This is a genomic window from Paenibacillus sp. J22R160 (assembly GCF_059692135.1).
Genome location: NZ_JCAUAU010000004.1, coordinates 1 through 56,965 on the forward strand (window position 1 = coordinate 1; position 56,965 = coordinate 56,965).

Consider the following 56,965-nt stretch of genomic DNA (forward strand, 5'->3'; position numbering starts at 1 on the left):
CTTTTTGAATTCTTCATTATAACGTTTCCGTTGTTCACCCATGGGAACACCTCCTGATATATTCATTATCGAATTCTCTTATTGAGGTGTCCACTCTTTATTCTAGCTGCATTTCTCCTGTAATTTCGTTTCCCGGACCGGCTCGGCGAAGTTTAGCGGTAGTTTTTCCTGTTATTGCAGCTGCGAGGCAATAAAGAAGCCTGACGGGTCAAACTCCGTCAGGCTTTGGCGTTGGTTACTTTACGAAACCCACACCCTCCCGTCTAACAATTCATCATACAGCCAACTTCTACCTAACCCACCAGTAACAAATTCCGATAAACCTAGCGAGAATCCTGCTATGGCTTTACTGTGGGAACTTAAGTTACTGCAAATATTAATGGAACTGCTTAATCAGGCGCTTAGCTGTCCCGTTAGGGGTATTAATGACTTCATACATGTTGACGACGACACCCGAGTCTACTTGTTCGTTTTTAAGTCCGGTGACAATAACTTTTTGCTCGCCACTCGTCAGTTTGCCAGTTCCAACAAGTGTGGACGTTTGAGTGCCCACGATGCGGCCAAGCGAATCCACCATGTCGAATTCAATTGTCGAGAAGTTCGAGTCGATGATAACTTGATCCTCGTGCGTGATATCAAGATCCAGACTTAATTGATAAGAATAAGATCCGTTGCTATAAAGCCAACTAATCGAATCATTGTTCACTTTCATCGTGAACGGATAGAGATTAATCATGTCGCTGTCATCCTCTTTCTGCAGAGCAACCTGATACGTTCCGAGTGACACTTTGCCTTCAGACACTGACTTATCATCGAAGATATTCAGCGCAAAAGCTTCATCGTCCGCTGTTTTGCGATTCGGAAGCAGATAGGAATAGCTAACAACATATGAGCTGCCAGGCGTGAGTTGCGTGGTGACAGAGCTTTGGCGTGTGCCCGTGTACGAATTGCCGCTGCTATCCAGCAGCTCATTTTGAAACTCAGGCAAGGCAATCGTGCTTGAGCCGTTATTTGTGATTTTGTATTTGGCGATGGCGGTTTTGTAGCCGAGATCATCGTTTTCGTGAGCATGCAGTTCGACGAGCGAAACATCCACATTTTTATTGACACTAGCGTTATTATTAAAAGCCAGCTTATCGCCAAGCGAGTAGCTTGCAGCTGTCGTAAAACCGTTCTTGGCTTCGCTTGCGCCTTTAAGCAGGAACACCGTTACAGGCATCTGCCCTGTAGATCCGCCACTCGCAGAAGCTGTTGCTGTTCCAGCTGCCTCATTCGTTCCAGCCGTAGTTAACGCTGTACCACCGCTAGCACTGCTGCTGGCACTACCTGAGCTACCTCCACTGCCTGTGCTTGTTGTGCTCGCTGTCTTCTCCCAGAGGACAAGCTGAGCCGCATCCGGATCCGTGCCAGACGGCAAAATCGCATTAAAGTAATAAGTCGTCGTTTCTTTAGCTGCCAAAAATGCAGGACGAGCCGTATTATCTGCAGCTGACAACGAGGTGCCAGAATCGCCAACTTGGTAAGTCGCAATGAAAGAAGGTACGGCTGCTGACGCTTCCCCGTCATTACTTAGCGTAACGACGGTTTGCACATGCACGCCGTCTGCTTGGATCGAGTACTGAGCCGTGCTCGCTTTGACTGTCATTTGCTCCCCGTCTTGCTGCCCGCTGTACACCTGCTTCGTATCTAGAGCCGTTGTTTGGAGTGAAGCATTAAGGCTCATATTCCCGAGCGTCACATCTTCGCTTTGATTCAAGTAATAAAACTCCAACGATGCACCTGACATCGCCATTTGCTTGGAGATAGGTGTTTTTAACGTTAAAGTATCTGATTCGCTAGGAAGGAAAGTTGTGCCTGATCCGTTTGCAAGGGTAGAGGCGTATTTCAAGCCGCTAGAATCTACCAATCTGAGCTGAAGCCCTGTAGGCAGCTTAACGCTGCTGGAACCAAGGTTTTTCGCGGATACCTGCGTATACAGATACCATTTCCCATTCTCAGAAACGCGTACGCTTTGCCCTAATTGGAAAGCAATTGAGGCATCATTTGCTAAAGTGCTGTCGAGTGTCCGGAGATTAATAATCTCTTCCGGCACGGTAACTTGACCCTCGCCAAGCACAGAACTTACTGGAAGCTGGCCCAGATGTTTCATGAAATCTGCCTGGCCTGCATCCCAACGGAAGACGTCGATCTTCAGTTGATCTGCGGATTCGCCTTCGGCCAAATTGGCGTAGAAACGGAAGCTCGCTTCCTGCCCAGGAAGAACGCTAGCGCTCTTCTTTTCACTCAATTTAGCTGTAAAACTATGTCCAGCCGTATCTGTGACGCGTACGCCATATTGATTGAAGTCGATCGCATTTGGGTCCCCGTTATGTAAGGAAACAGCGAACTGCAGCGATGACGACGAGAGAGCAGCTTGGCTTAATGTAAAATAAGAAGCAGAAGAAATATAAACGGCTTCCCCTGCAGCTTGAACCATCCCTGAGGGTAATGAGGCAGCGGCTAGGCTGCCAGTCAATAACAAGGCTAAGGTCGTATGTTTCACTGAAAGTGTTATTAATTTGCGAATCATGATGTTACCTCCCGTAGCTTTTTTGTAGTCAAGAAATCATTCAGCAATCCCTAATTAATCGTAACGAAGAGCATCGATTGGCTTTAATTTGGAAGCTTTATTGGCTGGGTATAATCCGAAAATGACACCGACTAAGGCAGAGAATAAGAATGCGTAAAGGCCTACGTTGATTGAAAGGCTGGTAGCCTGACTTGGATTGATATAGGGCCAAGCGAGCGATAACGCTACCCCAACAACGAGGCCAATGAAACCGCCCATCCCGCTGATTAACGTAGCTTCCACCAGAAACTGCAGGAGAATATTCCGCCGTTTGGCCCCAATCGATTTGCGAATCCCAATCTCTCGGGTTCGTTCACTAACGGTTACGAGCATGATATTCATAATCCCAATACCGCCAACCAGAAGGGATATCGCTGCTACAGCGACTAACTGATTCGTAAGTGTGCTGGACGCTGTTTGTTTGGCGCTGATCAATTCGGATGAATTGAAAATGGTATAACCCGACGTACTCTTGAATTTGCTCGTTAAATATCTCTCAAGAGCAGCCTGCACCTTGCTGACGTCGTCCCCGCTTGCTGCTTCTACATAGGTTGAGCGAATGGAACCTAGTTTAAAATCTCTGCTCATTGTCGGCAGCGGCACAATAACAGAACTGTCTAGCGAGGTTCCGCTCGTGTTGGAACCTTTGCTTTTCAAAACACCGATAATCGTATACATGTAGCCGTTGACGTTAATCTCCTCATTCAAAGGATCATCTTTGCCAAAAAATTTCGTCGCAACCTCGGTTCCTATAACCGCTACGTGATTGCGATAGTCCAAATCTGCTTCAGCGAGGAAACGCCCGCTGCCCATTTCTCCCTTTTGCATGCTCAAATAACGGTCGTTCGTACCTATCACGTTATACGATTCTGTCGTGCGGTCATATTTGATACTCGTGCTGCCTCTGGTCATCGTCGGCGCAATCCCGCTAATTCCCGCTGTGCCTTCGAGCTCCATGATTTCCTCATACTTCAGCTGGGTTGCCCGGCCATTGCCAAGCAAATTAACCGTCAGCAGGTTCGTACCCAGTCCTTCATACTGCTTCTCAATCGACTTGGAGGTGCCTTGCCCGATGGAAACCAACGTAATAACGGAGCTAACCCCAATAATAACGCCGAGCATGGTCAAAACTGTTCTGAGCGGATTGGAGCGAACCGTGGCCATCGCCATTTGAAAAAGCTCCCAAGGCCTCATATCATCACCGCCCGCTCCACCGAAATCGGCATCGGCTGATTGCGAACATCCTTGATGATTTCGCCGTCTCGAAGCGTCACCACACGCTTGGCATGATCGGCAATATGACTGTCATGCGTAATCAGCACGATCGTGTTGCCCTGCTGGTTGAGCTCCTGAATTAGCTCCAGCACTTCAATCCCCGTTTTGGAGTCCAGAGCTCCGGTTGGTTCGTCGGCCAATATTAACGATGGTGAAATAGCTAGCGCTCTGGCAATCGCCACCCTTTGCTGCTGTCCGCCAGAAAGCTCACTTGGCTTGTGGTGTCCACGCTGGCCCATGCCTAGCTTCTCCAGCATACGCTGGGCTTGCTCTCGGCGTTGTTTGGCAGAAATACCTGCATAAATCATTGGCAATTCCACATTTTCGATGGCGGATAGTCGGGGCAGTAGGTTAAATTGTTGGAAAATAAAACCAATTTTTCTGTTCCTGAGCTCGGCTAAGCCGTTATCGGACATCTTGACCGTAGCAACGCCATCGAGCGAGTATGTGCCTGAAGTCGGTATATCCAGCAGTCCGATTGTATTCATGAGCGTGGATTTCCCCGATCCGCTGGGACCGATAATGGCAACGAAGTCACCTTTTGCAATGTGCAGGGTAATCCCTTTTAGAATTTGCAGCTCTTCATCTCCGCGCGCATAGCTCTTGGTGACTCCCGTTAATTCAATGATATTCATACGACTGGCTCCTTTCCTCGAAGCTGCTCATCACTGGCGCGCTCCTCCTCCGCCTTGACCTTGGAAGCCGCCACCGCCCCCACCTTCGCCACCTCTTTGGAATCCAGCAGCTGGCCCGCCTTCTCCGCCGGGAAATCCGCCTTGCATGTTCGCCGGGTTCGATGTCGTTGCAGCTCGGCGTGCCGGCATAACAACTTCATCGCCCTCTTCCAGTCCGCTCACAATCTCAACCTGTGTTTTACTGCGAATACCGGTTTTAATCTCATGCTGTTCTTCGACGGTTCCGTCGGCTTTCTTCAAAGAAACGGTAGACTTGCCTTTCGTCGTCGTAATGGCCTGAATCGGAACTACGAGAATATCCTTTTTATCTTGAATGAAAATTTCAGCAGTTGCCGTCATGGCATATTTCAGTACACTCTCTGGATTCGGAATAGTGACAACCGCATCATATGTCGTTACTCCGTTTGTCGTTGTTCCGACATTAGACACCGATGTCACTTCACCTTCAAAAGATTTGCCCGAGATCGCATCCACTTTCACGACAGCTTTCTGCCCTACCTTCACACTCGTTAAATCCAACTCGTCAACAGCGATGGCTAACTGCATGGTGCTTAAGCTCGCTACCGCACCTAGCGCGGTATTCGCCGTGATTTGCGCGCCTACTGGATAATTGCGAAGTACATTGCTTTTGCTATTCGCAAAGTCCGCCGAGAACACGCCGTCAAATGGCGCTGTGATCGTCAATTGATTAACCTTTTGCTGCGCATCGTACACTTTAATTTTCTGGCTGTCGATGGCGGCTTGTTTGCTAATGATGTTTTGCTGGAGATCATCGTTAAATAAGGTCGCGATGAGATCCCCCTGCTTCACAGTTTCCCCATCTTTGAACTTCAGGCTTTTGACCGTGCCGCTAGCTTCAGAAAATATGGGGGCTGTGCGCACGTAATCTAACGCAGCAAGTTCGGTAGATTCAATTATGCCATCGCCGCTTTTGATAGCGCCTTTCACTTTCAAGCCCGAGGATAACGTCCCGTCATTCGTGACCAGAACCTCCACATCAACAATCTTATTGCCGTTCGTATCAGCTTTCATTTCATGAGAAACGGTAGATACTGTTCCGACCTTAGATAGCAAATACCCGTCAACCGTCAGCTCAACGTTATCGCCTTTTTGCAATTGAACGGCTTCTTGCAGCGGGAAAGAGAGCTTGACCTTAAACTGTGATGTATCCGAAATCGTACCAATCTTCGTCGTTTTATTCACTTGACTGCCTACATCCAAATTGGCAGCTAATGTGAGCTTGCCACTCATCGGGGCAGACAAGCTCATATGGTTTTGCTCGTTTTGCAGCTCAGTCAGCTCCTTTTCCAGCTGTTGCTGACTTACCTGGGCTTCTTTCAGATTCGTTTCGGTGGAAGGAACGGACAGCTCGACAAGCACGTCTCCCTTCTTCACCGCTTGATTTTGCGTCAAATTCATTGTCTTGATAATTGCGTCTACCGGTATGACGATATTTTGTTTATCTTTTGCATCCAGCTGAGAGGTTCCCGATATGGATGAAGATATGGCTCCTTTGGTCACCTTCATTGCCGATTGCTGCCCTGCAGCGGCTGCTACAGGCTTCGAGTTGCTGTGTATGTAGTAATAAGTCCCAGCACCGCACAACATCGCAGCCACGACGACAATGATCCACTTTTTCTTCCGACTCAAGTTCATTGTTGTATTCCCCTCTCCCATGTACCAAGACCGCGATTGTCTTCGTCATATACATCTCACAAGTAGGAGTCTATAGAGCTAGGCTGAAACCTTACTGAGCAAGGGCTGAAAAAAAGTTGAAAGCTAACTTAACGTTTGCTGAAAATGGAAAATAATGCTTTGAACAAAGCATATAATTTTCGAGTCAATTTGTAGGATAGTTGCCGATATACTAACAGTGAACATACTCGAAAGGATGACATGGCATGAGACTATTTATTAAACAATTAAGCCTCTTTACTTACCATGAAGCATTGTCATGTCTATTCCCAGTGGGCATTTTCGTAACACTTGCGTTAAGCAAATTAATCACGATACCTGGCGTTCCCCGGTATGATTTTATTCTGGCAGGCTGCCTCCTACTGCAAGTTTTTATGTACCTCAGCAAGCTTGAAACCAAAGATGAATTGAAAGTGATCTGCGTCTTTCATGTCATTGGCATTGCGCTAGAATTATTCAAAGTACATATGGGATCATGGAGCTATCCAGAGGATGGGTTTAGCAAATTCGGGGGCGTCCCTCTATACAGCGGCTTTATGTACGCAAGCGTAGCAAGCTTCATCTGTCAATCCTGGCGTAGATTATCGCTTTCCTTGCACGCTTACCCGCCAAAATGGATAACTATTCCTTTCGGTGCTTGCATTTATCTCAATTTTTTTACACATCATTTCATTTACGATGTGAGATACTGGCTCATTGCATTGCTTTGCATACTCTTCTATCGCGTAAAAATTAACTTTAAGCTTTCCGAGTTTGATTATGCCATGCCACTTCCTTTATCGTTTTTGTGCATCGGTTTTTTCATTTGGATCGCAGAAAATATCGCAACTTATTTCGGTGCGTGGCGCTATCCCAATCAAGATCACTTGTGGCATTTTGTTCATCCGTCCAAAATTGTTGCTTGGTTTTTGCTTGTAATCGTATCCTTTGTCATCGTTGCTGAACTAAAACGAATAAAAACAAATAAAAACAAATAAAACTGTCCTTTAAGTAGTTCATCTACCTAATTGACAGTTCTATTTGGCAAGTCATTTAGTAAGCTACCCATATAAATAGGATTTCACATCTTTTCCAACGTAAGCTTTCCAGATAATTAAATTGTACGGATTGTTCCAATCGATGTCATAGCCCCCAAACATTTCGTGAAGCCGGTTGTTGTTAAAAATGATGGACCCCTTCTGATCAAAAGCAACCCCGTCTACCCACAGCATCCGGTCGTCGGAGACGAATTTGTGGAAGCTGCGATCCCTTGCATCGAAAAATCCAATCCCTTTTCCCTCCAACATCGTGTAAAACAAATTGCCCCGATTATCCGCGTGCATCCCGTCGGTCGTTGTCCCTTTGCTCCCAAGGACCTGCACGGAGGCATTAATTTGTTCTAGCGGTATTTGCTCGTTTCGCAATAGCCCCGTATGAATCGCGTACAAATTGCGGCCCGTTACTTGGCAATAATATAGCGTAGAACGATCCGCTGACAACGCGATGCCGTCGGCTCCGATCCGCAGGGGCTGATTCTTAAACACAGGCTTATAGTCAATTTGAAAATGAAAGTCAGGGAAATCCTGCGTACTGAACTGCCGATCGAGCACACGCCGGAATGTTTTGGTTTTCATGTTATACACAATAATGCCGCCGCGAAGCGGATGGTCTGGATGGCCGCAACCAGAATCTGTAATATACACATAACCATTTTTATTATCAACAACTAGATCATTAAGGAATGAAGTCCGATAGGGAGCGATCTCATCCGGAATGACGATAGCGTCAATCAACGTATTCCTGTTCAAATCCCAAATCACAAGCTTCTGAGACCCTTCTGGCGAAGGCTCGTAAGCTATTTTCCCTTGGTCCAGCAGCCACATGCAATTATTTTCATCAATTTCATAGCCAAGGACAGATTGCAGGACATTCACGTCTCCAACTTTATTCCAATCCCAACTCGGAAAGGCTTCTAGCAGCGGCTTTCCGTCCTTGACAACGATGAGATTCATCGTAGCAGGAATACCCTGAGACATACGCGGAACGGAAACATAATATTGCCCCTGATGATCCACTTTCACGCCGGCGGGCATCGCCTTTTTCCAGCTTTGGTTCGTTTCGAATTCTTCCTGCATCACAGCATGGGGAAAGTGCCAATCCAAACGGCTCCAGTGGCATATTATTTTATACATGAATGTGTGCCTCCTGCGACCTTGTAAGTAGTCATACACCTACCATATAGGTATGCGCTCAGGAATTAGAAGTGTGGGCTGCAGGTATCATGCCAATATTAGTGAGGTTTTGTATTCACTTCAAATATCCAAACGGTTCCCCTTTTATCGATGCCAAAATCGTACCCTAGCATGCCAAGCCCAGGATATTTGGCCTCTAGCAGCATGGTGCATGTCCGGGAAACGCCAACCATGGTGTCGATTTTGGACTTGACCAGCGAAGCTGGGAACGTTCGACGCACGGCATGCCTGCCTTTCAGCTGCGTACCGCCTTGACACAGGTTCGTGACGAAGAGTCCTGGACGTGCTAATCGGCCAACAACTGCCCGAATCTCCCAGGAACGTCCAACTTTTGCTAGCTTGACCCGGTAATCCACGGGCCTGCCATCGATAGTTGCTAAATGTATGCCCTGTTGAATCATCAAAGGGCGGTTCTGGCGAATACGGTTAATAGCTTGCAGAAGCTCCTGCCAGTTATACATTTTTTTCGTTCCTGCGTTATGAAGCATGAAGCTGCTGCCTGCTTTTTGAATTTTCATCACACGGCACCCGCCGGAACCGACAATCGGTTTGGCCACAACAAATTGAAATTGACGAAGCATTGCTGCAAGGTTCTCTGCGCTGTAGCGACGCATAGCTGGAATATGCTTGGCGACGCCGGAATGCTGCAGCAGAACAGCGAACTTCGACCATTTACTAGCAACTAAACGCATGAAAGACTCCTCCTCTGTACATGCCTTCTTTATATGCTAAAGTATGCATGGTTCGTCCGAAGCGCAAGGGACAATCTGGAACTAATTTCTCGGCAGAGGTACTTTAGACTAGGCTTGAAGACACAAAAGAAGCAGACTGGATTCCCCCAACATCTGCTTCTCATGGATTTTGCCTATTGTTCGTAATTCAATTTCAGTTGAATACCAGACGGATCTTTAACCATGTAAACATCACCGATCTCAGTAACTAACACGTTCGCCAGCCTCAAGCGCTGGGCAGCTTCATTACGTGACTGCTCATTAGAGAACACTAGGGTGTAATAATCGAGCCCTGTTCCGTTGGCAGAGCGTAATGGCGCCTCTTCACCTGCCCAAACATTCAAACCAATGTGATGATGATATCCGCCAGCGGATACGAATAGTGCTTTCATCGCCAAGCGTGCATCAGCCGCTATATCGAAGCCGAGGATATCACAGTAGAATTCCTTAGACTTCTGCAAATTTTTAACATGGAAATGAATATGCCCCATCACTGTTCCAATGGGTAAACCGTCCCAAACGGTGCCTTCCGCTTCATACATCAAGCCGTCCCAGTCAATCGGATCTGCGGCCATGATATAGTTTCCTTCGGCATCGCGCCGCCATGTGCTTCTAGGCCGATCACAATAAATTTCAATGCCGTTATGATCCGGATCAGTGATATACAAAGCTTCGCTTACTAAATGATCCGCTTGACCAATATGGATACAGGATTGAATCAAATTCTTTAAACTCATGCCTAGATCCTTGCGCGTCGGCAGCAATATTGCAAAATGATAAAGCCCAGCAGAAGATCTGCGTGGTGTGACCTGTGCATCAGGCATTTCTTCCAGTAAAACAAGGGGTTCATTGCCGTCAATCGTCAATTCAGCTGAAGTGGACGTTGACTTGCCTAGGCGAAAGCCAACAATCTCTTGATAAAAGCGAATGGAACGCTCTAAATCGGAGACAAACAATTTGATGATGCCAAGCTTCATATCCTTAGGCAGAGTCGATGACATGGAAAAGCCCCCTTTAATTGCTTACTATTTGTAATTAAGTTTAGTTAGGTTATTTAATTACGTCAAGGTGTGGAATTGGTTGTGGCGCAGGGCAAAAGACATATGATTTTCCTAAATGCTAAATCCCCCTTTTCCCTGCTCGCCAAGTCACCCAGGAGCTACTTGCGTATAGTATTGCGCTAAAGTAAAAAAGCGCATCGATTGTTAACCAATCAATGACATAACCCCCCAGAATCACTGCGAAGCCAGCGGTTATGGAAGTCCAGAAATGGAAGTTCCCTATCACTGGTCCACGCTCGCCTTTGTTGGTTAGATCAGCAAGGAGCAAACGCTCACTCATCTTTTGCATCGCATTGCTAACTCCCATCAGAAGCTGTAAAACCAACACCAATAAATAGCTAACTACCCAAGGAAAGATCAACATTGCAGCCATCATGCCAAGCGAACTCCATGTCATCAGGCGTAACCCATGACGATCCAGCTTCGAGCCCACCCATTGCGACACAGCAGCAGAACTAATGGTGAATACAGCAAAAGCAAGCCCGTATTTCGAATAACTGTTTCCGAGATTTTTAAGAAACAACAGATAATACGGATAAATCATACCCGCTGCCAACGTCACGACGCTTTGTGAACGTATGAGCCATTTCGTATCCATGATTGGTTACTCTCCTTTGTAATCCGAATAAAAGTAATTCATGAATACATGATTCGGGTCGTACTGCTCTTTTTTACGAAAAAACGCCTCATACCTTGGGTACGCCGTTTGAAATTGATCAAGCCTAGGGTAAGCGATATACGGTAAATAATAGGATCCCTTATGCTTAATTACATGGTCAAGCACGTTCTGTATCCCTGACTGCACTTGCCCCTGCCCTTCCTTTGACAAAGGAACATGGAAGAGACAAACAAGAGCGAACATATCGTCTGTCGCATAAGAAAGTACTGCTTCCTCATCATGGTTTACGTAGCGCACTGTAATGTTTAGAATGTTTAACTTCTCTGTCTGCAGTACAGCGCTCAAGTCATGGACAAAACCAGCAAATTCTTTGACCGGGATAAAATATTCCTGCAAAATATCATTGCTTCCTGCCTGCCTATTCTCCATGAACAGAGATTCTGACCGCATAGCGTTATTCCGCGTTATCAATGTGCCATCCTGTTTGGCAAATATAGGCTTTTGAAGCTTCCATAACAGATTCTTCCCCCAATTGAACGTCCGATTTAAGTTGAACATCAATTTGGAAATAACCACGCCATCTTCCCTTACCTTCAGACGATCATTGCCTTCCAGAGGTGTTGAATGGTCTTCCAAGTAATTGATTGCATACATCTCCTTAAGAAAATGGTCAGGCGCAACAGAAATCCGCGCGATATGCAGACGAATATCAGGGTCAGCCTTCACTTGCTCTTCAAAATATTGACTGTACGATTCAACATCCATTGTATCGAATCGTAGCTTATACATTTCGTTTTCAGTCAACGAAAGCGTTACGTCTAGAATAACCCCGAAAAGACCATAACCGCCGATAACAAGATCAAATAACTCCGCGTTCTCATTTCGATTCACATTAATGATACGGCCATCCGCAAGAAGCAGGCGGAATGCTTCTACACTTTTAATCAGCGATCCGTTTCGGATATCCCTGCCATGTGCATTGACACTAAGGGAACCGCCAAGTGTAAAAATGTTTTGCGACTGCATTGTCTTCACCGCCAACCCATACGGGTTCACGTAATCTTGTACGTCCTTCCAGGTAGCCCCGGCTTGGATTCGAATCCGCTTTTGCTTTGGCTGGAAAGCAAGTACACGATTGAATGATGTCATATCAATGACTATACTGTCTTTGTAGTACGTATGACCGCCTTGGCTATGCCTCTGCCCTGCAATAGAGACCGTCATATCCTTCTCCTTTGCTTCCTGCAAGATGCTGCGTAGCTGCTCCTCCTCATGACCTTTAACTACACTTGTTACTTTTACAGGGTGAAGTCGACTGTAATCTGTGATGAGATAAGGGTCTTGATCTAGCGTATCGTTTTGCACATAATTAATAACGCATAAGATGGCGAGAAGAAGGAAAGCAATCCATTTTTTCATCTTTGCTGCCTCCTCCTATTTATCTCTTATACGATTTGGTTTCACTCCTCGCTCCCAAACACGAACTAGCTCCTTAAGTTCATCAACAGTTCGATCGATAAACTCAGCTACAATTTGGTCCGTTATGTAGCATAATGCAATACGAGGTTCTTTGGACGTATCTCTCAAATTTCTTACAACATGCTCGCCATATTGTTTGACTTCGTTTTCTTGTAGGAGGGACGGAACGGAATAAGCTCTAGCCTGCAGCAGAGAAGTAAGCACGCGATCCGCCCAGTTTTCACTTTTATACAAATGATAGTCAATCTGGCAGACCTCTTTATTGTATCTACCCTTTAATGTTTCATTTTGCTCAACAAACCCCTCATTCGCTTTCTTCACATAATCTTGCCATACCGTCTCCGTCCATCTGAGATCAGTAAAGATATGCGAAACATACCCCAACATAAACTGAGTAAAGCTGTGATCATCGCTTCTTCCATGCTTTCTATAGAAATTATCGAAATCCGTTAGATTCGGCATAGTCCCATCGTCACGACATAGATGAGTTCTACCCTTGTCCTGCCTAGTAGTACCTTCCCTCATATGAATCGCATCTGGCGCAATGCTGCCAAGCAGAAACTCTGACGAAGGACTCTGATTCCATAATTGCTCCGCGATACTAAAATGCACCATTGGCCACGGCATTGTACAACACTCCCATTCGTTCTATCCTCTTAATCCTATTATATGGACGGTACCAGGAACTGGAAAGTTGATAAATAATCTGCGAACAAAAAAAACCTAAGAGCCGCGATAAAAACGGTTCTTAGGCTCATCCCTTCGTATAGTCTACCTATCATTGCTCCCGCGGCTTCGAAAGTTCCAAACAATCCAAACAAATGAGGTTTTTGTCCGCCATAACAACACCGTCCAGAAACCCTCCCCGGCAATAAATTGGTTTACCGCACATTGTACACGGACCCACAAGTTCATGCATACTGCGCCCTCCCCCGACTTGACTATTTGCACACAACAGAGAAATAATGCTCAAAAAAACGCACTCGATTGACCGTTGATGCTATTTCGTGGTTTCCATCCGCATTTTCACGAAAGCTCATCGTACCAAGCTTCCTCTCTTGCATAAAATCAACCTCAATGTGTCCTCTTTGATAGTCACAAAGCTCAGGTTCAAACAAGCAAGCAGCCACGAGCGGATCATGGAACGTCATCGGATGATTCGCCAACCAGGGGGAGCCGAAACTCTCCACCGCCTTCATCACATCTGTGTGAAAAAGATCCTCTTTTTCCTGCTTTTCCAAGACAAGCTTGGTCGTCACGTTAAGTCCGAACGTCCTTATATGCTGGACGTTTGCATGGTACACAATGGCCGCAGCATGGGGATCTACCCATGCGTTCCAATTATCTTGAGGCATATGCAAGCTTTGCTCCAACGCCTCCGAAAACACGCCGCTCATGATATACAACTCTTTGAGCAGCATGGGAATTTCCGGGTCAAGTGTGAAAAGTATGGCAATATTCGTTAAATGTCCGATAGCAACGAGAGAGATTTCGTAGGGATTTTCTCTGATTGCCTTACGCATGTGATCTACGGCTTGATATTTGCGAAAATGAGTGTCATGTAGAAACTGTGACAGATGGACGGCCCCGCCAGGAGTCGGATACAGGTCGCTAGGCAAGAGCTGTCTGTCCGCGCCAGCGAATATAGGAACATGGCGGCCAGCCGCTCTGCAAATGCTGTCTGCAATCATGGCTCTTTTCTCAACCTCACCGCCAACAGTCGATATACCGACCAATTCACACACCGGTTGTCGAAGCAAATACGCCAAGCATAAGGCGTCATCAATGTCTCCGCCGATATCGGTGTCTAACCAAACTTTTTTCATAGACGACCCTCCGCTCTATTCGACTTTAATCTTTAATAGATACCTTCCGCATTTGTAGGAAGTTTTCGCACATGTGCCAAATGCGCGGAAACCTTCTCATCTTCCTCTAGGTTATAAATAAAACCAAAGTACCGAGCTGCTTCCATGGCAGTTTCCCTGAAAAGCCCACACATGATAGTAAGTCCTTGCCACATATGATCATAGTCTCCATCAGGATACGTTTGAACAAATGCCGACCACTGTCCAGGTTCAAGATAACTCTCAAAATATTTGCCGCATTTCCCAGAGTCAACGGCAAATTCCGTATTAATTCCAATATGCCATTGAAGCATCCTTATTAACATATCCCGAACCGGGTGCTCATACATGAATTTCGCATAGGCAAGCTCCCTCCGCCATAACCCTTTCGCTATATAAGTACTCACCCACCAGAACTCATTACAGCAATCTGCAAATTGAGCTGCAGTGGGAGGAGGCGTTAGATAGTCGCGGTTGCTTGGTTCATCAAATGGCGCGATTATTCCGTCCTTGTCCAGCAAGAGTACGCTCAAGCTGTCTCTATTCCAAGATGAGAGTTGGTCTAATTCATAGAATGATAAATCGATCCGATTACCGTCAGTAAATTGCATGAGAAATGCGAATTTATGTACAGATTCTGAAGCTACCGCCCCCATGTCATCCGGCGTTTGCATGATGATAAGCTTCCCGAAGCGGTCAATCCAGCTGCGATCATGAATAAATGATTGCAACGAAGTCACCACGTACACGATGTCATAATCCTGAAAAATATCCCGGGGAACGTTCGGATTGACGCGTGAACCGTTCATGATGACCGCTCGAATGAATTCGCTTTCTTTTGCAAAAGCTAAGATGAGTGCAAGCATCTCTTTTTCAGTTCTCATATCGATTCCTCCACTTCCAGAAAGTTAATCGTCAAGGTTATTGAACGACAAATACTCACGTTTCATAATACTCACGTTATCCTTATGGCATTCTTCCGTAAAGCTAGATTGGAAAGCATGTTCCTGATTCAGCGCCTCTAATGCCGGTTCATCGTTCGCAATGACGGACTGACGAAGCCTTTTTAGATAACCAGCAGCCAGATCCACACGTCTCTTCATTTCACCTTGATCAGATGTGGCTATGCCATGTCCAGGAATTAATAGCTGAATATCATGCTTCTCGAGTATCCTGTTGCTTTTATCAAGTGTCTGACTGTAAGCTTTCGCGCTATCATAAATGAATGGCAATTCAAAATCTGATAAATAGTCTCCCGCGATCAGAATCCCCAAGGGTTCAACTACTGTCATTAATCCATCTGCTGTGTGTCCAGGCGCTAAATAGAATGTCAATGTGGTTTCTCCTAGCTGAACCTGCTGACCATCCTCTTGAATCACGATATCAAGCTTCGGAAATAGAATCGGATAGTTCCTGCTCACATAATTCTCGTTGTCAAAATCCCGGATAAGCTTTAATTTATAGTCTTTCTTAGGATGATTGTGGAGGCCCAAACTTCCAATTGTTTTGGCGCCTGGGAACGCTTGATAGCCAATGATATGATCGAAATCTCCATGCGTAAAAAGCAGATAAATCTCCCGCTCCCCTTTGATCGATTCTACATAATTTTGGATGATCTCTATTTCATTCGGCAGCCAATTCGGATCCACGATGATGATCATTTCTTTGGTTTGAATGACGCTCGAAGTGGTTTGAAACAATGCGCTTTGAAACACGGTAACAGCTTCATTTTGAAATTGAATCATTGGGTTTCTCATCCTTCTTTCTACTACTATGATCTCAACAATTACCATGGTTAATAAACCCTTCGTACCCATTAATCCACTAAAGCCCACCATGATTTTCTATGGTACAGTTATCCCATAAACACTTTATACTACCAAATTTGGAATAAGGATGTGTCATCACATTTGAAAAAATTAGTTATATCTACCACGGTAGCGCTTTCCGTACTATTTTCGACGGTTGGGGTGTCAATGCCTGCTTCTGCATCGGCACAAGAAATTTATGCCACGAACGGTCATAAATTTGTGAATACAGCAAAATCATATATCGGCAGAGTCACTTACCGTTTTGGTACGAAAGATCCTGCTCACCTAGTCTTTGATTGCTCCGCATTTACACAATTTGTATTTAAGAAAAATGGCGTAAATATCCCATGGGGCTCCAAAGCCCAAACAAGTTTCGGTTCAAGAGTTCCCAGCAAGGGCCAATTAGCTATCGGCGACCTCGTCATGTTCAGCGTTAGCAGGCCTGGCCAGATCGATCATGTAGGGATTTATGTTGGAAATGGTAATTTCATAAGTAATACGAAGAGCTCCGGCGTTGTAATTTCGTCTTTAAACACTGGTTACTGGAGTACTCGCTACATAACTGCTAGACATTATTAATACCTTATAACAGGCTTACTTACTAAAAAGAGAGTTCAAGGAATAGCTATTCCTTTGGACTCTCTCCTTTTTTCACCTTATGACACCAATTATGATTTCACAGTTTGCTCCATAATACGCTGTTTGATTTCTTCCGGATGATCGATCTGAAAGACAACTTTGCCAAATTCATGTCCCTCTAATTCAAGGACCACGACATCCTTATGATTTTCATAAGAAATGAAACACCATCTATTTCCGATCAGAAAACGTCCTTCTTTTATGTCAGCAATGGACGTCCCTCATAGGATTACCTCCGGGCTTCCAATTTTTTTCATTCAGCAATTACTTTCCTAAACTTATCTGAACATCTATAATACGATTAAGTGTACAAGATCGTTCACACGACCTATCGAGATCTGAGAATGATTTCATCTAAAATAGGTTTTGTTTTTATGTTTAGTTTTCAATAGAATGATTAAATTCGCTAACAACTATGCAAAGAAGGAATCAGCATGCCGTTTCTCCGTTTCAAAGGATTTCAGAAAGACTTCGTATCTTCGATCTCGACTAGCGTCATTCAGGAGTTTTCGAAGATAACTGGCGTTCTGCAGCAAAAGGTCAAAATCGAGCTTCTGCTGGTTGAACAGCTAAGCAATTCTCCGCAATCGCTGGAAATTCTCATGTTTCCAAGAGATCAGGAAATGCACGACCGCATTGCGCAAGAAATGAATAACCTGCTTGCCGCGAATGGCTATGGTGATGTTCATATCTTTTTTATTCTATTGTCCCCTCACTTGTACTACAAAGAAGGACAACCCTTGAAGTCCATTTTGGAAGAACCCATCTCCTTAACCTGACGCAGGTCATGAGGAACAAGTAAAAAACCTCCAATCCCACTCTACTGTGGTTTGGGAGGTTTTCTTTATTACTATTTGTCATTGCTGTTCTCGCACGTCAACTCTATTCCTCGGTCAAATAGATGGCATTCGTAAACCCAATTAACGTACTGACCCTGCAAAAAATACCATACATCTCGGCTCTCATCCACTGTACACCCGTCAAATTGAGCTCCGTGGTGATTTGAGATTGCTCTCTCGTCAGCTTAAGCGAGGCAAGCTCCCCCTTATTACTCATCAGTTTCATCTCTAACGGATGATCTGGAAGCTCCCAGTAGCCCTCTCGCGCATGAAAATCGACACTAACTGTGATTTCCATCGGCACACCCGGCTTTAATTGAATCCTATCGCCGATAGTAGCCGACTCGCTCCCAGCTTGGCTAACGCGGAGCTGTGGCAGCGGCCCCATAGATACAGCGACCGCTCCGCGCTTCAAAGCATCAAGAGCAGCTACGACAACGCCTGAGCTGGCCATAACAGAATCGCGAAGACCTAAATAGGTTGCCGAGATCGGCTCTGTAACTGGATCGGATACGTGCCAATCTCTGCCGCTGGTCGCTGCTATCCGATGGCCCTGATTAAGCAGATCCGTCCACATCCCGAATGCGCGTGCATTATTTCTGCGAATCGATGGAAATAATCCCGACCATACCTCGATATAATCGATCTCGTTCCAGTCCGAGACCTCGAACTCCCAATAACATCCCGTGCACATTGGACTGCCGACACGAAAGGGATGCGCTAGTCCAACAAGCCCGCCTTGTCGATGGACACCCTCTATGCCTCTGTGGATATGGAACGGGCTTAAGTTTCGCCAATCGACATACTCGGACAATCCGAGTGTGAGCATGTGACCGAAGAAAGTGGTCCATTCCAACCCCGGGATAACTTCGACCCCCGTTGCGGCCACAACTTCATCACGATTCGTGAGACCTGTCATCGTGTTATGATCCGTTAGCGCAACTCCTCTCAGACCTAATTTTTTGGCTGCTTTAGCCAGCTCTAATAGGGACTGCTTGCCATCACTGTGAAAGGTATGGCAGTGAAGCTCAAATGGCAGCCATTGCATCATGCGTCTGCACCTCCATCCCATACCTGCAAGCGATAGCGACATTCCTCGGTTACAACACAATGAATATTAATCATGATCTTCAACTGCCCCCTTGGGAAGACACCAGGCATAAATCCGGGAGATGCCGCTGTAGGAGTAACCGTAAGGTGCTGGACAGGATCATGGCGATGTCCGGCGCCTCGAAAACCATGTTCATCATCGAAGGATAGTGTCATTAAGTTTTGCAAAGGCAGAAACTCCCGCCAATTGTAAGAAGCTCTATGTTCTTCTAGTATGTATTGGTTAAGCCCTTGTCGAATCAATGCCTCAGCATGTTCCTCATCCTCCAGCTTTTTAGGATCATATGCGAACTCTACATGAAGCTCATGGCAATCTTGTGACAGATGAAGAGTATAAGTAATATGGCTTTTCGAACAGCTCGGTGTCACGGTTCCTTCTGCAATCAACAAAGTTTTCATCCTACATCCTCCTTCTAAATAAATAGCACCTAGCCCCCTTTTAGGGACAGGTGCTCATTCCATAGCATTACCCTTAATACGACGCACGAACCTACTGGCATCGCGGAGATCGACGAGCTAGCAACTGGTCTTCCGTTGGCCAAAAAAGGGATAGCGCTTTACCTAACACCAAAAAGTAGACCGCTCTACCTTTTCGAACCTTATTCGGCAGGTATAACGGTCTAATGCTAATGATAAGACGCAGATGAATTGCGTAAAACAAGCTCCGGTAACAAAACAACCCGCTGCTTAAGTACTTTCTCTCCTTTAATCTCCTGTACAAGCAGATCAACTGCCCTGCGCCCAATGTCTTGAATAGGTTGAGCGATGGTGGTGAGAGGCGGATCAATCAAAGTTGCTAGAATCGTATTGTCGAAGCCGACAACCGATAGCTCACTCGGCAGCTGCATTCCCGCCTCTCTAGCCGCGCGAATAGCGCCGATGGCAAGCAAATCGTTGCATGCGAACACAGCCGAAGGCCTGTCTGCCAGCTGAAGCAGCTGGGACATTGCCTGTTGGCCGGTCTCTACTGAAAATCCTCCTGTCGCAATCAGCCGCTCCGTGGCATGCAAACCGGCTTGGCTTAAAGCTTGCTTACAGCCTCGAATCCGCTCTCGGTTACTCATATTATCCATATCCTCTGCGAGAATGGCAATTCGCTTATGACCTAGCTCTGCGAGATGATTGCCTGCTTGGAAACCACCAAGGTAGTCGTCAACCATGACCGTGTCTACGGCAAGAGTGGGCATTTCGCTCGTAATTAACGCTATCGGGATGTTTTGTTGGATCAGCTTTTTTAAAAACAGATCATTCTGAATCCGGGTTGCGGAGATGATTCCGTCTACCCGCTTTTGCGAGAGCAGAGATAAATATTTCACTTCTTTGTCTGGATTGTTATCGGTGTTGCAAATAAACACGCTAAAACCATGCTCATGACCCCGATCCTCCACAGACCGGGCAATTTCGGCGAAGAAAGGATTCGCCAAATCGGGGAGCGTGAGTCCGATTGTGTAAGTGCTTTTGCCCGTTAACGCTGCCGCTACCATACTTGGCTGGTATTTCAGCTGCTCCATAACGCTATGCACGTGCTTCCGCGTCTTATCGCTAATTCGGCCCGTGGCGTTAATGACTTTGGATACAGTAGCGATGGACACCCCGGCGGCTTGGGCAACATCGTAGATGGTCGGTTTCATTCCTTGCCCCTCTCAATAAACATTCCTATCGCTGACAATCCATAATGGTTTTATCATACGATAAGAACCGCCGCGCTGTAAACGTGAGAATAGCAATTAATTGATAATTCTAAAAGTATGAACCTCAAAAGGTTTCGTAACTAGTCGAAGACGATTGTTGTTCAATGGTATGTTTTCTTGATCGCGTTCTAGCAGGTTCGTCATGCGAACTTCTTTGACCTGCTCAGGGAGAACAATCTCAACTACTCTTTGAACGCCTGTGCACTCGCGAATCCGCAGGATGCAGCCATCCCCATTTTCGGCAACTTTCCAGCAGCTAACAGCCATCCCATCCAGCCCCGCTGGAAGCATGTCTTGGGTGGTAATGTGCTCACCCGCAAGCGCTGAAGTCGTAACGGTTTGCGTCATCGTTTCCTGTGCGACTTTCCAAACTTCGCCCTCGCGCCAATCACCAGCGTGCGGCACCAAACGATAGCGATAGTTCAAGTCGCCGCCGCTCCATTGCGGGAAATTCGTCCCCCACCAATTGTTGAAGATATTGAAATGCAGCTCTGGTTTCTCCGGCTTGTAGTCATGCTCGAAATCCCACATGCCATTTTTCCCGATAAAAAAGAGCGGCGAATCGAGCGGAATAATCGCCATACCAGCGAATCCGTTGGAAATGTCCACAAAATTCTCACAACAGTGAAGTAGTAGGCTTGAGGAACGAATCGTATCCGTGAGCGGATTCACGACTGAGCCCAGCTTATTGATACTGAACTGCGGCCGCTCCAGCTTCAGAGGGAAGACGATATGTCCTGATTCTGCCAGCGGGGTTTCCTGTTTAGCATGCAGCTTGTAGGCAACATCCAAATATGGCGAATTCTCGGCCAATGAGAATGTCCATTCAATTGAACTCGCATTGCCGTACTCAGCTGTAGTTTCAGCGTCTGTGGCTGCTTTACAAGTAAGTCCTACTGAGCCGTCTTTTTCCCATATTTGAATATCCGCAGCATGGGTAGTGAACGTAAGCCTTTTCTGCTGTTCTGGATAATCCGTTTTACCAAAGTCATGTACGCCCCAATCATAGAAACGATACGCATATTTCTTCAAATAGCGCGTGATCTCTTTACTGGAGTAAATATCGTACTTATACTGACCAAAACCCGTCTCCGCGCGATCATCAATCCATTCCTTGCGCAGCTTCTTATCCCAGAGGCTTTGTATCCAGCCCGTATTTCGATCTACTTTTACCATAATAAAAGGATTTTCGATAACTGCCTGCGTCTCCGTGAAATAAGCTCGCGCTTGCCCTTTACATTCAGCAATTGGAGTTTGATCGTCTTTCTTCGCATAATACAGCGTCTTATAACCAAGCGCCGGCAAGTCAGAAATCTGAGCTTCAGCTCCGCCCTCGCATAGCTGTAAAGCAATCACTTCACTCGTTTCTGAATCGATCAACACTTCATCGTCAGCAGGCAGATCACTCTCTTGAATCCATGTCTTGGCGGTACGGCTCCAGCCTAAATTAGAATGGACACGGAGAATTTTAGCATCCTGATTGCCTGCCAACTGCTGGCTAGTCAAGACAGCTTTTGCCTCTTGCAAGGAGCTTTCCGCTTTATTCAAGTAGTCAACCTGTTCAGCCCATGATTGTTCCATCTGTTGATAGCGTTCACTCTGCTTTAACTGCAGGAATGATTTCTTATCGTACGCGACTCTGGGAAAAAGGAAGGTCTTGCAATCCATGCCCCAAGTATGCTCGCCAAACAGCAGCGTGTGCTCGTAGCTTTCGTCGATTAAGGCTTTCACTGTCTGTTCGGACGCATGCTTTGCACCCGTAAAATGATTCACAGCTACCGCGCTTTCCACTGCTGTAACTTGGCTTCTAAGCGCTCTTACTCGTGCCACCTCACGCGGCGCAGTTCCAACCCCATGAATCCAAGAATCGGCCATATCGCCTCGAATAATCGGCAATTCCGGATTTCGCGCTAAGAAATCCGCTGCGAAGTCGCCCAAGCTGCCGATATGCAGCTCAGCGGTTGAACCGCTTTCACGAATGGAGGCTTTCATCTCTTCGATAATACTTGCGTCATGCGGCCCATGATTATCACTCGTCTGAATCATCGCGAGCCACACGGGATGTGTCCACTCTTCCGGCGGCAAAATGCCTGTCCCGTATGACCCTTTGGAATAAAACGTCAGCAAACGTTCGCCGTCCGGACCTTCCCAATAAAAGACTGGGGGAACGTCAGGCGGTGTTGTGGCCGGATTGCAGCCGAGATGCAGAAACTCCACCCCTGCTTTTTTCAGCAAAGATGGCACTACCCACGTATGACCTGGCACATCTGTCATTTTGGCGTCCTTCGGATCGTATCCGTAGAGGTTGGTAAGACCTTCCGATACATACATCCCCCGAATCCATTCCTCTAATCCGCAAAATTCCGTATGTGTCGTATAAGGCAGCTTATGCCAAATCAACTGTCGATTCTCCAGATAGGCCAAAGCCTTCTGCTTCTCTTCCTCATGACTGCCTTTCAAGGATTGAAGCAGCGGCCAAGCTGACATGGTCCAAACGTATTTTTCATGCTCATCATTCGTATGTGTTTGATCACAAATTTCTATAACATCCTTCAGCATCTCGGTGCGATAACGCCCAACGACGTCTGATACTAATCCCGTAAAACCAATATCAAAATGCGTTTTAAAGACGACATAAATCTTCTCAAGTGTCATTCCTCTGTCTCCTTCTGACTGCAAATCTAGATGATCTTGTTAGAGGTTAATCTGAGCAATGACCGGATAATGATCGGACGGATAGCCCCCGCCAATTTCTCTGCGATCTACAAGAGCTCGAACAACTTCCACATCTGGCGATACAAAAATATAATCGATAGGTTCCCCCGCCTCGCCGCCTTGAAAGTCATGTGCTGTCCATCCAATCGGACCAGGGAGCTGGGTATAGGCATCTTTCAGCCAGGATTGTTCGCCTGCCAGATCGACTTCTCCACGAAGGAAACGAATCGGTAGATCAGCTGGGCGACTATTGAAATCTCCCATTAAGATCACGGGAAGAGCATGTTCCTTGTGATGCGCGGCAATGTAGTCCCAGATCACTTTGGTGCCGAGATCTCTAGCTTGTTGACTTTGATGATCAAAATGCGTGTTATATACGATAAAGCGCTCCCCAGCTTCCTTATGCTCGAAAATAGCCCATGTGCAGACGCGCGGAAAGCCGCTGTTCCACGAGATCGAAGCGGTCACTTCCGGCGTTATGGACAGCCAAAACTGCCCATGCTGCAGAAGCTCCAGTTCCTCTTTCTTGTAGAAAATAGCACAATGTTCATTCTCATGGGCACCAAATCGCCCTTGTCCAATCCACGCATATTCAGCTAATTTCGGTTGCAAATCGTTCAGCATCTCGTAATAGCCTTCCTGTGTTCCTACAACGAGCGGGGCATGCGAATGAATCATTTCGGCAACCCGATCAATGCGGTTCGGCCAAGCGTTAAGTCCATCTCCCGGATTATTGTATCTTAAGTTAAATGTCATTACGGTATATGTCATCTGAATTCACCTCTGAAAATAGATTGGATTTGTTAACATCGCCATTAACGTCAAGTCGTATTCCTCAAAATGACGCCATACTTCAACGCGGTAAAACGCCCTGCCCTTTTGCTGGGTCACAAGCTCCCATGATCCAGTCGATGAGCAAACTTCCGTTAACTCTACGCCATGTTCACTAATGAGTTTAATTTGATCACCTTCACGCATGTGCTCAATCTTGACCAACACATGGTCAGACACGTCCTCTGATACCGTATCTCCCGTCATGTAGGCACCACAAGTTAGTTGCCCGAAGGGGCCATCCGGTGAATAACTAATCACAACGTGACCTTTATCTATCCCTTGAAGAATGCCATTTACTGTTTTCGTTTCGGCATAAACCCACGTACAAGGCATCGCATGTTTGACATAACGCTCAGGACGGTGCACATCGCTGCCGCCAGTTGCGACAAGCTTTCTGCCTGATGCGAGTTGCTCCTGCCACCAAGCTAACGCTCGCTCATTGCGAGCTGTCCAAGGGCCATTCCAAACCTCCCACCAGTCGTGATCCGTATCGAAATCCCACTCCCACGGACAATAATCGCAATGGGGATGGTTAAGGACGATCTTCGCCCCGCGCTCACGTGCCGTTGCGATTCGAAGGTTGACATCCTCTTGATTCTTTACCCGAAAATCATCAATCGGCTCTAGAACACCTAGAAAATTACTATGTCCAAAATTGGTCGTGAACTCCATGCCTGGGATCATGACGACAGGCGTATTGCGGGGATACGAATAATTTTGGCTAACCGCATTATGATCCGTCATGGCAATGAAATCACAGCCTAGCTGCTCCATGATCGCCGCATTTTCCTCTAATGTATAAGTGCCATCGCTGTTTACACTATGCGTGTGCAGATCGCCTTTGAGCCAGCGCGCTGTATGAAAATAGAACGTGATCGTGATCGTAACTTCACAGCCTTCTGCAGGAACCTTATAGGCATTATGAATAACGGCCCAATCACCGGGTTGCAGTTCGCCTGGCAGATAGCCGGGAGTCGCCTTCTCCAGTCCGATCACAAACTCGGAACGCGCACCTCCGCTCCAGCCTCGCACTTTATGGCTGTCTCTAACGCCAAGATCAATGACAGGCTTTGCTTCACCGTGGGATTGAACGACAAATTGCACATGAACCTCTTCCACCTGTTCAGGCATTTCGAAAGGAACTTCCACATACGTACTTTGCTCAAAGTGATGAATTTCTCTGCGGTAAGTTGTAACTTGTTTTCTTCGATTAGGCTGCAGCATGACGAACTCCACGCTCCTTTTCCATAAAGATTATTCTTTGTTGGCTCCAACCAAGATGCCTTTGACGAAATATTTCTGCACATAAGGATAAATAATGATGAGAGGGAGAAGCGCAATCACAATCCCTGCCATCCTAACATTCGTAGTGACAATAAAATTACTGGATGTGGAATCGGTATCCACAATTAAGGATTTCAAAGCGATTTGCAGCGTATATTTCGCATGATCGCTAATAAATAATAGCGCTGGCGTAAACTGGTTCCAACGGCTAACGAATTCGAAAAGCGTCACCGTTGCAAGTCCTGCAGCAGCTAATGGGATGTACATGGTGAAGAATATACGGAATGCTCCTGCCCCGTCCATCGTCGCAGACTCCGACATTTCCACAGGGACAGATAGAAAGAAATTACGCATAAGTAAAATACTGAAGCCAGAAACTAACCCCGACATAATCAAGGCCGTTAAAGAATTTAACAAGCCAAGCTCTTTGTTCACCACATAAACGGGGATCATGATCGCTTCGCCTGGAATCGTCATCGTAAGGAGAATGGCAGAAACCATTAACTTTTTCCCGGGCAACCCTTTTTGGATCAATACATAACCAGCCATCGAGCACAGCAGCACATGACAAACTGTCCCGACAAGCGTAACGATCACGTTATTCAAGAACGGTGTATACAACTGCATGCGATTCCAAACCGTCGTAAAGCCCTGGACACTGAATTCTTTCGGATATAAAATAATGCCTGGCTGCATCGATGCAAAATTGGATGAAAAGGCCAGCGCGAATGTATTCAATAGCGGAATAAGCATGGTAGCTAGTAGAATGAATAAAAATAATAGATTAACCCCATCGAATAACCGGCTTCCCCAGCTCGTAGGCAGTTTGTTTGTTTTCATGGAGATCCCTTCACCCCTCGTCATAGCGAATGATCGCTCTGGTCACAAACGTAATGAGCAATGTCGCGAAAATCACTAAAAATCCTGCTGATGTTGCTAAACCGACTTTGAATTCCAGAATCCCTTTTTGATACGTGTACATCATGATGACATCGACTTTCTTGGCAATGGCACCATTGCGCATAACGATGATTTGATCGAAAATACGCAGAATACTAAGCACATTCAGCATAATAACAACTTTCATCGTTGACACCAGCGATGGCAATGTCACATAACGAACCAATTGCCAGCGGTTCGCCCCATCCATTCGGGCAGCTTCATATAACGCCGGATTGATCGCTACAATCGTCGCTAGATATAGGATGCAGATAAAGCCCATCTCTTTCCACACGGAAGTAAGCACCATGACCCAGCGGGCTGACTCCGCACTAGACATGAAAGCAATCGGTCTTTCCGCGCCCACCAGTTTGAGGATCCCATTCACAATACCTGTGTCCGGAGAAAGCATAAGAATCCACATGCCGCCCACGACAACCCATGAGAACAAATGGGGGATGTAAACAATCATCTGAACCACTTTTTTAAACCATGCCTGAAGAATCTCATTGAGCGATAGCGCAAGCAAGATTGGCATAATAAAGCCGATCACCAACATGCCTCCACCTAACAGGAGCGTATTTTGCAGCATCTCCCAGAAAGCATGATCCTTAAGCACCGTAATATAGTTATCAAATCCGATAAACGGCCGGTTTCCAATCAAGCGGAACTCTTGGAAAGAAATGATAAAGCCGCGAACCAGCGGATAGTAAGAGAACACAAGAAAATAAGCCGTGATTGGAAGCATCATCAAGTACAGGGCTTTGAATCTCCATAAAACTTTCAAACAAAGTCACCACCTGGCCGTTAATTGTAAGGGGAGTATGTTAAGCATACTCCCCTGTCCATACAAACTAGTCGATCAATTTCGCTGCTTTTAACTGTTCACGCATTTTCTTCACCGCATCGGCTGCCGGCATTTCACCAAGAATCGCTTTGAAGGAATATTCATTAATAATTTTCTCAGCATCCGCCCATTTCGGTGGCGTCAGCTCCAGTGTTGCATTTTTCATAACAAGGTCTTGCGCTTCTTTTACGCCTGGAAGTAAACCGAATGGATTCGGAAACTTTTTGTTGTACCAGAAAGGTACGCCGTGATCCATAGCATGATCTTTACCTGCTTGTGTAAGCTCGTATTTTCCGCCATTTTCTGTGTAATCCGTATCTTTGATACCCATGCTGCCCAGAACAATGCCTTCTTTGGAGTGCCACCATTCAATGAATTCAAAGGCTGTTTTTGGATTTTGCGCATTAACCGGAATTACCCAAACATCCGGATCTCCACGGCGAAGCATATATTTACCGTCAGCTCCCGCTACCCCTGGAAGACCTTTTGCTTCAAAAGCTGTATTGGCATCGGCAATTTTTCTTGTATTGTTCAGCATGCCTACCCAAGCATCCCAGTAAGTAATCATCCCGACACGGTCTGCAAGGAATAGATTCCGCATTTTACCCGTATCATTCGTAGCAAAGTTAGGGTCCAGAATGCCCTCTTTGTACAACTTGTTCAACCATTCATATACCGGAATGGCCGCATCTGTTGAATAAGGAACGTCCAGCTTCCCGTCCTTCTCCACATAACGTTGTTTCAAGCCGGCTCCACTGAAGAAACCTTGCAATTCATACATGCCAGCAGTACTTAAGCCGTATGTATCTTTTTTCCCATTGCCATCAGGATCTTGCTCCGTGAATGCTTTCATGACCTTGTAGTAGTCATCAAACGTTTTGGGCTCAGGCAGATTAAGCTTCTTGAGCCAGTCAGCACGAACGATCGGCATGGTTCCACCTTGGAATTTACTGAAAACGCCGTAGATTTTGCCGTCCTTCGTTTTAACTTGATCCCACTCCGATGTTGGCAAAACTTCAGGATCTTGAAGCGTTTTTGACCCTTTCACTTGATCCGTTAAAGGCATTAGAATACCTTGCTCAGTCAACGTGTTCATTAGCTCTTTGCTCACTTGAAGAAGGTCGTATTTCTCGCCGGAGGAAACGGCTGCCATCAGCTTCTGATTGTAATCGGAAGCAGGCTTTTCCAGCTTAGCTTTGATGCCTGTCAAGCGTTCGATTTCCTTCTCAAACAGGACGTTCTCTTCCGGTGTTTTACCGCCAATTACAGCGGACATCATCCGCAAAGAACGATCTTCCTTTTTCCCTTCCGTCTTCGGCTGATCGGATGCTTTAGGTGCTTCAGTTCCTGTACTTCCTGTACTGCTGTTAGATGTACAACCCGCTGCTAAACTTCCTACCAGCAGAACCGCCATCATCGAGCTAACGACTTTCGCTTTCTTGGCTTTCATAATAACCTCCATTGTTTGCGTTGTTATGGGACTAACCTTTACAAAACATTAATAAAGCGCTTTCACGACAGACGTTGAACCTTTATTCAATGAGTCTAATCCTTATAATCTTCGGGTAGATTCGCGTACAATGAGCTGTGCGTCAACGATAAGCTGTTCCACTATGGATGGATCTTTCATTTTTTGAATTAAAATGCGTCCCGCTTCCGCTCCAAGTGTCTCCGCTGAAAGCTCAACAGAAGTCAATTTCGGCGTCATCTCTTCGGCCAACCTCACATCGTTGCTTAATGCCACAATCGAAAGATCTCTTGGAACAGCTATTCCGAGCTCACGGGTTGCCCGCAAAATCCCAAGTGCAACTCTGTCTGTGTCAGAAACAACAACTGTGAAAGGAATTTTCTGATGCGTTTGCATCATCGATTGGTAGCCGTAATCCATCGGTGTTGCATGCTGCATTCGGACAAAGTTCATCACACAGACGCTATCAAAAGGAACTCCCCGCTCTTCATAAGCCTTCTTGAGCCCATTCACACGATCGTCTGAAACCGTCATATTTGCTGAAGAATTTAGGAATAAAATAGAGCGATGGCCTTGCGTCAATAAGTAATTGCCAATTTCGTAAGCAAGCTGCTCATTGTCATTATCTACATAGCTGATTGAACTATCCAAGGGATCAGGTCTGCCTACCAGCACCAAGGGAATTCTCATCTGCTCAAATCGCTCAATGCGTTGATCGTGCTTACGCGGATTCAACATGATAACACCATCGACAGGATCGCTTGAAAATTGTGTAAGATCCTCGTGCTCTGGAAGTGTATCCAGCAAAATGCGATACCCGTGCTTCGTACATTCCTTAATGACTCCATTCAGCATTTGAATTTCAAATTGCGTCGTTGAGCCCTCTTTGGAAATCGGCATCTTGAGCCCAACAATCATTGTCTTCTTAATTGCCAAGCTTCTGGCAATATGATTCGGGAAATATCCCAATTCTTTGGCTACCGAAAGTACTCGATCCGTTACCGGTTGAGAAATCGGTCTCTTTTTGCTGAAAACGCTCGAAACTGTTCCTTTGGAAACACCTGCAAGCTTGGCAACATCATCAATGGTAGCCATCCATCCACCCCCTCTATGCAATTATCATGTCATTCACTTTCCAATCATTAAAGCGGTTTAATTAAACCGGTTTAACGCCCTTCATATTCCTTATTATAGAGGATAAGAATCAAATTACAACCTGTTTTTTATTAATAATTCGTAAAATGAGGGAAAGCGATTAACCCCATGAAATATATGGCTTTTACAGCATTTTAACAATAATACGGAGGCGCTTACATAAATATTCTTTCCTTATATCAAAAGCTTAATCTTTCCCGTCATAATTCGACAATAATCTACATAAATTCCACCCCTATATTCATCGAAATGAAACTGAAGTCTTACACATACAATGGTTATTGAAAGTATCCAACTTAATCGTTGCGGAGGGATTCACCTTGAAAGCATTACTGCGGCTTGAAGATATCGGACCTGGCGGGTATTACGAAAGGGCGGAAAACCAAATGAAGTTACGTGCCGTTGCGGATTATTTATATATGCAAAAAATCCCTTTTCATGTGGCCGTCATTCCACGCTACATCAATCCGAAGCTGCAATATGACTGCACCATCAGCAATCCGTTTGATCCTATTTCGGTAAGATTCGTTGAAACCTTGCAAGCTTTAAGAACTCGCGGGGCTTCACTAGGTATTCACGGGTATACCCATCAATATGGGCCATCCATCAGTGGTGAAGGGTATGAATTCGCGTATCGCAACTGCCTCAAGGATTGCCCGCCGGATGACCCGAGGTCCTCCCTTTCCGACAGCCTGCATATTCAGAGGTCCTATGCTTATGGCAGATTTCATATGGCCTTATCCGCTTTTCAAGCCGCCGGCCTGCGGCCCGATTGGTTTGAAACTCCACACTATGCGGCATCGGAGGTGCAGCGTACGATTTTGGAATCATGCTCGTGGTTAATTTACGAAAACAATCCCCATGACCCAACCAATCGTCAGGTGACCTATGAAATTGCTGCTTCAATTGTTGGAAGAACCTATTACGTCCCTACTCCTCTTGGGTATGTCAGCGGTGATGCCGTAGAGCAAGACGTCACAAGGATTATGGACCAAGTGAATGAATACGATGAGAATGATTTGGCTTCATTCTTTTATCACCCATTTCTTGAATTTCCGTATATTCACATTCGAAAATATGCCCCACCCTATTACGAGGAACGAACCCCTCTGAAGCGGCTTGTGCACCACATGCTCTCCAAAGAGCGCCGGTTCGTAAACATTCAAGATTTAATTTATTCTTATATGTCCACGCAATCTGTATAAAAGGTTCCTAACTGTGACACACTATCATTTGTTGTTTATTGAGCAAAGGAGGTGTCACTATGTCGAATCAAGATCAAGCTAATCAAGCATCCAAAGCCGAAGTTCAGACTACCGAATTAAATAAATTACCGGTTCCTGGTCAAGAGGATACAGAATTCTCTGCAGAGGAAGCGGCAGAAGTATTCCAATCAAATTCATCCTCTTCTTCCAATAACGAATCGCAAGATTAAGGATAGCGTTAGACTTCAAAGAGGCTGTCCACAAGGTTGATTAACCTTGTGGGCAGCCTCTTTGAAGTCGATGGTTGGTCCTCAATGTTGCCGAGCTCTAAGGAGGCAATCCTTTTTGATCCTTATTGGCGCCTCCGCTGAAATAGATAGAAAATCTACCGCTAATCTGCGCTGCTCCGTGGCAGGGAACGGATTAGCGGTACAATCTGCAGCTAATTCACTGGTAGCTGAAAGAAATAGCCTCGATTTGGCGAAATTAGCAGTAGTAAATCCAACTAATTGGTTAAAAATGGATTTGCCTCAGGAAATAGCAGCAGTAATCGGCGTTATTCACAAGTAATCCATTCCCTACGCCTTATCATCCTCATAAAACGCCATATGCGGCTTCTCTTTCCTGTAATAAGCTAACCGGTCTTCCAAGTTGCCGGTATGAAATTCAAATTTATGCCCATCCGGATCGGTAAAGTAGACAGAACGCTTATCCTGTTCATCTCTCGCACGCCCAGGAAGTATAGTTACTCCTAAATGCTCCAGCTTTTCCACCATCGACTCGAAATCTGCCTCTTCTACTGTAAACGCAATATGGGTATAGGAATATTGAATCTCATTCCGGGGGACTTCCTTTTCCACATTCAAAGCAAGCCACATGCCGCATAAGTCAAAATAAGCTAAGCTTCTCCCTTTGACCAACAGCTTGGCCCCGAACACTTCCTGATAAAAGGTTATCGATTTATCTAGATCAGTAACCGAAAAAAGAAAATGGTTCACGCCTTTTATTTTCAACTCGTCAGCCTCCTTCCACATGACATTTTCTAGCGCCGCGTGAATGATTCCTGCCTTCTTGGGCATATTAACGAAGAAAAATCCCAATAATTAGGAGGAATCTCCATGTCCGATCAACAACAAAACGCAGAAACCCAAGCTCACAATGCTGTGGCAGATGCCCTACACAATCTGAACGAGGCCCAGACAGCTGACAATAATCGTCGGCAGGTGATTCAAGCTGCGCAGGAGCAACTAGACGCGGCGCATGCACAACTAGCCGAAGCGCGCACGACGCAATCGTCAGCAAGCAGCGAGGATGACGAATGTCTTTCGTAATGCCGCGCAAGAGCAAGAACGAACACCCCTCGAAAGTATAATCGAGGGGTATTTTATTGAAACTTATCAGCACCAATAAAGTTCAGTTCATGCATGTATGTTCTCATATGTTTTTTGATCTGATCAAACTGAATTGTACCATTACTGAGCTGTACAGGGTTAACTTGATCCACCGGAAGCACCTTGAACTGCGTCATGTTTCGGTATGAGGTAAAAGTCGGAAGAAATGACGGATGTTGGAGCGTAATGTTCTTCTCTTTCCCCATCGTTTTGACAACATCAATCGTCGCCATACCGCCTACTCGCTTGGCAACTCCGCCTTGGGCGGATATGAAGTTACCTAATGAGTATAACACTAGCGTTTTGTGACCATTACTACCCGTTACCCAAGCAGGTGGCTGCAAAACATGCGGGTGATTCCCGATGACGATATGTACACCATAGTCCGCCAGCTTTTGGGCTAGTAGCATCTGACTCTCACTGGGTAAAGTTTCATACTCTGTCCCCCAATGCATCGCAACTACGACAACGTCAGATAAGCGCTTGGCCTGCTCGACCTCTTGTGCAATCTGAGCGGTATCAATTCGATTAACTAAATACGCTTTCCCCTTGGGATGGGGTATGCCATTCGTGCCATAAGCATAGCTTAGAAACGAAAAAGTGATATTATTTTTGGCCAGCGTACGAATATTCTTTTGATCTTCCTTTGACTTAAATGATCCCGTATAAGGAATGCCAAGTCGATCCCAGTACGACAAAGCGCTTTGAATAACTTTCTCTCCGCGGTCCAACGAATGATTATTAGCCACTGTAACTAGGTCTACCCCAGCCACCTTGAGGGCATCCCCGACTTCCTGCGGACTATTGAACGACGGATAGCCGGAAAGTCGCAGCTCTTTCCCTCCAATCATCGTCTCCTGATTCGCAACCAAGATATCTGGCTCACGCAGATAGCCCTGCACACTCTCAAACATTTTGGAAAAGTTATACGTGCCGTCCTTTTGCTTGGCATCTTGATAGATTTCGCTATGGATAAGCACATCACCGATGGCTGCCAGTGTGACTTTACTTACCCTAGGCTCCGAAACAATAGGCGGAATCGTCACTACGGGTGGTTGATCTTGTTTAGCATCTCGTTTAACATCCACTTGATCTTGTTTAATTTCTTGCTTTGTTTCAGATCTTGATTCCTTGGGAGCAGGAGGGTTTGTTGTATAGAAGCAGCCAGTAGTCAGTGTTAACATGAAAGCTATCACAACAACGCGTTTCCTTTGCAAGCGAAATCCCTCCTGCTAGACATTTTCCCTTAGTATGCCCGGTTTTTCGATACTTTCCTGAATAAACTTATACCAAAAACAAAGAAGCTCCGAGTCATCACTCGAAGCTTGCCTTGCCCCTTTCCATCCTTCACAAAAAAGATTAGGATTTCTGATGGTTTGTATAAATACCAACGACAGATAGCAACGCAGCAACACCATTGGCAATCGCGTTCATATCTTCATCTTTAATAAGGTCCATACCGTACGCATCCAAAATCAATTTGGCAGCACCAATCAAGCCCAGTGTTAACGTATAGTAGTTTACTTTCATCTCTCTCACCTCCTATTAAAATAGGATGCTATATTCTATGAGAGAGACTTAGATTCGGACCTATCCAAATGACAGGATGCAGACGCACAAAAAAGCCGCTACCTCATTCGAGGCAGCAGCATACCACTGATCATTGTGCGACCGCAGGTTTAGCGATCGCTTTATATTTGGAAGAAATAAATGTTTCTGCCTTAGCTTCTGTAATCACTTGCGGATACATCATATCCGGCTTTGGCTTCTGAATCGTATAGCGAATCACAGCTTGCCCGCCCTCTTGGAACTCAATAGCCTGAATGGCAATGCCATATCCGGGATTCGGCAGTTCTTTGGACAGTGTCACTTTGTTGACTTCGTCATTCACTTTCTCAACCTTCACCGAGACCTCTTCAACCGGAGCCTGGTTCTGTTCATGAGCTTCTACAAAGCGAATCGCCTGGTAGACCCAGTTGGCTGCTTCGCCACGAGTAAGTTCAGCTTTCGGGTTGAATTTGCCGTCATTATCGAGCTGTGTGATTTTATACAACAGCAATCTTTGCAAAGTGCCTTGGTAATTAATGTTAATTTGATCCTCATCCTTGATCACAATAAACATTTTAACAAGCGGGAAATTGCCTTTCGTTTCAATCGCACGTACTAATAAATCCCCGAATTGCTCACGTGAAATAGTCGCATTCGGATTTACATCCTTAGGAATTTCCAGTCCGTTATAATGAGCAATAATAAAAGCGTCTGCATACCACGCATCATTTGGAACATTAGAGTACGTGTCCGATGCCAATGGCTGCTTGATGAAACGTATCGTATCTATATTCAAATTCAAGCCTTTTACAATCATTTGCACGCTTTGCGCATAACTGATTTTACCTTTCGGCACATAGTGCTCGCTGTCGATACCGCTTACAACCCCACGGTTTTTCAGCGCCAAAACAGCTTCTGATTGACCCTCTTCCAGGTCAGAAAATGCAAATGCCGAACTAAAGGTCAATGAGCTAATCAACAAGGACGTTAATGTGACAGCGGCTAATTTTTTCATCTTCATTCTCTCCTTTGCTATTGAGATGACTCGATTTGTAGTTACCTTTTTAACGTTATTCACTCAAAAAATGTTGCAAAATATGCCATGCAAGCTCATAATTCTTAGTTCATGCGAGCAGCTGGAGCAAGTCATCTATAATCGATTCATCCAACATCTCGTTTCTTACAAGCTTCATAATTAAATCTTCGTTCTTCTCTGTATGATTCAAATAATTGTACAATAGCGCTGCCTTGGGCTCCCGGCCCATCATTTTATAAGCCACATACCAAGTTTCAGCTGCGCTCAATCGGATACCCTGCCAGGTGTCCCCTTTCCCATCCCCTTTTTCAAGAGGCAACTTCACGATCCCTTTCGTGCTCCATAACGCGAAGTATCCAATAAAATCAATGGATAATGATTCAACTTGTATCCGATATTCACTCGCGAAGGGACCATCTCCACTTCTCTGTTCTTGCCAAGAATACCCTTGAATGACCTTAAGAAGCTTCTCTTTCGGACATTCTACAAGAAGATCCCAATCATTAACTTGTTCCACAAGCCCTAAAGCGTGCAGTAAACCGCTCCCACCTAGTGCATAAGGAATTCCATACTCCGTAAGTTCATCTGTTATCCGTACAAGATCTTTCATTTCCATGCACATTCTCTTTTCTATCTGTAGTATTTGGTTTATTTTGGAATCTCAATCATATACTGATCTTAGTTTCTAAGGACAGGCCGATGTCCTGGAAAGGAAGCCCATAGATGCAGAATTGGTTTATTATTTTCATGTACAATTTATTTACCAACGTCGACAACGCCATTATGATTCAAAATGCACTTAACAGATATAGCCTGAGAAGTAAATTCAGATTGTACCTTCTTGGTCTCTTATGCGTGCTGCGCATCATCTACATCGCTTGTGTCCAGTCCTGGTATCGAGTTCCTTACATCAATCTGGCTACAGCCGCTATCATGTTATTTTTTGCTATTCGGATGGTACTGCCAAAGAATCAAATGAGAAAGCATTTCTCGTTATTATGGATTTTCAGCAGCATAGCTTCCTTAGATTTAGTAATGGGTATTGACAGTATTCTGCTATCAGCCAGACTCTCGGATAATGTAGCTTTTATCGCAACCGGCGTGCTTCCGGCCTTATTTCTTCTATTCTTTTTTTCCTCCAAAATGGAAGAGTTTTTCTTCAAAATACCTTGGTTGGAAATCGTCATAGCCGGTTTGTTAGCGCAGCTCGCTGTTCTGCAAATAAAAAAAGAACCAGGTATCCTGCTGCTGCTTCAAGAGGAATGGTTCGATTTGGTGGGCATCATTGCGATGTGTGTGATTTGCGGTGTCGGTTGGTTTAATTTCTTGAGAAGCAGGTCATTCCCGCTGTCCAAATAATTCAAAACTCAACGAGTTTGATTTCATCTATGCTTTTCTTGGCCCGAAGAATAAGAGATCTCTTATCTTGCCTTACGATTTCGAATTGCTTGTATGTTTCAAGGACTCCCTCGCAATGCATCTGAATAACTATGCTTGCACAGCTGATATACAGCTACTCTTCAAGCTCCAATAGTGCTAGAGCGCCTTCGTGCTCAGGGGCAAACTTCAGTGTTAGCTCTGCGTACCGCCTAGCAGCTTCAACGTCCCCGACCTCATAATAGCAGATCGCCATATCATAGAGTACGTCAGGGTTCTGATGATACGCTTTTTCCGTTTTTTCGAAAAAGACACTGGCATCCTGATACATCTCCATCTGATACAAAAGCTCTGCGCACTCCAAAGCGGTTTCATGCTGCTCCTTCATCGGGTAGTACCTTTCCCACATCTGATAAATCCCTTGACGTATATCGGAGTCAACGCCTTCCTCACACATCGGCAACAGCTCCATAAGCCGGCTTGCAAATTGCAGGAAGAACTGAGCATCATACCCGGATAATCGCCAGAAGGAAAGGAATTGAGGTACTTCCAGCTGCTCTAAATACCCATCAAGCCATTCTTTGATTGTGATAAAATCATCCGGGCCGTAACGCTCGATAAATCGTCGATACGCTAAACGAGTGTTTCCATATCCGGCCGGATTAGTCAGCATTAACATACAGCCAATGTTGAGGTGATGATAAGGATGCTGTGTAAATAGACACAGAGCCCCTCTTTGCTCCCAAACATCGTTCAGAGCATGATAGTTCGCTGTTAACGAAAAGCTGCCGTGATGAATCAGCTGCGGCGGCTCATTGTACTCCCAGCTTTCCAAGCGATGGTCTCCTTTGTCAGCAGTAAGCAGAACAAATCCTTCCCGCGAGAGCAGATTCAGCCGTTCAAGACATTGCAAGCCAATGACCGGAAATAGAACATGAGAGTCTTCCAATTTTTCCGTGTATTGCGCAATAACGTTGCTGTACGCATACGACTTTTGCTCAAATTCCTCAGAAAGCCGATATTCATACTCGACAGCAACGCCTTCGAGCATTTCAGAGGCGCTGCGATCAGCAACTTCATCAGAGAAACGCAGCGACACCATGCAATCATAGACGCGGTGATTATCCACATAGATCAGCTCTTGCGGGATGCTATCGAAGAAATAATTCGCGATAACGAGAAGCGGCTGGCGCAAGTCTCCATGACGGATACGGATGCCTCTCTCCGTCAAGTGAAGCTCAGTATCTTTCACTGCGTCGAACTGGGCAAAATCCAGGATCCCCTGCTCCACAAAAGGTTGCAAGCTTGGGTGCTGCTGCCAGTAGGCCAAGTTTTTGAGCGCCAAATCAGTCATCACATAGCGAAAAGCGGGTAGTGAAATTCCCGCCGCATATTCCCTCATAGCACATAATTCTTTCAGTACATAAAAGGCTAATCGTCCAGATCCCGCGCCAAGTTCAACGATCGTAACAGGCTCAGATTGGCAGCCTAATTGTGCTCGATCTTGAAGAAAACCAAATATCATCTCCGCATAGGAGGCAGCGATCATCGGATTACTTGTTATGTACTCAGGAACTTCGTTATTTTGCCATGCGCTTATACCTTGCTCTTCGTAATAGGCTCGCTGCAGCTCCCAGATGGGAGATTCACTGAACCGATACATCTTCTGATCGTTCATTGCCATATATAGAACCTACTTTGCGTCATTGTTGGTGAAAAACCATTCCCATCTTACCATAAATCCCCTTTCCGGACATCCTGCCTAGATTTCATGGGCAAAAGTCCATTGTGGGCATATAGTATTACATCCTATTTGAAAGGAAGTCTAACATGATGCACAATTACGAAACTCCTCCCTATGCGCCTCAGTATTGGCCTATCCCTTATCCAGGGCAGATTCCGTTTCCATTGAACAACTGGCCGTTCATGACGCCGTCTCCGTGGGAACAAGATGCTGAACCCGATTATCGCGAGAGGGAACAGCCCTTCACCTTCGTCCTTATTCATGGCGCTTGGGCTGATGCTAGCTTCTGGGCGGGTGTTGCTGCTGAGCTTCGCAAAAAGGGCCATACCGTCTACGTCCCCGAATACCCAGGACATGGCGCTGACCCTAACAAGGCTGTCACTCATGCAATGCTGTCAAAATCCATTGCGGATTATATAAAAACACATAATCTTACCAACATCATTTTGGTTGGCCATAGCTTCGGCGGCACCTTGGTACAGAAAGTAGCAGAACTAGTCCCAGATCGCTTAAGAAGGCTTGTATTTATTAACGCTTTTGTACTAAAAGATGGCGAAAGGCTGGTTGAAGAATTTCCGCCACCTGCGCAAGCAATGTTTGAGCAGCTTAGGAAAAGCTCGAAGGATGATACGATCATGCTCCCGTTTCCCGTCTATAGAGAACAATTTTCGAATTTGGGAAGTCTTCCGCAAGTCCAGTCCCTCTATAATAAAACTTCGCCTGAACCTGCAGGACCTTCCTATGAAAAGCTGGATCTGAAGAAATTTTACAGCCTAACCATACCTAGAAGCTATGTTTACTTAACGGACGATACGGTGCTGCCGATTGGTCAGCCCGATTATGGATGGCATCCGCATATGTCAAGCCGTTTGGGTTTGTTCAGGCTCATCCAAGCGCCTGGCGATCATATGACAACGATTCAATTTGAACCCAAACGCATCGCTCGAAAGCTGTATGAGGCAGCGAGAGACTAAGAACAAGAAAGCTGGCTAGCTGCTTGTTTCGGGTGATCTTTTAACCATTTCAACATATCATCTAACGTGCGTACGGGCACGATTTGCAGATTTGGTGCCCCTTTCTTCGCTTCCGACTCATTCTCAGCCGGAACAAAGAAAACATCGGCATTCGTCCTGCTAATCGTGTATGCCTTCTGTTCTAAACCACCTACAGGGCCGATTGAACCATCTGGTTCCATGGTTCCCGTACCTGCGACATGATTGCCATAGGTTACTCCGCAAGGGGTGAGTTGATCAATCAAGGTTAGCGCCAGCATTGCACCATGGGAAGGTCCGCCCTCATGCAACAAATAATCATGATAATTCACAAGGATTGGAAGATCATAGCGCACTTCGTTCGATACTTGGATGCCGAAGGCAGCGCGGCTCGGATCGTCAGGATTCGGACGTGTCTTAGCCTGCAAGCTGACTTGCTTGCCGCCGCGCAGCACCGTAATCGACACTTGATCACTGGGCCTGACCGTTTTCATACGCTCAGTGAGTTCTTGGACCGTGGCAACGGCTTGCCCATTCACTTGTTGGATCACATCCCCTAACTGAATCTGCCCGTTGGCTGGACTGTCCTTGAGGATGGCTGTGATCCGAACACCGCTGGGTGAGATTCCCTTTCCTTTGCCCACCTTTTGAAAGGCAACAGCACTACCAGCGGCGTTCGCATCCTCCTTCATAAGCCTTACTTCTTGATTATATTCACCTAGTGTCATTCCTAAATTTTCAACTTCAAACGAGTACTTCGCAAAGAGCTTCGCATAAACCCAGTCGATGGGAAATGCCGGACGCTCAAACACCAGTACTCCTGAGATGTCTCCATGTGCATGGCCTTCGCTCGTGTGTGCATATCGGTTCATATTCAGAGTCAAGCCCGGATAGGTGACCAAATACTTGGTCGGCCAAAACATCACTAACATCAAACACACCGTTACAGCAAAAAGACTTATACTTTTTAAGGGCAGCTTCCGCCTTTTTCGTTCATGGACGAATAGATCCACAAAAACCAGCAGCCAGGTCAAAATAAATGCCCCAGCCGAATACTCCAGTTTCTTCGGTACCGTCATCAAGATGATGACGCAAGCCACACCTGCCACAATGATCGACGCAGCTCTCACCCACATCCATACCTGTCTCTGCGACTTTAGGTGGATGATAGATCCAACTATCCAAATCAATGGAATGAGGATCAGGACATAGATGAGTTCATCAATGACATCAATCCAGTAGATTGTGGAGCCAAGCCGCAGTGGATCCGGGACCCAGATTAACTCACCTGTTACAACTAAGAGCAGCGTCAGAACCATTGCCGAATAGTACAACTTTTGCCAAAGAGCCATCTTATGCATCCTTTCCTATGTAAAAAAGTAGCTGACGCTCTCTTACTGAGAGTTCGCTACTTTTTCATCTCAACTTCATTGCTCTTTCATATAAGCGACAACTTGATCATACGATAGGTTTCCACCGAATATATCAAGCGCACTGCCAATCGTTATATCCAGTTTCCCGGCCGATAATTGTTTAAACAGTTCGATATCCTCGAAGGATCTCGCTCCGCCGGCATACGTTGTGGGGATCGTAACCCAATCCGCGAGCGTGCGCACTAGACTTTGCTGAATACCGCTTTGCTTGCCTTCTACATCGACAGCATGAATAAGAAACTCATCACAGTATTGCTCGAGAAACCGAATATTATCTTCATTCAGCTCAAAATCGCTTACTTGTTTCCATTGGTTGGTCGCAACGTACCACTTGCCGTCCTTCTCTTTGCAGCTTAGATCGATGACTAATCGTTTCTTCCCAACCTCAGCTACTATTTTATCCAAATTTTCCTGATTGAGCTGTCCGTCACGGAAAATGTAGGAAGTCACGATGACATGGGATGCGCCGCGGTCCAAATAATACTTGGCATTCTCAGCGTGAATGCCGCCACCGATTTGCAAACCGCCCGGGTATTCCTGAAGCGCGCTAACTGCTTCATCCTGGTTCCCATCTCCCAGCATAATGACATGTCCGCCTACTAATTGATCTTGTTTGAACATTGCGGCATAATACTTGGAATCATATGAAGATACAAAGTTTTCAATAATAGCTTTTCCCTCTGTGCCTAACGTTTCACCTACAATTTGTTTCACTTTTCCGCTATGTAGATCGATGCATGGCCGAAATTCCAATGATTTTACCCCCACTATCTGCAATTATTGCTAACTCGATTTTCCATTAATTATAGCACATTCTATTAGCAATGAACCTAGATGAGATCTCCAAATAGAAAAGACCTTCCCTATCGTTCGGGATGGCCTGTCTCGTTTATGTACTTATCTTATTGCTTGATGAATCCTTCTTCCGCCATATATTCCTCAACTTCATCGTAGGTTTCAAAGGCGCAGTCCAGATTACTGCCGGCATAGATATACCATAGATCTTCAACAAAAGTAACGGCAAGGGTATGACCCTCTTCATCTGTCCACAGCTCTTCCTGTGACGAGTCCGTCTTCGGTTGTGCCCCAATCGCAGTATTCGTTAATGACAGGATGGACTTCTGAATAATATCACGAAGCTCTTCCGCGCTGAAATCACGAATATTGACTAACCCTTTGCTATCGGTTGCATACCCCTTCACGTATTCCGCATAAACAAATCCGTTGCCGTTCGGGTGCAAGTGGTATACAACAATCTTCTTATCGTAGCTGCTTTCTTCATAATGAAAATTAATGCGTCCCAAAGAAACATCCTTACGATGTAACTCGGGAAATGATTCCACAATCGCTAACTTTTCTTCTAAACTAAGCATCCGTCAATTACTCCATCACTTGAATTTTAAACACGTTCTCTAATTTGCCTTCCGATCTCTTCTTCAAAGGAACTTTGATATCTCGACCAAGCTCTTTAAAAAAGGTGTCAACATCACACTGTACATTGCTAAGAACAACCTTGAATGAACCGTCCTGGACAATGTTCTGATTGGCCTCTTCAGGAACGTTAACATCTACGGCATATTTCTTCGTCAATGTATTCATATATCGACTAAAAATTTCGATTAATTCCTCGTTGTTAAAATTCTCGATTACCAGCTTACCTTTGTTCGTAAAATTCAGATGAACATTCAATTTTTGTGCCCCTTTTCCATGAACCATTGATGTATTGTATAATTATAACACACTTTTATATATTCTAAGCCTTTACATTGAAAATAAACAATAGGACGGGGTCCAACATGGCATTTGGCATAAAAAAAGATGAACTTTATCGATGGAAAGAGGCTGTCAGCCGCGGTGAAATCGCCTTTTTAACCCACTATTGGCTTGATGATCGATTTGCCGGCGTACGTACCGTGACAAAGGTCGGCTGCTCGAATTTGGAGCGATTAACCAATTGGTGCGTATCTCATGGTCTCAATCCGCGATACATTCACCATAGCCCCTCTTATCCGCATTACGACCTATTTGGTCCCATCCAAAAGAAAATTTTGGAGCTTGAACAGCAATGGGAACAAATTGAAAGATTTAACCTATAAAAAGAAGAAAACCTCCAAATCGTCTTTTCACGGATTTTGGAGGTTTTTTTCACCTGACTGTTGGCGTACTTGTCTTAATCTTGTTTCAGCTCGATTAATCGCTACAATTGAAAACTCACCGAACGATAAAATTTTCTGCCGCACAAGCCCAGGGAATGCCGGATGGTTGATTTCTAAATCATCATTCAGCTCATTGTACCAGGGCAATAAATTCATTTTAATGACTAACACTTTATTTTTCACTATCAAACTCCACCTTTACAGCGCTATATTAGTAGTTTATTCGCTTTACACTGCTAGTGTACTAGATGAATGCTTCATTTCTAAATGTGTTTTTATCCCCGTTTATTTAATAGGTACTTGGCATACAGAAGCGGCGTTTCATATGTCTGATAGAACGTATCATCCATTTCTAATTGCTTAAACTCATACCTTTGGTCTCTCCCGTTTACCTCGATAAACCAGATGTGTCCTGTCTTGTCGACACCCATATCCAATCCTAAATCGGCCATATCCGGTAATCGGCTGCCCAATATTTCAGCTATTCTTAGCGACACAAGCTCAACCGCTTTTTTCATCCGCGCAGGCTGAAACCCGCTGCCTTGAAATAAGGCTTCACATCGCCAAGCTTCACCGCCTTTGCCGAGATTAGTAACCTGTCTGCCATAAGCGGCAACTTTTCCGGCAATTCCGCTGACCTGCCACTTGCCTTTGGCTCCGCGTTGAACAGAAACTCGTAAATCATAAGGCCTGCCTTGATGTGTTGCTAAAGAAATGGCTTGTTGAATGAGATAGGATTGCTTTCCAACCTTCGCCTGGATAAAGGCCAGTGCCTGTTCCTGGCTCAATTCCCTGGGCTCATTATTGCTCCAAAACAATTCCCAAGTGTCATTCTCTTGCTTCGAAAGCTTCATAATCCCTTTCCCTAAGGAACTGTTTGTCGGTTTGACGAAAAAATCTGAAAATCGCTCCATAGCTTTCAGTACATGCCTTCGAGAATACGCTAAAGTCGCAGGGAGGTGCGTCCGTAGCGACTCCTTCGTATGTAACAGCTTGTGAATACGCAGCTTATCATACCGATTTTGGCGATTGAAGACCCGACTTGAAGCAGCAAGATGCTTCAATTTCTTAAGCATATATGGCGAAAGCGATAAGGCTCGGTTATGGATGACTTTGGGGATCGGAAGACGAAGAAGACGGTAGCTTTTGTTCTCATAACATAAACCAAGGATTGACTTCCCGTTTGTTTTCTGTAGGCAAATATAAAAAAGCGTTATACCAAGTTTCTCGGCCGCTTGATTATACAGTTCAATTTGTTCATACCCGGTTTGTTTGCTCTGAATACCCAAATACGTTGTTCGATCCAAAAGAATGCCCACCACATTGCGCATATGAACACCTCCATTAGAAAAGGTCATCATTTACACTGTATGCAATTGTTTTCCTTCTGGTCCGAAAGAACGGCATTCATGAGCCTTTTTTCACATGAATGACAACAAGAAACACCTATGAAAATTTTTGTGTTGGAGAAAGATATGATGTTCTTCCGGGTCTGAGAGCATGCCACAGCAAAAAAGCTTAGTTAGATCCTTGTTGGGGATCCGGCTAAGCTTTTTTGTTATCGAGATGTCCAGGCTTTGCTGTCAGCTGTCTTGTTACATCTGACAGCACTTGGTCTGGGGCTGTGGAGGTAAGAAATGGGCTGCAAAAGCGACCTATGTTGTATTTTGTACAATCATTTGGCTGCAATTTGACCTCGGCAACCCCTATATTGCACTTTATACAACGATCAAGCACTAAAATGCTTATATCTCACCTTTTCGCAACAAATGGTTGTATGTTGTGCAACGAAGACCGCATTCGCACTCAGATCACGCCATTATGTTGTATAAAATGCAACTTACGCCCTCGACCTTACTGCCCTGCCGTCCCTTCGTCCCCTTACCTCAACCATCAATCACCAATCACTTAATCACCAAACACCATTCACCATTCACCATTCACCATTCACTCATTCACTCAATCACTCAACCATCAATCACCAATCACTTAATCACCAAACACCAAACACCATTCACCATTCACCATTCACCATTCACCATTCACCATTCACTCAAATTTTAGCGGGAATTAGTGCTGCTAATTTATTCTTTTTTTCTGTTCTCATGCGAGTAGATGGAAATTATTCTGCTAATTCCTCAAGTTTCGCCTGAAATGAAGCACAGCGACTGAATTAACTGTACAATCTCCAGTTATTTCACCGTAGCCTCTTTAAGCTTCATTTTTTACGGTAGAAATTCCAGTTGTTCCGCCAACTAGCAAGATAACGGGCAAGCTTCGCTTACCCCAAAAACATATAGATGTATAAAAAGAGCTGGCAGCGCCAGCTCTCTTTATTTCCAACCTATACTTTCAAACCAAAGACCTTCTTGTTTGTGCTCTATCGCGACCCGGATATAACTGACCATCTGGCTCGGAAGCTCGCTCACTGGAAACCATGTCAACTGCTCGCATTTCTCCGGTTCCATATTCGTGATCTCGCCTTTCCAATCATGAGCTTTCAAGAAGAAATCCACCCATTCGGAATTCATGTTTTTACGATGCATCATGCCAATGATTTCAAGCTGCTGGGGCTCGATGTCCACACCGGCTTCTTCCTTTGCTTCTCTAATCGCCGCAGCAACGACCTCTTCGTTGCCATCCATTCTACCCGCAACTACGCTCCAATTGCCGTCTTGAAACCCCGTATTTTGCCGTTTTAATAATAAGACCTCATCATTTCGATAAAATAAGATGTGTACCGATCCATATAAAATAGGTGTTCGCATGGTGAGCCTCCAAGTTTTTCTTTCCGAATGAACCTATATTATTTTACATGATCACTCTGAAACGATAAAGCTACATCCAAGAAACCATCTTCATTCCCGTACATCGCGATATCAGCCTTCCCGTTTCCATCGAAGTCAGAGACAGATAGCCGTCCGTTCGTTTTTCCCCAAGGTCCAAAGATAGAGAGCAGCTTGTACGTATGATCCTCCTGTTGTTGATACACACGATTGGTTAAATTTCCGGAGTCCCAACGGAGAATATCTTCTCTCCCATCGCCATTAAAATCACCGAATCGAATGCTGCCTAACTCGTCAGGGATGTCGAGCTCTACTTTATCCAGTTTCCACTGCATATTTGTCTGATCCAGCTCAAATTCCACGCCTTGCGAAGTATTCTCTTTAAATAACATCAGCTTTTGCTGATCCTGGCCAAGTAAATTCCGAACGATTAAATCACGAGATGCGCTCGATCTGAACGCATAAGGTTTAATGATTTTGACTTCATTTCCGTGCACATATAAGCCAAGAAGTTTACTTCGATCCTGCGATTGACCAGCAAGTATGCAGTCCCCATTAGGCTGTCTCAGTTCATATAAATCGTACCAGCGATTAGCTGGAATCGGCCATACCTGGCTTCGCTTGAAGGAATCTCCGGTTGATGCGTAGGCTTCAAGCTTGCCATTTGGACGCACGATCCAAAGTCCTTTCTTTTTCGCATCGATCCTGCTGTTCAAAGTAAATGCTGAACCATCGGTATACGGAATCGACGCCCAAGATTGCGCAGCTGGCTGGCGATCATTGCGCAGCTCTTTGTATTCCCCTTTGATAACTGACATCGCAGCTGATTTCTTATCCCATGTCACAATGTCCATCTGACTGCTGTCGCTAACGTTCCCAATCTCAACCATCGCTGTTTTCGTGTTGCCAACCTTCACTCGTTCCGCCGGAGTAAAAGGGACATAATCATGAATCGAATAGAAGGGATATCCTTTTGCCTGAATTTGTGAGATTAACTTTTGAAGGACACTTTTATTCTCGCCGATATACTGGTATGCTGGAATTCCGTCGCGGACGACGGGCATGCCTAACTCATCAAGCTCAGGCTCCAAATAGCTGAATTCCAAAAAGGGATGATAAAAAAATGAATAAATGCGTTCTGCTACCCCTAATTGGTTCAGTATAAACTTCTCATCTTTACCTATTGGAATGTAGGAAAGTGTCGTCGGTACATATACGCTGCCAAGCGATGCATTTCCAAATCCTTTATTAACCATATTTTCATACCTCGCGACTGGCGGGTTGGGATCGATCGTGACATCGGGTTGATACAGAAGTCCGAAATACGCTCGGAACACCTTATCCTGCTCGGGGGCTGTATGGTAATGCGGCGCTTCCCAGAACTCAGGCGTGATGCCAGCTTTGCGGAATCGTCCCCATCCTTCTTTGACCCGACTCTCCGCGAATGCTGTTGTCGTCGTTTCCGGCAAATCGCTGACATTGAACTCATTGCCCACTCCGGAAGCATGCTGGCCATCATCGCGGTGCACTTCTCCGGCTTGATGCGTATAACCGTGCATGCCGACGGTCCCTCGATGCTCTGCAGCCTCTTTAATAACCTTATTAAACGCTTGGATATAAGTATCATCTAGCTGGTCGATGGATTTATCATATCGCGCGCCATCTTCTGTCATATTTATCCAACGCGGAACGACAGCCATGCCGAACTGCACTTGTTTCTCGTCCAAATAGCTCAAGACTGCCCTTAACTTGCCGAGTCCTTCAAGAGAACTATAGTAACCGCCAGGTCCAATATCTTCCAAACGGAACATCATAAACCGCGGATTGTTATCGGCCCCTTCGACAGTCATCATGTGATACAACCCAAGAAATAGGCCACAGGACACGATAGCGGCAATCCCATACCGCAACCAAGTATTTTTATGCAATAACCTTTTTATCAAACAAATTCCCCCCATGGAAGCTGAAACTCTGATGCTAGCTGGCTGCGGATATGATTCTCTTTGGTTATGAATTGGTTGTACCCTGCTTCCATTCCTCCAAAAAAAATGATGACTTCTCAATCTTTAATTACCTGTATACGCTTACAAAAAATGTAAATCAACCGCTCCGGTGCTTAACTTTGTCGGATTTTGTCTTTCCCCCATTTTATCACTCCCTATACGAATTGAAAATAATAAATCTACCGCCTGGCGGTTTGACTCAGATAAGATGAAGTGCTACAATTCTAACAAATTTGGTTGTATGCTACACAAGGAGGGGATGACTCTTGCATCGATTTACACGAAAGCATCAGTGGAAAATATTGGTCTGGATCATTCTCGGTTTATTTATTTTTCCATTAACTCCGCCAATTTCCCATCATTTTTCATCCGATACAGAAATACTTGTTCTCGCTAATACCACGCAAGTTCTTTCCATTCAGGAGCATTTTCCTACCAAAAAAACGATCTATTCACGCTTCGATAAGCTCCTATGGCCGTATGACATTTATACACAATATGAAATTACCATTTTTGTCATATTCATTGTTTATCTAGTCAAGAAAATTTGGCTTAGATTAAAAACCATTCTTCTGTCATTCCTTAAATTCACCTCGGGTTACACGGGCCTCATACTTCCTATTTCATGACCGCTAAGCAGTAAATGAATGAAGGAAAAGAGGAACCTATCATGTCTAACCCTACAAATGGAGCGGTACAAACAAGCTCCCAACATCAAAAGTTGACCCGCCTCAAATTTTTACGCAGAGTCATGTTTATGATCATTGGATCAGCCTTAGTATCCGTCGCTTTAGAAATCTTTCTAGTCCCGAATAACATCATTGATGGCGGGATCGTTGGTATTTCGATCATTTTGTCGCATTTAACCCACTTCCCGTTAGGCATTTTTCTGGTGTTGTTAAATCTGCCATTTTTATTAATAGGCTATAAGCAGATTGGTAAAACCTTTGCCCTATCTACGCTATTTTCCGTTATCTTAATGTCCATCGGAACGACCATGCTCCATCCCGTTCAAGCGTTCACAATTGATCCTCTGTTAGCTGCAGTTTTCGGCGGTATTATACTGGGTATCGGTGTCGGACTCGTTATCCGCTCCGGCGGTTCTCTGGATGGGACTGAAATTGTCGCGATCTTATTTAGTAAAAAATCACCGTTCTCCGTTGGCGAAATCGTGATGTTTTTCAACTTCTTCATTCTCGGCAGCGCAGGTTTTGTTTTCGGCTGGGATCATGCCATGTACTCACTGATTGCGTATTACATTGCCTTCAAAATGATTGACATCACCATCGAAGGGCTGGATCAATCCAAATCGGTTTGGATTATCAGCGATGAATTCAACAAGATCGGTGATTCCATCACCTCCCGTCTCGGCCGAGGTGTCACCTATCTAAAAGGCGAGGGTGCGTTCACGGGAGATGACAAGAAAGTCATCTTCAGTGTCATTACCCGGCTGGAAGAGGCTAAATTAAAATCCATCGTCGACGAACTGGATCCCAAAGCCTTTCTCGCCATCGGAAACATTCACGATGTCAAAGGCGGCCGCTTTAAAAAGAAAGATATTCATTAACACAATAAAAAGGGTTGAACAGGAACTTTCCTGTTCAACCCTTTTGTTCATCTCCAGTAGCTTCTCAGATCGACCTTCTGGCCGCTCTTCGCGCTGTCGATGGCGCCAAGCACCATAGCCATGCTCTTGATGTTGTCGCGGCAGTCCGTCTCCGCAGGGCGCCCCTGCTCCAGCGCCGCGAACATCTCGTCCAGGCAGCCAGCGTGCCCGCTGCGGCCCAACCAGCTCACTTCCGCGTCAATACGCGTATGCTCGCGGAGGAACTTGCCGGCTTGATCGCCGCCGGCTACAATCTCGGCGTACGGTGCGCTGGCACCGTCCCAGATCGCACTGCCGATCTCGCCCGTCACGCGCCATGACGCCTCCCAAGAGGTCGGCGCCCCTTCCGCGCACCAGGAGCCGCGGTAACAAAACACCGTGCCGTCTGACATCTCATAGATGCAGATCGCAGAAGCATTCCCGGCGTACCACGAGCCGGGTGGGTTAAATTCCTGGCAGTATACCGACACCGGGTCTGCCCGCGTAATAAAGCGAGCCTGATCGAAGGTGTGGATCGCCATGTCTAGGATCAGCGGGCTTTCCATCGCATCGCGAAAGCCCCCGAAGTGCGGCCCGAGGAAGAAATCGGCCCCCACATAACCCACGCGGCCGATCTTGCCCGCGTGAATGAGCTCGCGCAGGGCGCGGATGTTCGCGTCATAACGCCGGTTTTGCATGACGGAGAGCGATGCTCCCGCCTGCTCCACCTGCTTCACGAGCTCGCGCGCTTCGGCCATGGTGGCGGCCATCGGCTTCTCGCCGAAGACGTTGCAGCCTTGGCGAAGCGCCGTCGTCGCAACTTGGAAGTGGCTGGCCGGTATGGTGATGTCCAGCACCAGATTCGCACCGCTCTCCCCAATCGCTTGCTCCAGATCGGTGTAAATCCCGCATGTAAGGTAATGACGGTCCGCCATGGCCTGAGCGAATTCCTTTTTGATATCAACCAGCGCCACAATCGAGCAATCTTCTCGTTTTAACACGTAGTCAACCCAGACATTTGCCATGCCTCCGCAACCAACGATCACAATTTGATGCTTACTCATTTAAGTAGTCACGCTCCTCTATTCCGTTCATATAGACCTATTTTATCCCTTTTGTTTGGTACAGGCTCTATCCAATCTTGACGGAATATCGCCACATCTTGTCCTAACTTAACCGCTTACATCCAGTTTATAAAAAAAGACACCCAATCGGCGCGCCATCGAATACCGAAACCTTCGAGAGCGTCAAAGCGGACGTCTTTGTCATTATCTATTCTTTTTTACCGGTAGGATTCAAATAAATCGAACATAAAGTGCATCGCTTCTTCCTCATCCTTGCCCCTTGTCAGCAAGCGCAGCGTAGTTCCCGCTCTAATTGGTACCAGCAGCATACCCAGTAAACTTTTCACATCGACACAGTGAATGCCATGATCATACTCAAAATCAATCGTGATGTCTGACATAAAATGAGAAGATTTAGCCGAAATCGTTGTTAGATCACTTCGCTGCAAATCAGCACCAAGCTCGAATTCATGTACTCTCATAGACGCGCCTTCCTTATGTTTAAAATTTAAGAAATCTCATCTTTTCCACTTAGATTGTACCACGAGTTCGGCGGAATTTCTTCCATTTCCGATAGCTTCTCCGCACAACATTCAAAGCAAAATTCGGAATCGGCATTTTGCGAACCCAGGGATAATAAAATCGGTCATAAGCGTGTTTCAAATCGTCCCACATCGGACAATATTCCTGTTTCATGAAATCCGATACGTCTACAACTAATCCTCGTCCATCCTTCATCATCACATTTTTCCCATGAACATCATGTGGATTTAGACCTCTTTCCACAGCATAAGCCAGTGCTTCATCTATATCCTGAATCACCTGCCTTGGAATCGGAAGTCCACGCTGCAAACATTTATAAAGTGTAACGCCAGTTAACCGGCGCAGAACTAAGTAATTATCTCCTGCGTGTACACATTCGGAATAAGCGGGGTGCTTGCCTAATCGGCGATAGACTTCTGTTTCTTCCTCGATTCCCGGCCTGTCTGGCGCGTACACCTTAACAACTAAATCCGAATAATTGGGGTGCATGAGGACCGCTGCATAGTTGCCTGAACCAAGCAATTTCCACGGCTTCGGAATATAATGGACTATAATCGGATCGTAGGGTTGTTTACTGTATATCTCTAATTGTGGCAATAATTGATGTTCGATCTCAAGCAACCAAGGTTTTAACATTGTTCCTTTAAACTTCCTTCCCCCACAAATAAATGGCTCTCCAAAACCCTCTGATTCGTGGTTTGTTAATTTCTGCTATGTGTGGTATTATACAAAGATATTTGTGTAAAGTGAAGTGTTGATTATGCGCCTATTGATATTTACTAGATTACTATATAAATCAAAAAATCCCTTGACCTAAGCTGCGCCTTAGGTCAAGGGATTTTTTTTCCTTCGGGAAACACTTCTGTAGGAGGTCATCATTAATGACTGGAGACAACAAATCATCCGTACTGGCGATCTGGCTTTCGCTAATCAGCAACATTTTTCTAACCATCATGAAAATTATTATCGGGCTGTGGTTCCAAAGTGAAGTCTTACTTGCCGATGGACTCCATAATGCTGGCGATATTATCGCCACCATCGCAGCCCTTAGCGCCATGCGCATATCCAAGCTTCCAGCCGATGAGGACCACCCTTACGGGCATGGCAAAGCCGAAGTGCTCGGTTCCGGGTTTGTCGCTTTCATCCTGCTTATTGCCGCTCTTTATATTGGTTATCATTCAACTATTGCCTTATTTCATGAGCCGCAATCCCCAAGCTGGGTCGCATTTACGGCTGCTGTTATTTCAACCGTTTGGAAATATGCGCTATATAAGTACACCATGCGAATTGGTATTAGCACGAGCAGCAAGGGACTGATAGCGACTGCGAAAGATCACTTAGCGGATGTCTATGCGTCGCTGGCCGCAGTTGTCGGTATTGGCTTGGCTTTTGTTGGAGGAGCCTATGATATTGCGTGGTTATCCTTTGGCGATGCCGCGGCAGGAATTATCGTCTCCTTGCTCGTTTTAAGAATAGCTGTGGAAATGGGCATAGAATCCTTCGATATTTTGATGGAAAAAACGGTCGATCAAGAGAAGCTGCACCAATTCATCATACTGATTGAGGCCGTGCCTCAAGTAAAACGAATAGATCGTATTCGTGCCCGCGAACATGGTCATTACATTCTGGTAGATGCTAGAGTATCCATCCCTGGTGAACTAACCGTTCAAGAGGGGCACGATATTACCCGTGTGATCAAAAAATCGATCATGGACCAGCACGCCGATGTAGATGAAGTACTCATCCATTTAAATCCCTGGTATAAAGATTAAAGAACTGAGCATAAAAGCGAAAAGACGCTAATCAGGCTACTAACCTGACTAGCGTCTTTTCTTAATCACCAATGCGAAAGCAGATTAGTTGCCTTCAAAGAATCGAAGATAAGCTCCATATCCTTCTTTTTCCATATCAGCTAACGGAATGAACCGCATGGCGGCTGAATTGATACAGTATCTGAGTCTAGTTGGTCCTGGACCGTCGTTAAACACGTGACCCAAATGCGAATCCGCTTCATGGCTGCGTACTTCTGTCCTGACCATGAAATGACTGGTGTCGGTTTTCTCTTTCACGCTGCCTTCGAATACCGGCTTCGTAAAGCTAGGCCAACCGCAGCCTGAGTCAAATTTATCAATAGACGTGAACAACGGCTCGCCAGAGACGATGTCTACGTACAACCCTTTTTCATGGGAGTCCCAGAATTCATTCTCAAAAGGCCGTTCTGTCCCGTTTTTTTGCGTAACTTCATACTGCAAGGGAGTAAGCTTTTTCTTGCGCTCCTCTTTATCTTTAGCCGTGTTCCAATGTTTCTCGATAAACGCATCTCGCCCGGAGCCTTTGCGATATGCCTTGTAGCGCAGCGGATTTTTATGATGATAGTCCTGGTGATAGTCTTCTCCCGGGTGGAAGGCATCCGCATCGATACGCACGATTTCTGTTACGATCGGAGCGTTAAAACGGCCGCTATCCTGTAATGCTTGCTTGGAGGCTTCCGCTTCCAACTTCTGCTGATCCGTATGAGCGAAAATCGCTGTACGATAGGATGAACCGCGGTCATGGAACTGACCGCCAGCATCGGTAGGGTCGATTTGGCGCCAATAGGTCTCCAATAATTTATTGTACGAAAAAAGTTCGGGATCAAATGTAATTTGGACGGCTTCTGCGTGACCTGTTGTTTCCGAGCAAACCTCTTCATACGTCGGATTACTTGTATGGCCGCCTATATAACCAGATACGACGGACACAATCCCCGGCAGCTGGTCGAACGGCGTAACCATACACCAGAAGCATCCCCCGGCAAATGTTGCTTTGTCATACTTGCCTTGTTGAACGTTAGTTTCCATCTCTTTCTCCACCTCTTTCATTAAAATCACTTCTATCATACCAAAAGATTGCGCGATCACCAAAAAGACACCGTCCACTTGCGTGAACGATGCCTTCGCTATGCCGTTACAAGCTTACAGATTGTTGAAAATGTCCGTAAGAACAGGAACGATTTGAGATTTACGGGAAACTACACCTTTGAGAAGCGCTTTGTTATCGGAGAGTGTCACACTGTACGCTTTTTCAACTGCTTCCGCTTTGCGTCCAAGGGCAAGACCCACGGAATCATTGTTAAGAATATCTGTAACAACGAATAGGAACAAATCCAAGTTCTTCTCTGCAATGATGGTGTTCAGTGCAGCTTCGATTTCGGCTTGCTTCACAAGTACATCCTTGACATCCACCGCGTTAACTTGTGCGATTTCAACTTTGTAGCTGCCCATTTGGAACTCTTTTGCGTCCAAGGAGATCAATTGTGCAATGGTTTTGTCGCTCAGATCAGCGCCGGCTTTCAGCATGTCAAGACCATATACTTCAGCGTCTACGCCAGCAATAGCTGCAAGCTCACGAGCTGCTGCAACGTCTTGCTCTGTGCAAGTTGGAGATTTGAACAACAAGGAATCTGAAATGATAGCAGAAAGCATCAAGCCTGCAATGTCCTTATCGATGGAAACGCCGTTTTCTTTGTACAATTTATTCAAAATCGTTGCTGTGCAACCAACAGGCTCTGCACGATAGTACAGCGGGTGGCTAGTCTCGAAATTCGCAATACGATGGTGGTCGATTACTTCCACTACACGCACTTGATCAATATCCGTAGCGCTTTGCTGACGCTCAACGTGGTCAACCAAGATCACATTCACAGCTTCATTCGCAACCGTGTCAACTTGACGAGGCGCTGCTACTTTAAATGTATCGAGTGCAAATTGTGTTTCACCATTCACGGCGCCTAGACGAACGGCTTCAACCTCTTGGCCAAGCTTCGTTTTCAATGCTGCATAAGCAATTGCTGAAGTGATTGAATCAGTGTCCGGATTTTTATGTCCGAAAATAAGTGTTTTTGTCATGATACGACTCCTTATTAGTAAAAGTGTAGTAAGAGTTTTCAATCTCTACCTACGATTATACTAAAAATTCTCAGTAAATCCATTACTAAACCAAAACCTTGAATAGGAATGGAGAAATGACCCGGATTATACAGGCTTTCGCTTATTATAGCCGCGATCATCATAAGGCTGAAGCTGTTCCAGCCATTTGTCTTCCAGCTTCCTCAAGGCGTCGTCCTCGTCGAAATACCCTGTTTCCTTGACTTCAAGTACTTCCAATACCTCTATTTCAAAGACGCTGCTCCCAAATTCGTTCAATTCCAATTGCAGCGCATGATTCATGTGTTTGCCCATATCAAGCTCCATTCGTTTGCCATTCATGGAACGTAAATTTTTTGTGCTCGAGATCCATCTCTTATCGTTCACCGTATTGCGGATTTGAAATACACCGGATTCCTTTTTCGTTTCTTTATATATTTGCTGAAGTTCTTGTCTCCGTTGATTCGATTCTCTTTTTGTCATGTTCTCATCTTCATCCTTTCAACCAATATTGGCTGCCATCTGGTTCGCGGTCCAGAAAGCCATATTCAATTAGATACCTGCGGACTTTCACATAGTCGTGAAACACCGGCTTTAATAACTCATTGACTTCCTTTTCTGCATAAAAGCGATCCTGTTCAAATCGTTTGGCGATTTCACGCAGGACAACAAACTTGTGTTTTTCTTGCTGCGAAAAGGAGATGAGCTTTCCCGAAGTGCCTTCTGGGAAATACTTTTTAATAATCTGCTCATACTCATTTTGTGTTACATTGTATCGTTCATCCACCATCGTAGCCGTTTTATGAATGTCTACAAAGGTTGGCGCATGCTGATCTTTTTCTTTCAATAGCTCCATCATCGTTAGAAAAACTTTGGCCTGCCGTTCTTTTTCTTTCAGTCCAAAGCGATGATTCCGAATGGTCGAGGCGCTGCCAATCCCGAGTTCCTGCTGAACCTCACTATCGTTCTTGCCATCATAGAAAAGCTTCAACAAACTATTCTGATGATCAGTCAGCCCGGTGAGCTTTTTGTCCAGTCCGATTAAATAGTGAAAAACCGAAATATGCGCATGCTGGATATGCCATTTCATATAACGCTCAGCTTCATATAGAACTCCGCTTTCCGGATAAATAATCCCCGCTTCTGTCCGCTTGCCGCAAAACAGACAAGTATAGCATTCATTCTCCTTCATGTAGCCGCGCTTCCAGTCGTCGATTGAAGCCTGCCAAAACTTATCAGACACTTCCACAACAAACACTTCCTCAAATTGTTTAGTAATTCATAGACATTATATTATTTCGTTTATAAAAATGTCAACAAAACACAAAAATACCGATTCAGGCCATTGTGCATATCATGTCATCGTTATCAGTTAGATTGAATGACTCTAGAATCACTATTTCCCCGATGCGTCGATGTTTGTAAGGCTACCATTCAATTTTATCTAACTTGTAAATTAACGCCGATTACTCCTGTTATATACTCCATTCGCTCCATTTTTGTGCAAATAACTGGAATTTCTACCACTAATTTCACCAAATCAAGCAGATTTAGGGTAACATCGACGATTTAACTGGAGTTTCTGCTGCTACTTTCATTCCCTGCCGCAGATCGGCCCAGAATAACGGTGCTTTTTCCATCTAGTTCAGCAGAGAATTCTTTCTAGATCGCCCGCTTGAGACCCATCCGCTCCAACTGCTGTAAAGTTGTTTTTCACGCCACTATAACCCCCACAAATACAAAAAAAGGGGTAACCATCGATGGTTACCCCCAAAACATATACATCTCATCCGCGAGAACTGCGCATTGCAAATAAAAGCTTAAGCCCATCTGGTTGGTGTGTCCCTGCTTCGACAAACTGCTGGTACGCTTCCGATTCCATCAGGTAGATTGCTATTTTGCCTTCCTCATTGTAGTGAACGCCCCAACCGTGCTTCTTCGGGAGCATGGATGCTCGCAAACAGGGGTGGTTTTTGGCAAACAGCGCCTCACGAATTTCTTCTCCGTGCAGCTCGCTTTCCGTCTCTGGAATCTGTTTATGCTGCAGATGTACCGCATAAATGAGATCGCCTTGCGTGAATTTGTACGGATTTTGGGACAACAGCTCATATTGAATCCGGTGAGCTGTTTTGCCTTCCTTTTTCATCGGCGGCACGACTCCCATCTCAACTGGGCAATCCGCAGCGACTTGAATGAACGTATTCGTGTAACTCATGTGTTCATCGTTATAAGGCATAAGTTAATTCACTCCTTTACCCCCATTTCCTCCATTATACCCCCATTTTCAAACGAGCTTCCACATAGGCGGCGACGCCGTCCTGATCATTGCTCGACACGACTTCATCTGCCATGTTCAGAATCTCAGAATGCGCATTTTCCACGGCAATTTTGCGGCCAGCAGCACGAAACATACCGATATCATTGAGATTATCGCCAAAAACCGTGATATTGTCGGACGTGCAGCCAACGTGTTTTGCCCATAAAAGGAGCCCTTCCTGCTTGTTCGCCTTCGGATGGCTGAATTCGAGAAAATAATGATTCTCAATATAATTGTCTTTCATCATATGAATGTGTACTTCTGAGCCAAATGCAGTAGTGACGGCCTGTTTTAGCGGCTCTAACTCCTC

General features: G+C 45.4%; 59 protein-coding genes (1 of these 59 cut by a window edge). 13 read left to right on the forward strand and 46 right to left on the reverse strand.

All coding sequences use genetic code 11. The annotated features are described in order from the left end of the window. Positions 1 to 376: 376 nt before the first annotated feature. The 4 genes from AC58UW_RS10610 to AC58UW_RS10625 are packed head-to-tail and all read right to left on the reverse strand — an operon-like array spanning position 377 to position 6,234. Positions 377 to 2,569, reverse strand: a complete 2,193-nt coding sequence (locus AC58UW_RS10610) for a hypothetical protein (RefSeq protein ID WP_497420641.1) — start codon at positions 2,567 to 2,569, stop codon at positions 377 to 379. Between the two features lie 54 nt (positions 2,570 to 2,623). Continuing rightward, positions 2,624 to 3,778, reverse strand: a complete 1,155-nt coding sequence (locus AC58UW_RS10615) for an ABC transporter permease (protein ID WP_497420642.1) — start codon at positions 3,776 to 3,778, stop codon at positions 2,624 to 2,626. 20 nt (positions 3,779 to 3,798) lie between these two features. Further along, the gene (locus AC58UW_RS10620) at positions 3,799 to 4,518 is read right to left on the reverse strand and encodes an ABC transporter ATP-binding protein (RefSeq protein ID WP_497420643.1); all 720 of its coding nucleotides are present in this window, start codon (positions 4,516 to 4,518) and stop codon (positions 3,799 to 3,801) included. 30 nt (positions 4,519 to 4,548) lie between these two features. Further along, on the reverse strand, positions 4,549 to 6,234 hold the full coding sequence (locus tag AC58UW_RS10625; protein WP_497420644.1) for an efflux RND transporter periplasmic adaptor subunit: 1,686 nt from the start codon (positions 6,232 to 6,234) through the stop codon (positions 4,549 to 4,551). A gap of 245 nt (positions 6,235 to 6,479) precedes the next feature. On the opposite strand from AC58UW_RS10625, the gene AC58UW_RS10630 reads away from it, so the two are divergent. After that, positions 6,480 to 7,250 carry a DUF817 domain-containing protein gene (locus tag AC58UW_RS10630; RefSeq protein ID WP_497420645.1) on the forward strand — a complete coding sequence of 257 codons (771 nt, stop codon included), beginning with the start codon at positions 6,480 to 6,482 and terminating at the stop codon, positions 7,248 to 7,250. A 63-nt stretch (positions 7,251 to 7,313) separates the two neighbouring features. Here AC58UW_RS10630 and AC58UW_RS10635 read toward each other — a convergent pair whose 3' ends face one another. The 9 genes from AC58UW_RS10635 to AC58UW_RS10675 all read right to left on the reverse strand — a co-directional run bounded on the left by AC58UW_RS10635 (position 7,314) and on the right by AC58UW_RS10675 (position 15,983). Next, on the reverse strand, positions 7,314 to 8,444 hold the full coding sequence (locus tag AC58UW_RS10635; RefSeq protein ID WP_497420646.1) for an L-dopachrome tautomerase-related protein: 1,131 nt from the start codon (positions 8,442 to 8,444) through the stop codon (positions 7,314 to 7,316). Between the two features lie 98 nt (positions 8,445 to 8,542). Beyond that, a complete protein-coding gene (locus AC58UW_RS10640) occupies positions 8,543 to 9,196 on the reverse strand; it encodes a YheC/YheD family protein (protein WP_497420647.1) in 654 nt (217 codons plus the stop codon). A gap of 173 nt (positions 9,197 to 9,369) precedes the next feature. Then, positions 9,370 to 10,236, reverse strand: coding sequence for a VOC family protein (locus tag AC58UW_RS10645; protein WP_497420648.1), 867 nt, complete (start codon positions 10,234 to 10,236; stop codon positions 9,370 to 9,372). 118 nt (positions 10,237 to 10,354) lie between these two features. Then, on the reverse strand, positions 10,355 to 10,894 hold the full coding sequence (locus AC58UW_RS10650) for an MFS transporter (protein WP_497420649.1): 540 nt from the start codon (positions 10,892 to 10,894) through the stop codon (positions 10,355 to 10,357). 6 nt (positions 10,895 to 10,900) lie between these two features. After that, a complete protein-coding gene (locus AC58UW_RS10655) occupies positions 10,901 to 12,334 on the reverse strand; it encodes an FAD-binding protein (RefSeq protein ID WP_497420650.1) in 1,434 nt (477 codons plus the stop codon). Between the two features lie 15 nt (positions 12,335 to 12,349). Further along, positions 12,350 to 13,021, reverse strand: a complete 672-nt coding sequence (locus AC58UW_RS10660; protein ID WP_497420651.1) for a zinc dependent phospholipase C family protein — start codon at positions 13,019 to 13,021, stop codon at positions 12,350 to 12,352. Between the two features lie 314 nt (positions 13,022 to 13,335). Continuing rightward, complete coding sequence (locus AC58UW_RS10665; RefSeq protein WP_497420652.1) at positions 13,336 to 14,220, reverse strand: nucleoside hydrolase; 885 nt, start codon at positions 14,218 to 14,220, stop codon at positions 13,336 to 13,338. 32 nt (positions 14,221 to 14,252) lie between these two features. Further along, entirely contained in the window at positions 14,253 to 15,122 is an 870-nt protein-coding gene (locus AC58UW_RS10670) for an aminoglycoside 6-adenylyltransferase (protein ID WP_497420653.1), read from the reverse strand. A gap of 24 nt (positions 15,123 to 15,146) precedes the next feature. Next, positions 15,147 to 15,983, reverse strand: coding sequence for an MBL fold metallo-hydrolase (locus AC58UW_RS10675; protein ID WP_497420654.1), 837 nt, complete (start codon positions 15,981 to 15,983; stop codon positions 15,147 to 15,149). Positions 15,984 to 16,214: 231 nt separating this feature from the next. Between AC58UW_RS10675 and AC58UW_RS10680 the strand changes: the two genes are divergently transcribed. Continuing rightward, positions 16,215 to 16,628 carry a C40 family peptidase gene (locus AC58UW_RS10680; protein WP_497420655.1) on the forward strand — a complete coding sequence of 138 codons (414 nt, stop codon included), beginning with the start codon at positions 16,215 to 16,217 and terminating at the stop codon, positions 16,626 to 16,628. A gap of 494 nt (positions 16,629 to 17,122) precedes the next feature. Beyond that, positions 17,123 to 17,467 (forward strand): DUF1904 family protein, encoded by a 345-nt coding sequence (locus AC58UW_RS10685; protein ID WP_497420656.1) that lies wholly within the window; start codon positions 17,123 to 17,125, stop codon positions 17,465 to 17,467. Between the two features lie 103 nt (positions 17,468 to 17,570). On the opposite strand, the gene AC58UW_RS10690 is transcribed toward AC58UW_RS10685, so the two are convergent. From AC58UW_RS10690 to AC58UW_RS10735, 10 genes are all read right to left on the reverse strand, one after another. Further along, positions 17,571 to 18,578, reverse strand: coding sequence for a CehA/McbA family metallohydrolase (locus AC58UW_RS10690; protein ID WP_497420657.1), 1,008 nt, complete (start codon positions 18,576 to 18,578; stop codon positions 17,571 to 17,573). Continuing rightward, complete coding sequence (locus tag AC58UW_RS10695) at positions 18,575 to 19,036, reverse strand: hypothetical protein (protein WP_497420658.1); 462 nt, start codon at positions 19,034 to 19,036, stop codon at positions 18,575 to 18,577. Before AC58UW_RS10695 ends, AC58UW_RS10690 begins: the two co-directional genes overlap by 4 nt. Before the next feature lie 227 nt (positions 19,037 to 19,263). Further along, positions 19,264 to 20,268, reverse strand: a complete 1,005-nt coding sequence (locus tag AC58UW_RS10700; protein WP_497420659.1) for a LacI family DNA-binding transcriptional regulator — start codon at positions 20,266 to 20,268, stop codon at positions 19,264 to 19,266. 96 nt (positions 20,269 to 20,364) lie between these two features. Next, a complete protein-coding gene (locus tag AC58UW_RS10705; protein WP_497420660.1) occupies positions 20,365 to 22,983 on the reverse strand; it encodes a DUF5054 domain-containing protein in 2,619 nt (872 codons plus the stop codon). Positions 22,984 to 23,022: 39 nt separating this feature from the next. Further along, a complete protein-coding gene (locus AC58UW_RS10710; protein ID WP_497420661.1) occupies positions 23,023 to 23,814 on the reverse strand; it encodes an endonuclease/exonuclease/phosphatase family protein in 792 nt (263 codons plus the stop codon). A 6-nt stretch (positions 23,815 to 23,820) separates the two neighbouring features. Further along, positions 23,821 to 25,113, reverse strand: a complete 1,293-nt coding sequence (locus AC58UW_RS10715) for a CehA/McbA family metallohydrolase (RefSeq protein WP_497420662.1) — start codon at positions 25,111 to 25,113, stop codon at positions 23,821 to 23,823. A gap of 18 nt (positions 25,114 to 25,131) precedes the next feature. Then, positions 25,132 to 26,001 carry a carbohydrate ABC transporter permease gene (locus AC58UW_RS10720; protein ID WP_497420663.1) on the reverse strand — a complete coding sequence of 290 codons (870 nt, stop codon included), beginning with the start codon at positions 25,999 to 26,001 and terminating at the stop codon, positions 25,132 to 25,134. A 10-nt stretch (positions 26,002 to 26,011) separates the two neighbouring features. Next, on the reverse strand, positions 26,012 to 26,887 hold the full coding sequence (locus tag AC58UW_RS10725; RefSeq protein ID WP_497420664.1) for an ABC transporter permease subunit: 876 nt from the start codon (positions 26,885 to 26,887) through the stop codon (positions 26,012 to 26,014). Between the two features lie 67 nt (positions 26,888 to 26,954). Then, positions 26,955 to 28,397, reverse strand: a complete 1,443-nt coding sequence (locus tag AC58UW_RS10730; RefSeq protein ID WP_497420665.1) for an extracellular solute-binding protein — start codon at positions 28,395 to 28,397, stop codon at positions 26,955 to 26,957. A 102-nt stretch (positions 28,398 to 28,499) separates the two neighbouring features. Beyond that, the gene (locus tag AC58UW_RS10735) at positions 28,500 to 29,510 is read right to left on the reverse strand and encodes a LacI family DNA-binding transcriptional regulator (RefSeq protein ID WP_497420666.1); all 1,011 of its coding nucleotides are present in this window, start codon (positions 29,508 to 29,510) and stop codon (positions 28,500 to 28,502) included. A gap of 380 nt (positions 29,511 to 29,890) precedes the next feature. Between AC58UW_RS10735 and AC58UW_RS10740 the strand changes: the two genes are divergently transcribed. The 3 genes from AC58UW_RS10740 to AC58UW_RS10750 all read left to right on the forward strand — a co-directional run bounded on the left by AC58UW_RS10740 (position 29,891) and on the right by AC58UW_RS10750 (position 31,345). Then, the gene (locus tag AC58UW_RS10740) at positions 29,891 to 30,775 is read left to right on the forward strand and encodes a DUF2334 domain-containing protein (RefSeq protein WP_497420667.1); all 885 of its coding nucleotides are present in this window, start codon (positions 29,891 to 29,893) and stop codon (positions 30,773 to 30,775) included. 59 nt (positions 30,776 to 30,834) lie between these two features. Beyond that, positions 30,835 to 31,005: a hypothetical protein gene (locus tag AC58UW_RS10745; RefSeq protein WP_497420668.1), complete on the forward strand. Its 171-nt coding sequence runs from the start codon at positions 30,835 to 30,837 to the stop codon at positions 31,003 to 31,005. Positions 31,006 to 31,120: 115 nt separating this feature from the next. Next, the gene (locus AC58UW_RS10750; RefSeq protein WP_497420669.1) at positions 31,121 to 31,345 is read left to right on the forward strand and encodes a hypothetical protein; all 225 of its coding nucleotides are present in this window, start codon (positions 31,121 to 31,123) and stop codon (positions 31,343 to 31,345) included. Positions 31,346 to 31,353: 8 nt separating this feature from the next. On the opposite strand, the gene fosB is transcribed toward AC58UW_RS10750, so the two are convergent. Further along, positions 31,354 to 31,809 (reverse strand): metallothiol transferase FosB, encoded by a 456-nt coding sequence (gene fosB, locus AC58UW_RS10755; protein WP_497421182.1) that lies wholly within the window; start codon positions 31,807 to 31,809, stop codon positions 31,354 to 31,356. Positions 31,810 to 31,893: 84 nt separating this feature from the next. Between fosB and AC58UW_RS10760 the strand changes: the two genes are divergently transcribed. Next, positions 31,894 to 32,106 carry a hypothetical protein gene (locus AC58UW_RS10760; protein WP_497420670.1) on the forward strand — a complete coding sequence of 71 codons (213 nt, stop codon included), beginning with the start codon at positions 31,894 to 31,896 and terminating at the stop codon, positions 32,104 to 32,106. Between the two features lie 53 nt (positions 32,107 to 32,159). Here the strand turns inward: AC58UW_RS10760 and AC58UW_RS10765 are convergent, their stop codons facing one another. From AC58UW_RS10765 to AC58UW_RS10780, 4 genes are all read right to left on the reverse strand, one after another. Continuing rightward, a complete protein-coding gene (locus AC58UW_RS10765; protein ID WP_497420671.1) occupies positions 32,160 to 33,383 on the reverse strand; it encodes a CapA family protein in 1,224 nt (407 codons plus the stop codon). 142 nt (positions 33,384 to 33,525) lie between these two features. Next, positions 33,526 to 33,696 carry a hypothetical protein gene (locus tag AC58UW_RS10770; protein WP_497366960.1) on the reverse strand — a complete coding sequence of 57 codons (171 nt, stop codon included), beginning with the start codon at positions 33,694 to 33,696 and terminating at the stop codon, positions 33,526 to 33,528. 130 nt (positions 33,697 to 33,826) lie between these two features. Next, complete coding sequence (locus AC58UW_RS10775; protein WP_497420672.1) at positions 33,827 to 34,729, reverse strand: protease complex subunit PrcB family protein; 903 nt, start codon at positions 34,727 to 34,729, stop codon at positions 33,827 to 33,829. A 109-nt stretch (positions 34,730 to 34,838) separates the two neighbouring features. Next, the gene (locus tag AC58UW_RS10780; protein WP_497420673.1) at positions 34,839 to 35,366 is read right to left on the reverse strand and encodes a hypothetical protein; all 528 of its coding nucleotides are present in this window, start codon (positions 35,364 to 35,366) and stop codon (positions 34,839 to 34,841) included. Positions 35,367 to 35,473: 107 nt separating this feature from the next. Here AC58UW_RS10780 and AC58UW_RS10785 point away from each other — a divergent pair, with 107 nt between their 5' ends. Then, positions 35,474 to 36,109, forward strand: a complete 636-nt coding sequence (locus tag AC58UW_RS10785; protein ID WP_497420674.1) for a TerC family protein — start codon at positions 35,474 to 35,476, stop codon at positions 36,107 to 36,109. Between the two features lie 154 nt (positions 36,110 to 36,263). Here AC58UW_RS10785 and AC58UW_RS10790 read toward each other — a convergent pair whose 3' ends face one another. After that, positions 36,264 to 37,811 (reverse strand): tetratricopeptide repeat protein, encoded by a 1,548-nt coding sequence (locus AC58UW_RS10790; RefSeq protein WP_497420675.1) that lies wholly within the window; start codon positions 37,809 to 37,811, stop codon positions 36,264 to 36,266. A gap of 146 nt (positions 37,812 to 37,957) precedes the next feature. Between AC58UW_RS10790 and AC58UW_RS10795 the strand changes: the two genes are divergently transcribed. Then, entirely contained in the window at positions 37,958 to 38,845 is an 888-nt protein-coding gene (locus tag AC58UW_RS10795; protein WP_497420676.1) for an alpha/beta fold hydrolase, read from the forward strand. Here AC58UW_RS10795 and AC58UW_RS10800 read toward each other — a convergent pair. The 4 genes from AC58UW_RS10800 to AC58UW_RS10815 form a co-directional block, all read right to left on the reverse strand. Beyond that, positions 38,842 to 40,215, reverse strand: a complete 1,374-nt coding sequence (locus tag AC58UW_RS10800) for a PDZ domain-containing protein (RefSeq protein ID WP_497420677.1) — start codon at positions 40,213 to 40,215, stop codon at positions 38,842 to 38,844. The two genes, AC58UW_RS10795 and AC58UW_RS10800, sit on opposite strands and share 4 nt — an antisense overlap. A 75-nt stretch (positions 40,216 to 40,290) precedes the next feature. Beyond that, positions 40,291 to 41,049 (reverse strand): phosphoribosylformimino-5-aminoimidazole carboxamide ribotide isomerase, encoded by a 759-nt coding sequence (gene hisA, locus AC58UW_RS10805; protein ID WP_497420678.1) that lies wholly within the window; start codon positions 41,047 to 41,049, stop codon positions 40,291 to 40,293. 149 nt (positions 41,050 to 41,198) lie between these two features. Beyond that, positions 41,199 to 41,669: a hypothetical protein gene (locus AC58UW_RS10810; RefSeq protein WP_497420679.1), complete on the reverse strand. Its 471-nt coding sequence runs from the start codon at positions 41,667 to 41,669 to the stop codon at positions 41,199 to 41,201. Between the two features lie 7 nt (positions 41,670 to 41,676). After that, complete coding sequence (locus tag AC58UW_RS10815; protein ID WP_477504607.1) at positions 41,677 to 41,985, reverse strand: hypothetical protein; 309 nt, start codon at positions 41,983 to 41,985, stop codon at positions 41,677 to 41,679. A gap of 107 nt (positions 41,986 to 42,092) precedes the next feature. Between AC58UW_RS10815 and AC58UW_RS10820 the strand changes: the two genes are divergently transcribed. Continuing rightward, complete coding sequence (locus AC58UW_RS10820) at positions 42,093 to 42,392, forward strand: hypothetical protein (protein WP_497420680.1); 300 nt, start codon at positions 42,093 to 42,095, stop codon at positions 42,390 to 42,392. A 27-nt stretch (positions 42,393 to 42,419) separates the two neighbouring features. Here the strand turns inward: AC58UW_RS10820 and AC58UW_RS10825 are convergent, their stop codons facing one another. The 4 genes from AC58UW_RS10825 to AC58UW_RS10840 form a co-directional block, all read right to left on the reverse strand. Beyond that, a complete protein-coding gene (locus AC58UW_RS10825) occupies positions 42,420 to 42,635 on the reverse strand; it encodes a hypothetical protein (protein ID WP_497420681.1) in 216 nt (71 codons plus the stop codon). 92 nt (positions 42,636 to 42,727) lie between these two features. Then, positions 42,728 to 43,783 carry a YheC/YheD family endospore coat-associated protein gene (locus AC58UW_RS10830; protein WP_497420682.1) on the reverse strand — a complete coding sequence of 352 codons (1,056 nt, stop codon included), beginning with the start codon at positions 43,781 to 43,783 and terminating at the stop codon, positions 42,728 to 42,730. A 1,002-nt stretch (positions 43,784 to 44,785) separates the two neighbouring features. Next, positions 44,786 to 45,220, reverse strand: a complete 435-nt coding sequence (locus AC58UW_RS10835) for an NUDIX hydrolase (RefSeq protein ID WP_497420683.1) — start codon at positions 45,218 to 45,220, stop codon at positions 44,786 to 44,788. A 38-nt stretch (positions 45,221 to 45,258) separates the two neighbouring features. Then, positions 45,259 to 47,181: a DUF2334 domain-containing protein gene (locus AC58UW_RS10840; protein WP_497420684.1), complete on the reverse strand. Its 1,923-nt coding sequence runs from the start codon at positions 47,179 to 47,181 to the stop codon at positions 45,259 to 45,261. A 326-nt stretch (positions 47,182 to 47,507) separates the two neighbouring features. Between AC58UW_RS10840 and AC58UW_RS10845 the strand changes: the two genes are divergently transcribed. Then, a complete protein-coding gene (locus AC58UW_RS10845; RefSeq protein ID WP_497420685.1) occupies positions 47,508 to 47,870 on the forward strand; it encodes a hypothetical protein in 363 nt (120 codons plus the stop codon). A 41-nt stretch (positions 47,871 to 47,911) separates the two neighbouring features. Then, positions 47,912 to 48,808: a YitT family protein gene (locus tag AC58UW_RS10850; protein WP_497420686.1), complete on the forward strand. Its 897-nt coding sequence runs from the start codon at positions 47,912 to 47,914 to the stop codon at positions 48,806 to 48,808. A gap of 47 nt (positions 48,809 to 48,855) precedes the next feature. Here the strand turns inward: AC58UW_RS10850 and AC58UW_RS10855 are convergent, their stop codons facing one another. From AC58UW_RS10855 to AC58UW_RS10865, 3 genes are all read right to left on the reverse strand, one after another. Next, positions 48,856 to 49,890 carry a Gfo/Idh/MocA family protein gene (locus AC58UW_RS10855; protein WP_497420687.1) on the reverse strand — a complete coding sequence of 345 codons (1,035 nt, stop codon included), beginning with the start codon at positions 49,888 to 49,890 and terminating at the stop codon, positions 48,856 to 48,858. 218 nt (positions 49,891 to 50,108) lie between these two features. After that, positions 50,109 to 50,372, reverse strand: coding sequence for an HPr family phosphocarrier protein (locus tag AC58UW_RS10860; protein WP_497420688.1), 264 nt, complete (start codon positions 50,370 to 50,372; stop codon positions 50,109 to 50,111). A 49-nt stretch (positions 50,373 to 50,421) separates the two neighbouring features. Further along, positions 50,422 to 51,069, reverse strand: coding sequence for a serine/threonine protein kinase (locus tag AC58UW_RS10865; RefSeq protein ID WP_497420689.1), 648 nt, complete (start codon positions 51,067 to 51,069; stop codon positions 50,422 to 50,424). A gap of 245 nt (positions 51,070 to 51,314) precedes the next feature. On the opposite strand from AC58UW_RS10865, the gene AC58UW_RS10870 reads away from it, so the two are divergent. Next, positions 51,315 to 52,205, forward strand: coding sequence for a cation diffusion facilitator family transporter (locus AC58UW_RS10870; protein ID WP_497420690.1), 891 nt, complete (start codon positions 51,315 to 51,317; stop codon positions 52,203 to 52,205). A gap of 84 nt (positions 52,206 to 52,289) precedes the next feature. Here the strand turns inward: AC58UW_RS10870 and msrB are convergent, their stop codons facing one another. From msrB to AC58UW_RS10900, 6 genes are all read right to left on the reverse strand, one after another. Then, positions 52,290 to 53,273: a peptide-methionine (R)-S-oxide reductase MsrB gene (gene msrB, locus AC58UW_RS10875; protein ID WP_497420691.1), complete on the reverse strand. Its 984-nt coding sequence runs from the start codon at positions 53,271 to 53,273 to the stop codon at positions 52,290 to 52,292. A gap of 114 nt (positions 53,274 to 53,387) precedes the next feature. Continuing rightward, a complete protein-coding gene (locus AC58UW_RS10880; protein WP_497420692.1) occupies positions 53,388 to 54,320 on the reverse strand; it encodes a manganese-dependent inorganic pyrophosphatase in 933 nt (310 codons plus the stop codon). Between the two features lie 126 nt (positions 54,321 to 54,446). After that, the gene (locus AC58UW_RS10885) at positions 54,447 to 54,821 is read right to left on the reverse strand and encodes a GIY-YIG nuclease family protein (protein WP_497420693.1); all 375 of its coding nucleotides are present in this window, start codon (positions 54,819 to 54,821) and stop codon (positions 54,447 to 54,449) included. 10 nt (positions 54,822 to 54,831) lie between these two features. Continuing rightward, positions 54,832 to 55,587 (reverse strand): DUF2087 domain-containing protein, encoded by a 756-nt coding sequence (locus AC58UW_RS10890; RefSeq protein ID WP_497420694.1) that lies wholly within the window; start codon positions 55,585 to 55,587, stop codon positions 54,832 to 54,834. Positions 55,588 to 56,124: 537 nt separating this feature from the next. Then, positions 56,125 to 56,574: a DUF6157 family protein gene (locus tag AC58UW_RS10895; RefSeq protein ID WP_497420695.1), complete on the reverse strand. Its 450-nt coding sequence runs from the start codon at positions 56,572 to 56,574 to the stop codon at positions 56,125 to 56,127. 34 nt (positions 56,575 to 56,608) lie between these two features. After that, positions 56,609 to 56,965 carry the 3' end of an HAD family hydrolase gene (locus AC58UW_RS10900; protein ID WP_497420696.1) on the reverse strand. It continues 483 nt past the right edge of the window, so 357 of the gene's 840 nt are visible here — the last part of the coding sequence; its start codon lies beyond the right edge, outside the window; it ends in the stop codon at positions 56,609 to 56,611.

What these genes read in the sequence shown, in the direction of transcription:
- AC58UW_RS10610 (WP_497420641.1), bottom strand. Translation starts at nt 2,569, where the DNA reads ATGATTCGCAAATTAATAACACTTTCAGTGAAACATACGACCTTAGCC.
- AC58UW_RS10615 (WP_497420642.1), bottom strand. Translation starts at nt 3,778, where the DNA reads ATGGCGATGGCCACGGTTCGCTCCAATCCGCTCAGAACAGTTTTGACC.
- AC58UW_RS10620 (WP_497420643.1), bottom strand. Translation starts at nt 4,518, where the DNA reads ATGAATATCATTGAATTAACGGGAGTCACCAAGAGCTATGCGCGCGGA.
- AC58UW_RS10625 (WP_497420644.1), bottom strand. Translation starts at nt 6,234, where the DNA reads ATGAACTTGAGTCGGAAGAAAAAGTGGATCATTGTCGTCGTGGCTGCG.
- AC58UW_RS10630 (WP_497420645.1), top strand. Translation starts at nt 6,480, where the DNA reads ATGAGACTATTTATTAAACAATTAAGCCTCTTTACTTACCATGAAGCA.
- AC58UW_RS10635 (WP_497420646.1), bottom strand. Translation starts at nt 8,444, where the DNA reads ATGTATAAAATAATATGCCACTGGAGCCGTTTGGATTGGCACTTTCCC.
- AC58UW_RS10640 (WP_497420647.1), bottom strand. Translation starts at nt 9,196, where the DNA reads ATGCGTTTAGTTGCTAGTAAATGGTCGAAGTTCGCTGTTCTGCTGCAG.
- AC58UW_RS10645 (WP_497420648.1), bottom strand. Translation starts at nt 10,236, where the DNA reads ATGTCATCGACTCTGCCTAAGGATATGAAGCTTGGCATCATCAAATTG.
- AC58UW_RS10650 (WP_497420649.1), bottom strand. Translation starts at nt 10,894, where the DNA reads ATGGATACGAAATGGCTCATACGTTCACAAAGCGTCGTGACGTTGGCA.
- AC58UW_RS10655 (WP_497420650.1), bottom strand. Translation starts at nt 12,334, where the DNA reads ATGAAAAAATGGATTGCTTTCCTTCTTCTCGCCATCTTATGCGTTATT.
- AC58UW_RS10660 (WP_497420651.1), bottom strand. Translation starts at nt 13,021, where the DNA reads ATGCCGTGGCCAATGGTGCATTTTAGTATCGCGGAGCAATTATGGAAT.
- AC58UW_RS10665 (WP_497420652.1), bottom strand. Translation starts at nt 14,220, where the DNA reads ATGAAAAAAGTTTGGTTAGACACCGATATCGGCGGAGACATTGATGAC.
- AC58UW_RS10670 (WP_497420653.1), bottom strand. Translation starts at nt 15,122, where the DNA reads ATGAGAACTGAAAAAGAGATGCTTGCACTCATCTTAGCTTTTGCAAAA.
- AC58UW_RS10675 (WP_497420654.1), bottom strand. Translation starts at nt 15,983, where the DNA reads ATGATTCAATTTCAAAATGAAGCTGTTACCGTGTTTCAAAGCGCATTG.
- AC58UW_RS10680 (WP_497420655.1), top strand. Translation starts at nt 16,215, where the DNA reads ATGCCTGCTTCTGCATCGGCACAAGAAATTTATGCCACGAACGGTCAT.
- AC58UW_RS10685 (WP_497420656.1), top strand. Translation starts at nt 17,123, where the DNA reads ATGCCGTTTCTCCGTTTCAAAGGATTTCAGAAAGACTTCGTATCTTCG.
- AC58UW_RS10690 (WP_497420657.1), bottom strand. Translation starts at nt 18,578, where the DNA reads ATGATGCAATGGCTGCCATTTGAGCTTCACTGCCATACCTTTCACAGT.
- AC58UW_RS10695 (WP_497420658.1), bottom strand. Translation starts at nt 19,036, where the DNA reads ATGAAAACTTTGTTGATTGCAGAAGGAACCGTGACACCGAGCTGTTCG.
- AC58UW_RS10700 (WP_497420659.1), bottom strand. Translation starts at nt 20,268, where the DNA reads ATGAAACCGACCATCTACGATGTTGCCCAAGCCGCCGGGGTGTCCATC.
- AC58UW_RS10705 (WP_497420660.1), bottom strand. Translation starts at nt 22,983, where the DNA reads ATGACACTTGAGAAGATTTATGTCGTCTTTAAAACGCATTTTGATATT.
- AC58UW_RS10710 (WP_497420661.1), bottom strand. Translation starts at nt 23,814, where the DNA reads ATGACATATACCGTAATGACATTTAACTTAAGATACAATAATCCGGGA.
- AC58UW_RS10720 (WP_497420663.1), bottom strand. Translation starts at nt 26,001, where the DNA reads ATGAAAACAAACAAACTGCCTACGAGCTGGGGAAGCCGGTTATTCGAT.
- AC58UW_RS10730 (WP_497420665.1), bottom strand. Translation starts at nt 28,397, where the DNA reads ATGAAAGCCAAGAAAGCGAAAGTCGTTAGCTCGATGATGGCGGTTCTG.
- AC58UW_RS10735 (WP_497420666.1), bottom strand. Translation starts at nt 29,510, where the DNA reads ATGGCTACCATTGATGATGTTGCCAAGCTTGCAGGTGTTTCCAAAGGA.
- AC58UW_RS10745 (WP_497420668.1), top strand. Translation starts at nt 30,835, where the DNA reads ATGTCGAATCAAGATCAAGCTAATCAAGCATCCAAAGCCGAAGTTCAG.
- fosB (WP_497421182.1), bottom strand. Translation starts at nt 31,809, where the DNA reads ATGTGGAAGGAGGCTGACGAGTTGAAAATAAAAGGCGTGAACCATTTT.
- AC58UW_RS10760 (WP_497420670.1), top strand. Translation starts at nt 31,894, where the DNA reads ATGTCCGATCAACAACAAAACGCAGAAACCCAAGCTCACAATGCTGTG.
- AC58UW_RS10770 (WP_497366960.1), bottom strand. Translation starts at nt 33,696, where the DNA reads ATGAAAGTAAACTACTATACGTTAACACTGGGCTTGATTGGTGCTGCC.
- AC58UW_RS10775 (WP_497420672.1), bottom strand. Translation starts at nt 34,729, where the DNA reads ATGAAAAAATTAGCCGCTGTCACATTAACGTCCTTGTTGATTAGCTCA.
- AC58UW_RS10780 (WP_497420673.1), bottom strand. Translation starts at nt 35,366, where the DNA reads ATGGAAATGAAAGATCTTGTACGGATAACAGATGAACTTACGGAGTAT.
- AC58UW_RS10785 (WP_497420674.1), top strand. Translation starts at nt 35,474, where the DNA reads ATGCAGAATTGGTTTATTATTTTCATGTACAATTTATTTACCAACGTC.
- AC58UW_RS10790 (WP_497420675.1), bottom strand. Translation starts at nt 37,811, where the DNA reads ATGGCAATGAACGATCAGAAGATGTATCGGTTCAGTGAATCTCCCATC.
- AC58UW_RS10795 (WP_497420676.1), top strand. Translation starts at nt 37,958, where the DNA reads ATGATGCACAATTACGAAACTCCTCCCTATGCGCCTCAGTATTGGCCT.
- AC58UW_RS10800 (WP_497420677.1), bottom strand. Translation starts at nt 40,215, where the DNA reads ATGGCTCTTTGGCAAAAGTTGTACTATTCGGCAATGGTTCTGACGCTG.
- AC58UW_RS10810 (WP_497420679.1), bottom strand. Translation starts at nt 41,669, where the DNA reads ATGCTTAGTTTAGAAGAAAAGTTAGCGATTGTGGAATCATTTCCCGAG.
- AC58UW_RS10820 (WP_497420680.1), top strand. Translation starts at nt 42,093, where the DNA reads ATGGCATTTGGCATAAAAAAAGATGAACTTTATCGATGGAAAGAGGCT.
- AC58UW_RS10830 (WP_497420682.1), bottom strand. Translation starts at nt 43,783, where the DNA reads ATGCGCAATGTGGTGGGCATTCTTTTGGATCGAACAACGTATTTGGGT.
- AC58UW_RS10835 (WP_497420683.1), bottom strand. Translation starts at nt 45,220, where the DNA reads ATGCGAACACCTATTTTATATGGATCGGTACACATCTTATTTTATCGA.
- AC58UW_RS10850 (WP_497420686.1), top strand. Translation starts at nt 47,912, where the DNA reads ATGTCTAACCCTACAAATGGAGCGGTACAAACAAGCTCCCAACATCAA.
- AC58UW_RS10855 (WP_497420687.1), bottom strand. Translation starts at nt 49,890, where the DNA reads ATGAGTAAGCATCAAATTGTGATCGTTGGTTGCGGAGGCATGGCAAAT.
- AC58UW_RS10860 (WP_497420688.1), bottom strand. Translation starts at nt 50,372, where the DNA reads ATGAGAGTACATGAATTCGAGCTTGGTGCTGATTTGCAGCGAAGTGAT.
- AC58UW_RS10865 (WP_497420689.1), bottom strand. Translation starts at nt 51,069, where the DNA reads ATGTTAAAACCTTGGTTGCTTGAGATCGAACATCAATTATTGCCACAA.
- AC58UW_RS10870 (WP_497420690.1), top strand. Translation starts at nt 51,315, where the DNA reads ATGACTGGAGACAACAAATCATCCGTACTGGCGATCTGGCTTTCGCTA.
- msrB (WP_497420691.1), bottom strand. Translation starts at nt 53,273, where the DNA reads ATGGAAACTAACGTTCAACAAGGCAAGTATGACAAAGCAACATTTGCC.
- AC58UW_RS10880 (WP_497420692.1), bottom strand. Translation starts at nt 54,320, where the DNA reads ATGACAAAAACACTTATTTTCGGACATAAAAATCCGGACACTGATTCA.
- AC58UW_RS10885 (WP_497420693.1), bottom strand. Translation starts at nt 54,821, where the DNA reads ATGACAAAAAGAGAATCGAATCAACGGAGACAAGAACTTCAGCAAATA.
- AC58UW_RS10895 (WP_497420695.1), bottom strand. Translation starts at nt 56,574, where the DNA reads ATGCCTTATAACGATGAACACATGAGTTACACGAATACGTTCATTCAA.